At 37.5% G+C, this 57,671-nt stretch carries 52 protein-coding genes and 1 CRISPR repeat array (2 of these 53 cut by a window edge); of the genes, 46 read left to right on the top strand and 6 right to left on the bottom strand.

What is annotated here, in order from left to right:
- From IGJ23_RS12090 to IGJ23_RS12030, 13 genes are all read left to right on the top strand, one after another.
- A protein-coding gene (locus IGJ23_RS12090; protein WP_010721012.1) for a YesL family protein crosses the window boundary here: on the top strand, positions 1-482 show its 3' portion. It extends 133 nt beyond the left edge of the window; the window shows 482 of its 615 coding nt (coding positions 134-615); the start codon falls outside the window, past its left edge; it ends in the stop codon at positions 480-482.
- Positions 475-2,202: a sensor histidine kinase gene (locus tag IGJ23_RS12085; RefSeq protein ID WP_034700488.1), complete on the top strand. Its 1,728-nt coding sequence runs from the start codon at positions 475-477 to the stop codon at positions 2,200-2,202. Before IGJ23_RS12090 ends, IGJ23_RS12085 begins: the two co-directional genes overlap by 8 nt.
- A 4-nt stretch (positions 2,203-2,206) precedes the next feature.
- Complete coding sequence (locus IGJ23_RS12080; protein ID WP_034867981.1) at positions 2,207-3,655, top strand: response regulator transcription factor; 1,449 nt, start codon at positions 2,207-2,209, stop codon at positions 3,653-3,655.
- A gap of 186 nt (positions 3,656-3,841) precedes the next feature.
- Positions 3,842-4,477 (top strand): DUF998 domain-containing protein, encoded by a 636-nt coding sequence (locus IGJ23_RS12075; protein ID WP_010721009.1) that lies wholly within the window; start codon positions 3,842-3,844, stop codon positions 4,475-4,477.
- Between the two features lie 132 nt (positions 4,478-4,609).
- On the top strand, positions 4,610-5,350 hold the full coding sequence (truA, locus tag IGJ23_RS12070) for a tRNA pseudouridine(38-40) synthase TruA (protein WP_207414521.1): 741 nt from the start codon (positions 4,610-4,612) through the stop codon (positions 5,348-5,350).
- A 192-nt stretch (positions 5,351-5,542) separates the two neighbouring features.
- Positions 5,543-6,355, top strand: coding sequence for a peptide-methionine (S)-S-oxide reductase MsrA (gene msrA, locus IGJ23_RS12065; RefSeq protein WP_370566311.1), 813 nt, complete (start codon positions 5,543-5,545; stop codon positions 6,353-6,355).
- A 168-nt stretch (positions 6,356-6,523) separates the two neighbouring features.
- Complete coding sequence (locus tag IGJ23_RS12060; protein WP_438775029.1) at positions 6,524-7,363, top strand: GH25 family lysozyme; 840 nt, start codon at positions 6,524-6,526, stop codon at positions 7,361-7,363.
- Positions 7,364-7,540: 177 nt separating this feature from the next.
- Positions 7,541-8,533, top strand: a complete 993-nt coding sequence (locus tag IGJ23_RS12055) for an aldo/keto reductase (protein ID WP_010721005.1) — start codon at positions 7,541-7,543, stop codon at positions 8,531-8,533.
- 53 nt (positions 8,534-8,586) lie between these two features.
- Positions 8,587-9,261: a DUF1003 domain-containing protein gene (locus IGJ23_RS12050; protein WP_081128849.1), complete on the top strand. Its 675-nt coding sequence runs from the start codon at positions 8,587-8,589 to the stop codon at positions 9,259-9,261.
- Between the two features lie 280 nt (positions 9,262-9,541).
- Positions 9,542-9,862, top strand: a complete 321-nt coding sequence (locus IGJ23_RS12045; RefSeq protein WP_010721003.1) for a PTS sugar transporter subunit IIB — start codon at positions 9,542-9,544, stop codon at positions 9,860-9,862.
- A 15-nt stretch (positions 9,863-9,877) separates the two neighbouring features.
- Positions 9,878-10,195, top strand: a complete 318-nt coding sequence (locus IGJ23_RS12040; RefSeq protein WP_010721002.1) for a PTS lactose/cellobiose transporter subunit IIA — start codon at positions 9,878-9,880, stop codon at positions 10,193-10,195.
- 34 nt (positions 10,196-10,229) lie between these two features.
- Complete coding sequence (locus IGJ23_RS12035) at positions 10,230-11,483, top strand: PTS sugar transporter subunit IIC (RefSeq protein ID WP_010721001.1); 1,254 nt, start codon at positions 10,230-10,232, stop codon at positions 11,481-11,483.
- Positions 11,484-11,758: 275 nt separating this feature from the next.
- Positions 11,759-12,226, top strand: coding sequence for a GNAT family N-acetyltransferase (locus IGJ23_RS12030; RefSeq protein WP_010721000.1), 468 nt, complete (start codon positions 11,759-11,761; stop codon positions 12,224-12,226).
- A gap of 292 nt (positions 12,227-12,518) precedes the next feature.
- On the opposite strand, the gene IGJ23_RS12025 is transcribed toward IGJ23_RS12030, so the two are convergent.
- Positions 12,519-12,836, bottom strand: a complete 318-nt coding sequence (locus IGJ23_RS12025) for a YrhK family protein (protein ID WP_010720999.1) — start codon at positions 12,834-12,836, stop codon at positions 12,519-12,521.
- A 27-nt stretch (positions 12,837-12,863) separates the two neighbouring features.
- Positions 12,864-13,997, bottom strand: a complete 1,134-nt coding sequence (locus IGJ23_RS12020) for an alcohol dehydrogenase catalytic domain-containing protein (RefSeq protein WP_438775027.1) — start codon at positions 13,995-13,997, stop codon at positions 12,864-12,866.
- 250 nt (positions 13,998-14,247) lie between these two features.
- Between IGJ23_RS12020 and IGJ23_RS12015 the strand changes: the two genes are divergently transcribed.
- Entirely contained in the window at positions 14,248-15,132 is an 885-nt protein-coding gene (locus tag IGJ23_RS12015) for a hypothetical protein (protein WP_438775025.1), read from the top strand.
- A gap of 127 nt (positions 15,133-15,259) precedes the next feature.
- Here the strand turns inward: IGJ23_RS12015 and IGJ23_RS12010 are convergent, their stop codons facing one another.
- Both IGJ23_RS12010 and IGJ23_RS12005 read right to left on the bottom strand, forming a co-directional pair.
- On the bottom strand, positions 15,260-16,954 hold the full coding sequence (locus tag IGJ23_RS12010; RefSeq protein ID WP_438775024.1) for an oleate hydratase: 1,695 nt from the start codon (positions 16,952-16,954) through the stop codon (positions 15,260-15,262).
- A 53-nt stretch (positions 16,955-17,007) separates the two neighbouring features.
- Positions 17,008-17,136, bottom strand: a complete 129-nt coding sequence (locus IGJ23_RS12005) for a hypothetical protein (protein WP_010720995.1) — start codon at positions 17,134-17,136, stop codon at positions 17,008-17,010.
- Positions 17,137-17,810: 674 nt separating this feature from the next.
- Here IGJ23_RS12005 and cas9 point away from each other — a divergent pair.
- From cas9 to IGJ23_RS11975, 6 genes are all read left to right on the top strand, one after another.
- Complete coding sequence (cas9, locus tag IGJ23_RS12000) at positions 17,811-21,821, top strand: type II CRISPR RNA-guided endonuclease Cas9 (RefSeq protein ID WP_438775023.1); 4,011 nt, start codon at positions 17,811-17,813, stop codon at positions 21,819-21,821.
- Complete coding sequence (cas1, locus tag IGJ23_RS11995) at positions 21,803-22,669, top strand: type II CRISPR-associated endonuclease Cas1 (RefSeq protein ID WP_010720993.1); 867 nt, start codon at positions 21,803-21,805, stop codon at positions 22,667-22,669. Before cas9 ends, cas1 begins: the two co-directional genes overlap by 19 nt.
- Entirely contained in the window at positions 22,666-23,010 is a 345-nt protein-coding gene (gene cas2 / locus IGJ23_RS11990; protein WP_010720992.1) for a CRISPR-associated endonuclease Cas2, read from the top strand. The genes cas1 and cas2 overlap by 4 nt, the downstream gene beginning before the upstream one ends.
- Entirely contained in the window at positions 23,000-23,659 is a 660-nt protein-coding gene (gene csn2, locus IGJ23_RS11985; RefSeq protein WP_438775022.1) for a type II-A CRISPR-associated protein Csn2, read from the top strand. The genes cas2 and csn2 overlap by 11 nt, the downstream gene beginning before the upstream one ends.
- Positions 23,660-23,774: 115 nt before the next feature.
- Positions 23,775-24,147: a CRISPR direct-repeat array (repeat unit 36 nt; unit sequence GTTTTAGAGCTATGTTGTTTTGAATGCTTCCAAAAC).
- Positions 24,148-24,548: 401 nt separating this feature from the next.
- A complete protein-coding gene (locus tag IGJ23_RS11980) occupies positions 24,549-24,920 on the top strand; it encodes a DUF1622 domain-containing protein (RefSeq protein ID WP_010720990.1) in 372 nt (123 codons plus the stop codon).
- On the top strand, positions 24,910-25,269 hold the full coding sequence (locus IGJ23_RS11975; RefSeq protein WP_010720989.1) for a DUF1622 domain-containing protein: 360 nt from the start codon (positions 24,910-24,912) through the stop codon (positions 25,267-25,269). Before IGJ23_RS11980 ends, IGJ23_RS11975 begins: the two co-directional genes overlap by 11 nt.
- Positions 25,270-25,503: 234 nt before the next feature.
- On the opposite strand, the gene IGJ23_RS11970 is transcribed toward IGJ23_RS11975, so the two are convergent.
- Positions 25,504-26,934: a helix-turn-helix domain-containing protein gene (locus IGJ23_RS11970; RefSeq protein ID WP_438775021.1), complete on the bottom strand. Its 1,431-nt coding sequence runs from the start codon at positions 26,932-26,934 to the stop codon at positions 25,504-25,506.
- A 495-nt stretch (positions 26,935-27,429) separates the two neighbouring features.
- Between IGJ23_RS11970 and tdc the strand changes: the two genes are divergently transcribed.
- From tdc to IGJ23_RS11950, 4 genes are all read left to right on the top strand, one after another.
- The gene (gene tdc / locus IGJ23_RS11965) at positions 27,430-29,262 is read left to right on the top strand and encodes a tyrosine decarboxylase (protein WP_010720987.1); all 1,833 of its coding nucleotides are present in this window, start codon (positions 27,430-27,432) and stop codon (positions 29,260-29,262) included.
- Positions 29,263-29,577: 315 nt separating this feature from the next.
- Entirely contained in the window at positions 29,578-31,008 is a 1,431-nt protein-coding gene (locus IGJ23_RS11960; protein WP_010720986.1) for an amino acid permease, read from the top strand.
- A 16-nt stretch (positions 31,009-31,024) separates the two neighbouring features.
- Positions 31,025-32,344 carry an amino acid permease gene (locus IGJ23_RS11955; protein WP_438775020.1) on the top strand — a complete coding sequence of 440 codons (1,320 nt, stop codon included), beginning with the start codon at positions 31,025-31,027 and terminating at the stop codon, positions 32,342-32,344.
- 109 nt (positions 32,345-32,453) lie between these two features.
- Positions 32,454-34,997, top strand: coding sequence for an HAD-IC family P-type ATPase (locus IGJ23_RS11950; protein WP_438775018.1), 2,544 nt, complete (start codon positions 32,454-32,456; stop codon positions 34,995-34,997).
- A gap of 137 nt (positions 34,998-35,134) precedes the next feature.
- Here IGJ23_RS11950 and IGJ23_RS11945 read toward each other — a convergent pair whose 3' ends face one another.
- Positions 35,135-36,589, bottom strand: a complete 1,455-nt coding sequence (locus tag IGJ23_RS11945; RefSeq protein ID WP_010720983.1) for a helix-turn-helix domain-containing protein — start codon at positions 36,587-36,589, stop codon at positions 35,135-35,137.
- A 259-nt stretch (positions 36,590-36,848) separates the two neighbouring features.
- On the opposite strand from IGJ23_RS11945, the gene IGJ23_RS11940 reads away from it, so the two are divergent.
- From IGJ23_RS11940 to IGJ23_RS11835, 22 genes are all read left to right on the top strand, one after another.
- Positions 36,849-37,448, top strand: coding sequence for an NUDIX hydrolase (locus IGJ23_RS11940; RefSeq protein WP_438775017.1), 600 nt, complete (start codon positions 36,849-36,851; stop codon positions 37,446-37,448).
- Between the two features lie 96 nt (positions 37,449-37,544).
- Positions 37,545-37,997 carry a MarR family winged helix-turn-helix transcriptional regulator gene (locus IGJ23_RS11935; RefSeq protein WP_053766210.1) on the top strand — a complete coding sequence of 151 codons (453 nt, stop codon included), beginning with the start codon at positions 37,545-37,547 and terminating at the stop codon, positions 37,995-37,997.
- Between the two features lie 13 nt (positions 37,998-38,010).
- Complete coding sequence (locus IGJ23_RS11930; protein ID WP_438775016.1) at positions 38,011-38,535, top strand: GNAT family N-acetyltransferase; 525 nt, start codon at positions 38,011-38,013, stop codon at positions 38,533-38,535.
- Between the two features lie 13 nt (positions 38,536-38,548).
- Entirely contained in the window at positions 38,549-39,259 is a 711-nt protein-coding gene (locus tag IGJ23_RS11925; RefSeq protein WP_096708688.1) for a B3/B4 domain-containing protein, read from the top strand.
- Between the two features lie 288 nt (positions 39,260-39,547).
- The gene (locus IGJ23_RS11920; RefSeq protein WP_010720978.1) at positions 39,548-39,904 is read left to right on the top strand and encodes a VOC family protein; all 357 of its coding nucleotides are present in this window, start codon (positions 39,548-39,550) and stop codon (positions 39,902-39,904) included.
- Positions 39,905-40,006: 102 nt separating this feature from the next.
- Positions 40,007-40,267 carry a hypothetical protein gene (locus IGJ23_RS11915; RefSeq protein WP_010720977.1) on the top strand — a complete coding sequence of 87 codons (261 nt, stop codon included), beginning with the start codon at positions 40,007-40,009 and terminating at the stop codon, positions 40,265-40,267.
- A 229-nt stretch (positions 40,268-40,496) separates the two neighbouring features.
- Entirely contained in the window at positions 40,497-41,810 is a 1,314-nt protein-coding gene (locus IGJ23_RS11910) for an NCS2 family permease (RefSeq protein WP_010737017.1), read from the top strand.
- Positions 41,811-42,076: 266 nt separating this feature from the next.
- A complete protein-coding gene (locus IGJ23_RS11905; RefSeq protein WP_438775015.1) occupies positions 42,077-43,702 on the top strand; it encodes a glycoside hydrolase family 13 protein in 1,626 nt (541 codons plus the stop codon).
- A 66-nt stretch (positions 43,703-43,768) separates the two neighbouring features.
- Positions 43,769-44,230: a LytTR family DNA-binding domain-containing protein gene (locus tag IGJ23_RS11900; RefSeq protein WP_010737019.1), complete on the top strand. Its 462-nt coding sequence runs from the start codon at positions 43,769-43,771 to the stop codon at positions 44,228-44,230.
- A gap of 98 nt (positions 44,231-44,328) precedes the next feature.
- On the top strand, positions 44,329-44,745 hold the full coding sequence (locus IGJ23_RS11895; RefSeq protein WP_438775014.1) for a DUF3021 family protein: 417 nt from the start codon (positions 44,329-44,331) through the stop codon (positions 44,743-44,745).
- 3 nt (positions 44,746-44,748) lie between these two features.
- Positions 44,749-45,186: a DUF1453 domain-containing protein gene (locus IGJ23_RS11890; protein WP_207427342.1), complete on the top strand. Its 438-nt coding sequence runs from the start codon at positions 44,749-44,751 to the stop codon at positions 45,184-45,186.
- 296 nt (positions 45,187-45,482) lie between these two features.
- Complete coding sequence (locus IGJ23_RS11885; protein ID WP_438775013.1) at positions 45,483-45,917, top strand: MarR family winged helix-turn-helix transcriptional regulator; 435 nt, start codon at positions 45,483-45,485, stop codon at positions 45,915-45,917.
- Between the two features lie 79 nt (positions 45,918-45,996).
- The gene (locus IGJ23_RS11880; RefSeq protein ID WP_438775012.1) at positions 45,997-47,103 is read left to right on the top strand and encodes an NADH-dependent flavin oxidoreductase; all 1,107 of its coding nucleotides are present in this window, start codon (positions 45,997-45,999) and stop codon (positions 47,101-47,103) included.
- A gap of 35 nt (positions 47,104-47,138) precedes the next feature.
- On the top strand, positions 47,139-47,816 hold the full coding sequence (locus tag IGJ23_RS11875) for a type 1 glutamine amidotransferase domain-containing protein (protein ID WP_207427338.1): 678 nt from the start codon (positions 47,139-47,141) through the stop codon (positions 47,814-47,816).
- A 344-nt stretch (positions 47,817-48,160) separates the two neighbouring features.
- Positions 48,161-48,982, top strand: a complete 822-nt coding sequence (locus IGJ23_RS11870) for a hypothetical protein (RefSeq protein ID WP_438775011.1) — start codon at positions 48,161-48,163, stop codon at positions 48,980-48,982.
- Between the two features lie 168 nt (positions 48,983-49,150).
- Positions 49,151-49,960, top strand: coding sequence for a hypothetical protein (locus IGJ23_RS11865; protein WP_438775010.1), 810 nt, complete (start codon positions 49,151-49,153; stop codon positions 49,958-49,960).
- 322 nt (positions 49,961-50,282) lie between these two features.
- On the top strand, positions 50,283-50,876 hold the full coding sequence (locus IGJ23_RS11860; protein WP_053766215.1) for a hypothetical protein: 594 nt from the start codon (positions 50,283-50,285) through the stop codon (positions 50,874-50,876).
- Positions 50,877-51,099: 223 nt separating this feature from the next.
- Positions 51,100-52,395, top strand: a complete 1,296-nt coding sequence (locus tag IGJ23_RS11855) for an FAD-dependent oxidoreductase (RefSeq protein WP_438775009.1) — start codon at positions 51,100-51,102, stop codon at positions 52,393-52,395.
- Positions 52,385-53,845: a helix-turn-helix domain-containing protein gene (locus IGJ23_RS11850; protein WP_178306354.1), complete on the top strand. Its 1,461-nt coding sequence runs from the start codon at positions 52,385-52,387 to the stop codon at positions 53,843-53,845. Before IGJ23_RS11855 ends, IGJ23_RS11850 begins: the two co-directional genes overlap by 11 nt.
- Positions 53,846-53,957: 112 nt before the next feature.
- Complete coding sequence (glpK, locus tag IGJ23_RS11845; RefSeq protein WP_010720962.1) at positions 53,958-55,454, top strand: glycerol kinase GlpK; 1,497 nt, start codon at positions 53,958-53,960, stop codon at positions 55,452-55,454.
- Between the two features lie 14 nt (positions 55,455-55,468).
- Positions 55,469-57,292: a type 1 glycerol-3-phosphate oxidase gene (glpO, locus tag IGJ23_RS11840; RefSeq protein WP_010737029.1), complete on the top strand. Its 1,824-nt coding sequence runs from the start codon at positions 55,469-55,471 to the stop codon at positions 57,290-57,292.
- On the top strand, positions 57,293-57,671 hold the 5' portion of the coding sequence (locus IGJ23_RS11835; protein ID WP_010720960.1) for an MIP/aquaporin family protein. The gene runs 338 nt beyond the window's last position; the window shows 379 of its 717 coding nt (coding positions 1-379); it begins with the start codon at positions 57,293-57,295; its stop codon lies beyond the right edge, outside the window.

Genomic DNA, 57,671 nt, shown 5'->3' with positions numbered 1-57,671 from the left:
AATTGTTTTATCTTTATGGTTTTGAATATAAAGAGATTACGTTTAAGCGAGGGTGGGAAACATTTAAACAAACATTTGTCCGTGGGAATGTGTTGTTTGGTTTATTTTTAGCGGGGACATTTTTGCTTGGCTATAATTTATACTTATCTGTTCAAATTCAAGGAATCCTTTTTTTGATTACTGATTTTATCCTGATTTTTAGTTTACTTTATATTTACTCCACTTATCAGTATAGCTTGATTTTAGATAGTGAATACGAAATTTCGATTCCTAACCTACTTAAGTTAAGTTTTGTTTCAGGCTTTTCCAGTTTTTCGACCTTTTTGAAATTGTTGATTGGCGGAGGCATTATTTTTTGGCTAACTTGGAATTATAAAGGACTGATTCTCTTTGGTGTGATTGGCTTATTGACTGTTTGGAATGGGCTGGTGACCAAACAATGGCGGGAAAAACTGGATATGCAGTTAGAAAGCTATGAATAAATGGCGTATTTTATTTTCACAAGGAACACTTCTGAATCGTCTTTTCCGAAAATATGCGCTCGTCCTGATTTTATTAACAACGGTGGCGACTGCTATCATCAGTGTTCATACGTGGGTACAAACGCAAGAGCAAGCCAAGCGAACGACAAGCGAGGCGTTACAAAGTACCAGTCGTACACTGAACGATAAAACGACACTAAGTAAAATCATTAAAGACCAATTGTTGGGGAACTCTGATAAAATCGAGAATGCGACTACTTATCTGACAAAACCGATCAATGAATATTTGATGTACGCTTATGATCAACAACAAAAAACGACCGATTTTGTCTCTTTTCCTTATCTAATGAGAGATATTTATGTCAGCTATGAGGAAGTCAGCTCCGTCTATGTTGTTTTCAGTCAATTGCCTGAGTATCTGGAATCTTCTAGAGCAAATAAAGGTGGGGTGATTAAAAGTGGTACGCCTAAATTGACAGATGCGTTTTATATCAAAATGTCGATCACGCAAGGTGGAAGCGAAGTCGGGAGCATGTTCGTCGGTTTTGAAAAAGCGGAATTGGATGCGGCATTAAAGAGTTTGAATACCTTTAGCGGCTTATCATTGTATATGATCTCTGGTACCACCAACCGTTTATACACATTCCATGATCAAGGAATGACAAAGGATAAACTAGCAACCCAAGAACAATTGATTACAACCAGCCTTCAAGAAAATTCCACTTTGCCACTGATAAACCTTGAAAAAAATAATTTCATCCAGTACCAACAATTACCCGATGATTACCGGATATTGGCTACTTTAGATCGTTCGATGGTTAGACGAGCGGTTATCCAAGATTTAGCACCATTGATTTTCGGTGTATTTCTATTAGATGTCAGTCTGTTATTCTTTTTATACCAAACCTTCAAGCGCTATTCGCAACAAGTAGATCTCGTGATGGATGCAATGAATGAAACGGCCAAAGGGAATTTGGAGACGCGGATCGATACGACCCAAACGGAATATGAATTAAAAGACCTTTCTATAGGGATCAATGAGATGTTGGATAGCATCAACCAATATGTTGAAGATATCTATAAATTGGAAATCAAACAGCAAGATGCCCACATGCGTGCATTACAAGCACAAATCAACCCTCATTTTCTCTATAACACGTTAGAGTATATTCGGATGTATGCGTTAAGTGAAGGCAGCGAAGAATTGGCAGATGTGGTGTATGCTTTTTCGGCCTTGTTGCGAAACAATACTAATCAAGAAAAGACGATCAGTTTAAAGGAAGAACTGGACTTTTGCGAAAAATATGTCTATTTATATCAGATGCGTTACCCCAACCGGATCGCCTATCATTTTTCCATTGATCCATCATTAGCAAGTATCGAAGTACCGAAGTTTGTGATTCAACCATTGATCGAAAATTATTTTAAACATGGGGTCGATTTTACACGTTTTGATAATGCCTTAAGTGTGAAAGTGTTTCGTGAAGGGCAACGAGTCCAGATTATTGTGAAGGATAACGGCAAAGGGATCACACCGGAACGCTTGGCAGAGATCGAATCAAGATTGGCGCATCCTAAAGTCGAATTGTACCAATCAATTGGACTGCAAAATGTGAATGAACGTTTGCGTGCTAGTTTTGGACATAGTTATCAGATGAAGCTAAGTACCAATCAAGAAGGAGGATTGTCTGTCACTATTACATTTAAAGAAAAGGGGTAGGAACATGTACCGAGTGTTATTAGTCGACGATGAATATATGATCTTGGCAGGGTTGCAAAAAATTGTTGATTGGGCAAGTTTGGGATTTCAGGTAGTCGCAACGGCAGAAAACGCGATGCAAGGATTGTCTGTTTTAGAAAATCAATCCATTGATTTAGTTATAACAGATGTCACGATGCCCGAAATGAATGGTTTAGAATTTATCGAGGCGGCTCAAAAGGAACATCATGCGTTTGAATTTATGATTCTTTCTGGTTATCAGGAATTTGATTATTTAAAAAGTGGGATGCAATTAGGGGCCATCAATTACTTGATGAAGCCAGTTAATAAAACCGAACTGATTGCTAGTTTAACCAAAGTGAAGCAGCAATTAGATCATCAAATTGAACAGAAAAACCAGCAAGAAATCTATCAAGAAGTCCTTTTTAGTCAGTGGCTCAATGAAGAATTAGATGAAGTGAGTGAAGAAGAGATTTTAGACAAAATCGGAGGGAAACAACGAAGAGTTTTACTCGCTCAAGTGTCTAGATCCGTCGGGAAATCAGTGAATCAGTGGCTGAAAAACCACCAAGAACTTTTTTATTATCAACGAAACTTTGGAGACATGGAACGCTTTACTTTGTTGCTGGAAGAAGCGTCAGTTTCTGCATTTTGCCGCTTCATTCAAGAGAAGAGTATGGAAGAAAACTGGTTGATCAGTATTGGAGATGAAACAGCAGATCCTGATAAGATCCCTGAGAGTTATCAACATGCCAAAGATAATTTACAACTGCATCAATTCTACGGTGAAAAAGACCAACATATCTTTTTTGCCGAACAAGAAGCAGCAAAAGAACAGGCAATTGATTTTTCTTCGTTTAATCGTGTGTTGAAAAGCGGGCAATTGGCTAGTGCCCAACAAATGATCACTCAATTTTTTGATCAATTCCAAACTGCTGTGATGACACCGGATGATATCCGTCATTTTAGTTTTTTGTTGTTTATGGATATCCACCGGGAATTGATTCGGCTAGAAGACGATGAATATTTAAAAGGGATTCAACAGATCAATCAAGCAAAAACAGTCCAAGAACTGCATCAACTCTTACTATCTTTGATCAAGGAACAGCAAAAACAAGTCCGATATAGCGAGAATGTCGAACGAGTGATGACGATCTTACACGAACACTACCGAGAACCTTTAACCTTGAAAGAAGTTTCAGAAAGCCTGCATTTGAATGTGATGTATTTGGGGCAATTATTCAAAAAAGAAACGAAAAAAAGTTTTTCAACTTATTTAAATCATCTCAGAATGGAACAAGCGAAATGGTTGCTGCTGCATAGTAATCAAAATATCAATGAAATTTCTAGCGAGATCGGCTACAACAACACAACCTATTTTTCAAAGTTGTTCAAAAAAATCGTCGGCAAGTCACCAAAAGAATATCGTGAAAAGAATGGAATGATCGTATAAAATCAGCTACTGTGGTTCAGAGGAAAGTGCTCATTACCCTCATCAAGTAAATCCAAGGTGCCGCATGTCTTGAAGCTTGTTTAAATTAGTATAATTCGGTACAATTTTTCTAGATGATGTTCAGAATGTTGAAAGAAAGCGAGCATGAAACTTTCTTTTTTCTGGTTGGTGAAAAGAGGATGCAGGATGGATTTTTTACGTAAATATGGATTTTATTTTTTATTGTCAGGAGTAGTAAGTGATTTTCTGACGCCGTATGTTTTAGGGATTTTTTATCCCAAACTTAATCAAATGACTGCTGTGATCAGTCTTTTTGGGGATGTTGGTAGTCCCGTACGAAAAGCATTTTTGATTTGGTCGGTCATATCTGGCTGCTTGTATGTTTTGGCAATGCCAGCGTTATATCAAGCTTTTGTTACTACTTCAAAACCACTTGCTCTATTAGTGACAGCTGCCATCGGTCTATATGGTGTCACAGATTGTATTTTTACCGGGTTATTTAGTGTGGACACGAACGAAACTTCTTGGAATTTTTCGACTTGGATCCACAATCTTGGTTCAGGGATTGGGTATGGTGGATTTATTTTGTTCCCTTTATTTGTTTTCTTATTGTATCGCAAAATGGGCGATGCGCAATTAACTCAATCGTTTTTTATTTTACTAGTTGCCAGTTTGGTTTTTGCAGGAATTTATGGCGCAGCACGTATTCCCGGATTAAATCAATTGCCGGTTTTGAATCAGTTAGGTTTTTGTCAACGGATCAGTTTTTTCTTTAATTATTTACCAATTGTGTGGTTAAGTATCTTACACATTAGGGCATAGCGGACTGTAGCCCTAACTAAATGCTGGAAATTAGTAAAACTGATTGAAACCACAGGATAAATGTGTCAGACTAAACCTTGACCGCACATCGTGATGTGCAAATGTATATCGTAGGGGAGTCTAATGAAAGACATGAGAAATATCAAATTAACGATCGAATATGATGGGAAACGTTACTCAGGCTGGCAACGTCTGGGAGATGACGATAAAACGATCCAAGGCAAAATCGAAGCAATCATCTCACAGATGACTGGAGAAAAAATGGAGATCATTGGATCGGGGCGCACGGATTCTGGGACACATGCCAGAGGACAAGTGGCAAACTTTAAAACGACTTCTCAAATGAGTCGTAATGAAATGCTAACTTTTCTCAACCGCTATTTACCAAGAGATATCGTGATCAAAAAAGTGGAAGAAATGCCTGAACGCTTTCATGCTCGATACAATGCGACAGGGAAAAAATATAGCTATTATGTGTGGAATAATCCCATTCCAACTGTTTTTGAACGAAATCATAGTTTCTATTTTCCACAAGAACTAGACCTGGAAAAAATGAATGAAGCTTGTCAAAAACTAATGGGAAGTCATGATTTTATCGGTTTTTCTGCCTTGAAAAAATCAAAAAAATCAACAGTTCGTACGATCCATGAGCTCTCAATCGAACAAGAAGGCGGCATGTTGCACTTTACCTTTGTGGGCAATGGCTTTTTGTATAAGATGGTTCGGATCTTGATGGGTACACTCTTGGAAATCGGTACAGGAAAGTTACCCGTTTCGGCGATTGATGATATTTTTGAGAATAAAGTAAGACAACAGGCAGGAGAAACCGTGCCGGCACATGGTTTATTTTTAGACGAAGTGTATTACCAATAAACATTCATATCAAATAGAATAAACTGAGAGAGTCGTTTGATTGCCTGTAGCAGGCAAAAGAATGGCTGTCTCAGTTTTTTTGAGTAGCCTACTCTCTCCCACGACTCCTCTAAGCGGTCTATTCGCAATTTCGCTAGTTTCGTGATACATTCAGGACGAATTTACATATTTGACCAAGAAGTGAGGGGAAAAGTGGTGGAGCAAGAACTAGCAGAATTATACAATCTCATTTTAAACCCTAATACCCGTGAATGGGAACGGACATTGTTGATCCAAGCGAAAAACCAAGTAGGGGAAAGAAAACAAAGAAAAGAAATCCTTGAAATGATTGAAGTCTCTTTACGACCACTAGCACTTCGGGGGAATTTGACGCCTGACGTGATGGACTTTTATTTGAAGATCACCCATGATCCGATGGGACAAGTGTCTTACGACTTTGCGAAACACCAGATCACCGATGAACGCTATCAAGAAAAAGCCGTCTTTGCCGGGGGCTGTTTCTGGTGCTTAGTCGAACCGTTTGAAACACGGCAAGGGATTATTTCCGTGTTGTCCGGATATACTGGCGGGGAGGTCGAACATCCTAACTATGACCAAGTTAGCAGTGGCACGACTGGGCATGTGGAAGCAGTGGAGATTATTTTTGATCGGCGAATGATAAACTATGAAGAACTATTAGCGATTTTTTGGCAAGTCACCGATCCCACAGATGCCTTTGGACAGTTTCAGGATCGTGGGAATCAATACCGCTCTATCATTTTTGTAGAAAATGAAGAACAAAAAATACTAGCAGAAAAATCCAAGCAACAAGTGATCGCTTCGCATCAGTTTGCGGAACCAATCGTCACACAGATCAAGCCAGCAACAACTTTTTGGCCTGCTGAAAATTATCATCAACAATTTTACAAAAAACAACAAAAACGTTATAAGAAGATCAAGAAGTCTCATCAACAATTTTTATTTTTTAAGCGGGCAAAGAAAAAATGGTCTGGGGGAGACGAATAAGTAATCGTGTAAGTGGAAGATGTTCTGTAAAAATCAGTCATTCCCTTAAAATTGCTAGATGATTTAATAACGATTAAAATCTAATAATACTTTTAAGTAAGCGCTGTTGATTAAGTGGTACACTTATTTGAGAAACCTCTCTCAAATAAAAGAAAGAAGGTACCTATGATGAAGAAAAGGCGTTTATTGGTTTTTAGTGTTCTTTTTTTATTTTCAGTATTTTCAATATTTTCAACATTTTTTGTGGTCCATACTTATGAAAAATCAGAAAGCACCCAAACAATTATCACTGAAAGCAAACAGCATTTACTAGACAATGTGGTGGCAAAACAACGTAATAATCGAGTAAATTTGTTGGATTCGGGGTCAGGCATTTCTGCTTCTGAAAATAGTAGACCGCCAAAAGATTTTATTGATGTTTCCTCACATAATGGTTATTTATCTGTCGAAGCATATGAAACAATGAAAAACTATGGGATCACAGGTGTAGTAGTTAAGTTAACAGAAGGGGATTCTTATAGGAACCCACTGGCCCCCGAACAAGTTGCGAATGCTATCCAGGCGGGGTTGAAAGTGAGTGTCTATCATTATGCTTGGTTTAATTATGCAGAAGACACCGAAAAAGAAGCCTACTATTTATTAGCCTATCTAAAAGAATTAAATTTACCTTATTCTACTGTAGTTGTGAACGATAGTGAAAATCCTCAAATGAATCTAGCAAGAGCAACTGAAAATGCGCAAGTGTTTAGTCAGGCCATTCAAGCAGCTGGTTTTTCCCAGGTGGTTCATTATTCCAATCTTTCATGGTTTACGAATGGAACTTTAGACTTGGATGTCTTAGGAAAAGAGAACTGCTGGGTAGCACAATGGCCTCAGAATCCTTCAGAAAACGAACTTTTACATACAGAAAAAGCTGCTTGGCAATGGGCAAGTGATTTATACTTTCCAGAATTTACCGAAAAACAATTCGATATCAACGCCGATTACCTAGGGATATTTACCAAATGATCCATGGTGATGATTGAGGCTAAAGAGGATTTTTGTTAGTAATTCGCCAACGATAAGCGTATAATTCACATAGAACAATAGTTATCAACAACGAAATATCACATACGCAGATTAGGAAAAAGAAGTGGTAAATCATATTTTTTGAAAGCGTATACTTGTTTAGGAGGAGAAGAATATATGTATGTAGCAAATCAGCAGCGATATGAAAAAATGACGTATCGAAAAACTGGAAAATCTGGGTTGAGATTGCCTTTGCTGTCTTTAGGATTATGGCAAAATTTTGGTGATTATGATCCTATAAGTAATCAACGAGAAATTTTACGTGGCGCCTTTGATATGGGGATCACACATTTTGATTTAGCCAATAACTATGGTGGTCCAGCAGGAGCAGCAGAGAAAAACTTTGGTCGGATCTTTAAAGAAGACTTTCAAACGTATCGTGATGAAATGATCATTTCAACCAAAGCAGGTTATCACATGTGGGAAGGACCTTATGGGGAATGGGGTTCCCGTAAATCGATCATTGCTAGTTGTGATCAAAGCCTCAAACGGATGGGGTTAGATTACGTAGATATCTTTTATCATCATCGCCCTGATCCAGATACACCTTTGGAAGAAACGGCAGAAGCGCTTATGCAATTAGTTCGTCAAGGGAAAACACTGTATATTGGGATCTCCAACTACAACGGGGAAGACACGAAGAAAATGTCTGCTATCTTACGTGAAATGAACGCTCCATTTATTATCCACCAAATGCGTTACAATATGTTTTCAAGAGAGTTATTAGAAGAAGATTTAGCACCTGTTTTAGAAGAGACCGGTCTGGGAGCTATTACTTTTAGTCCTTTAGCGCAAGGGTTATTAACTAAACGCTATTTACATGGGATTCCTGAAGATTCTCGAGCTCATCGTAAAGAAATTCCTTTTCTATCAGAAGATCAAGTGACACCTACATTGGGTAAGATCAAGCAATTACAGGATTTAGCTGATTTGCGTGGACAGACGTTAGCACAAATGGCTTTAGCATGGAATCTACGACAAGAGTCAGTGACCAGTGTGCTTGTAGGCGCTAGTCGACTTAGTCAATTAGAAGAAAGTGTTCGGATGATGGATAATCTTTCCTTCTCACCTGAAGAAGAACAGAAAATTGAACAAATCTTAGGACACTAACGAAAGCTGTTTTTTCCTTTTTCTCAGAAAAATAACGTAAAGGAGGAGTGGCCATGGCTCATCAAGATTACGTTCATCTGAAAACAATTGATACAGATATTCGTTCATTTATTTTACAAAAAAATAAGAAACTGACCATAGAGTCCCAAATCCCTTTTATTACCTTTATGAATTATCATTTTGAGTATATAAAAGAAAAAATCATTCAAGACCAGAATGAAACAAAAAAAATTAATCAAGAAATGCTAGAGCAGTTGAAAAATAAGCAAATCATTAGTCAAAATTTAAATACAACGATCAATCAAAAAGCGACTTTTGGTCAAAAATCAGCAGATGCAATTGCCAAGTTTGGTGGTAGTTGGCCGTTTATCTTTCTCTTTGTAGTGATTTTAGGTAGTTGGATCTTGTTGAATACGTTACATTTTTTTGGCCTATCATTTGATCGATATCCGTTCATTCTTTTGAACTTAGTGCTTTCTTGTTTAGCTGCTATCCAAGCACCGATCATTATGATGAGTCAAAACAGACAAGCAGCTAGAGATCGGATAGCAGCCGACCATGATTATCAAACAAACCTAAAAGCTGAGTTAGAAATTAGTTTGTTGCATGAAAAAATCGATTATTTGATGTCACAGCAATGGCAACAAATGCTGGAATTACAACAATTACAAATTGAGTTATTAACCCAATTAAATGAAAAATTCCAAGAAACGACAAAAAGTGAATAGTAGGACAAGCAGATGAAAATAAGCTGGAATTCGCTCAAAGGAGTCATTTTTGCGAAACTACGGCTTATTTTTTTTGATACCATGAATTAGCTACATAAAGTTATCAGAGAAATGATCAACGTTTGCACACTAATTTTAGTGTGCAAAGAAAAAAGAAGTGTGCATCGACACCGTGTTCTTTTGGAAGCGTTAGCACGACAAGGGATTAAAGCGCTTTAAAAGTTGGCACGGTAATTGCTTTATATAAAAGTGTAAGATACAAGAAAGGGAAGTGTAGAAAATGGAAAAGAAAACAATCATGCTTGTATGCTCAGCTGGAATGAGTACTAGTTTATTAGTAACAAAAATGCAAAAAGCGGCAGAAGAAAAAGGAATCGAGGCTGATATCTTTGCAGTATCTGCTTCAGATGCAGACAATCAATTAGAATCAAAAAATGTAGACGTTTTACTTTTAGGCCCACAAGTACGTTTTATGCAAAATCAATTTGCTGAAAAATTAGCACCAAAAGGAATTCCTTTAGATGTAATCAATATGCAAGATTACGGTATGATGAACGGTGCCAAAGTATTAGAACAAGCAGAATCATTAATCAATAAATAATGGAGGAAACCAACAATGCAAGAGCAAAAAAATCTTGAAGCAATCATGGGTTTGATCATGTTTGGCGGAAATGCAAAAAGCGATGCAATGGAAGCGATTGCTGCAGCGAAAAAAGGAGATTTTGAGTTAGCTGATGCAAAAATCAAAGATGCAGAAGAATCTTTAGTGCAAGCTCATCACTCTCAAACAGAAATGTTAACACAAGAAGCACAAGGTAATCATATGGAAGTGACTTTATTGACGGTTCACAGCCAAGACCATCTGATGACTTCGATTGCATTTACAGATTTAGCAAAAGAAATCATTGATTTATATCGACGTTTAGATGCTTAAAGTAAACTGGTGAAATAGAAAAGAGGAAAGAAACATGGATAAATTTGTTGCATTTATGGAGAAACATTTTATACCTGTGGCATCAAAAATTGGTGCTCAACGTCATTTAGTAGCGATTCGTGATTCATTTATGGTCAGTATGCCTTTGATGATTTTAGGTGCGTTAGCAGTAATGATCAATAACTTGCCTATTCCTGGTTTCCAAGAATTAATGAATAAAATTTTTGGTGGCGAAGCTTGGAAAGGATTTGGCGCAGCTGCTTGGAATGGTACATTTGCGATTCTTTCAGTTTTGATCGCCTTTCTACTTGCTTATCATTTGGCAAATGGTTATCGTAAAGACGGCGTTTCTGCTGGAGTAATTTCTTTAGGTTCATTCTTCGCATTAGGCGGAGCGTTGGGCATGAGCTCAAACGGTTTATTTATTGCAATTATTGTTGGGATTATTTCAACAGAAATCTTTGTTCGTTTAAGTGGAAATGAAAAATTAATCATCAAAATGCCTGATGGCGTGCCACCAGCTGTAGCTAAAGCCTTTGCTTCATTATTACCTGCAATGATCACGATCTCATTCTTTGCTTTGATTGCTGCGATCTTTGCTGCATTTGGTGTAGATGATATCGTAGGCGCGTTTTATACAATTGTCCAAGAACCATTCATGGGACTAGCCAATTCTTATCCTTCAGCTTTGTTGTTAGCATTCATTACACCATTCTTATGGTTCTTTGGATTACACGGGGCAAACATGGTAGACCCTTTGATGCAAACAATCAATGCACCAGCAATCGAAGCGAATGTTAATGCGATTGCTGCTGGTCATAGCGCACCATACATTGTAAACAAACCTTTCTTTGATAGCTTTGTCAACTTAGGTGGTACAGGGGCAACATTAGGTCTGTTACTAGCGATTTATTTAGTGGGACGTAGAAATAAACCTTATATGGTTGTTACGAACTTGTCGATCGCACCAGGTGTTTTCAATATCAATGAACCAACAATGTTTGGTTTACCAATCGTATTGAACCCAATTATGTTTATTCCGTTTATTTTAACCCCAATGGTTTTAGTATCTGTTGCTTATTTTGCTACTGCTACCGGACTAGTTCCAGCTGCAACGGTGATGCCACCATGGGTAACACCACCAGTAATCGGTGGGGTATTAGCAACAAAAAGTATCGCTGGCGGTGTCTTAGCTGCTATCAACTTAATCTTATCTGTCTTGATTTACCTACCATTTGTGAAAGTAGCGACAGTTCAAGAAAAAAGAAAAGAAGCATTAAACGGCTAAAAGCACATAAAGGAAAGAAACAGCACATACAATCAAAAGTAGCTATTCTTTAGTGAAAAGATCTTGTTTCGTTTAATGAGTGATCAAAAAAAACAGTTGTCTGACAGAGGTCATGACAACTGTTTTTTTTTTTTGGATAAATGGCTCAAGGATTGCTTTCTTTTTTCTTAGTGAAAAAGAAGGATAAAAGGAGGTTTTTTTGGAGTTTAAAAAAAACCATTTCGATAACAAGCGTGCTATAATAGTGCAAATGTATAGGGGAGTGAAAGGACGAAATGAAAGGTTATGAGTTGGTTAAGATCAGAGAAAGACCTGAATGGTTGGAACAGGCAGCGCAATGGTTTACGTCAAAATGGCATCTTCCGCTTTCCTTTTACCAAGAGAGCATGGAAGATTCTCTTCAATCATCTAACGCTGTTCCTCAATGGTATATAGTCGTGACGTCAGAACAAAAAATTATCGCTGGAGCAGGGGTCATCGCGAATGATTTTCATGATCGCCCAGATTTGACTCCGAATGTTTGTGCGTTGTTTGTTGAAAAAGAGTATCGTAATCAAGGAATTGCCAAAGAGATTTTATCATTTATTCGAGAGGATATGGGAGCGCTTGGGATTTCGCAGCTCTATGTAGCGACTGACCATACAGGTTTTTATGAAAGATATGAGTGGGAATATCTGACGACGGTACAAGATAATGAAGGGATCCCGGTTTATTTATATCAACTAGCGATTTTTACAACGTGATCGGAGTTGATTACTCAAAAGGGTTCTTTATCTGATCAGTAATCTTTTGTTTCTGGTGAGCAATGCCAAGAAAAATCGGAAATTGTTTCTTGATGCTATTTTTGTTGGTATATTGGTTATTCGAGTATTATTAGTGGACGGTCCCATTTTTTAGCTTCAAAAAAATTCCAGGAGCAATAGAAAGTTCTATCAGTCCTGGAATTTAGAATGGTTGATTTGTTGGAAAAGCATGAATGAGCTCGCTGTCCTAAATAGGCGTTCCGTCTTTTTACCGAAAAATTAGGAAGCTTTCTTATTCATTCTTTTTTTCGCTCTTTTTTTGTTTTTTTTTCTCGTCATAGATGAAGACATTACGTACTATTTTCAAAATAGGTCGTGCAGTCAAAAAGATCGCTCCTACTAGATAACAATAGGTACTATAACGGTCTGGAATATCTGTTAACAACGCTACGCTTCCAAAAATATAAAAAATCCCTGTTAATAAATCAACTGCAAGAGACAATAATGTATAGCGGTTCTGGAAATAAAGACGAAAACGTTGTCCAGCAATTTCGATATCTTCTTCTTTCCCAATATCTATTTCATGGCTTTTTCGTTTTATTTCTGGCATCTCTCACTCACCTATCTGTGAACAAAGCTAAGGTTTCAAAACAACTTTGATATTTTTATCTTCTTTTTTGTCAAAAATCTCGTATGCTCGGGCAGCATCAGCTAAAGGCATCGCATGTGTGATGATTTGGGTTGGATCGAACAGACCCGCAGCAATCATCTCGTAAATTTTAGGCATCAAATGAACGATCGGTGCCTGACCATGCTTCACTGTGATATCTCTCATGAAAAATTCTTGTAGTGGGTACGAAGAAGCTGGGGTCATATAAACACCAGTGATTTGTACGGTTCCAAATTTTTTGACAGCTTGCGCAGCCATTTGGATCGGTGAAATCGTCCCGCTTTGCAAACTAACGAGATTCTTAGCTTTTTCTTTCACTGGTTCCAAGCCATCCATCCCTACACAATCAATGATGACATCAGCGCCACCTTTTGCTAATTCGTAAAGTTCTTTCCCAGCAGACTGAGTATCTTCTAACAAATAAGTTTCTACATGATTGTAACGAGCGGCTTTATCAATACGATGTTGGACCGGATCGACAGCAATCACTCGCTCTGCTCCTGCCATAGCGGCAAATTTTTGTGCAAACAACCCAACTGGTCCTGAACCTAAGACCACTACAGTGGCGCCTTTTTTTACGTTAGCATTTTGAACGCTCCAATAAGCAGTTGGAAGGATATCAGATAAGAAAAGGACTTTTTCGTCTGCAAGATCATTGTCAGGTACGATAAACGAAGTGCTATCAGCAAACGGTACCCGAAGATACTCAGCTTGACCACCCCAATGATTCCCATTTAAACGGCCAAAGCCAAATAAACCACCATAAAGTTGATCTGGATTTGAGCGATCACATTGACTTTCCATCTCATGGGTACAGAAATGACAATGCCCACAACTAATATTAAAAGGAATAACGACCCGCTGTCCCTTTTTTAGTTTTTTTACTGCAGGACCTACTTCTTCAACAATCCCCATTGGTTCATGACCAACGACATATCCTTTTTCTAAAACAGCCTCCCCATGATGATAGAGGTGAAGATCCGAGCCGCAAATCGCAGTAGCGGTAATTCGAATAATAGCATCTGTCGGTTCCACGATTTTTGGATCATCTACGTTTCTGATTTCCATTTTTTGGTTTCCTTGCCAGGTAACAGCTTTCATGAAATAAAACTCCTTTCTTCAAACCCTATAACATGTCATTTTTTGAACGAACAGCTAATTTCATTCTAAAGGAGGAGCTGGCTTTTGAGTAGTGAAACGCTTTTAGTAAAGGGAAAATCACTTTAAAATAACTAGTGTATTATTTAGTTTGCATTGAGAAGCTTTATAGTTAGAAGTATAATTAAATTATGTTGATTTCTTAGGTTAAGTAAATAACAGATTAAAAAATAGATCAAAAGGGAGGTTATTTGTGATAAAAGAAAAAAAGGGAGAACAAATCAGAAAACTGATGGTCACATTTGCTTGTTCAGTGACTTTGTTTGTGATTATTTCCGTAGGAATCATTCAAGTGACGTTTTTTGATCAGGCGTATTTACTCGGTCAAATCGAAAAAACAAAGTATAGCGAATTGGTCCTCGCAGAAGCAGCTCAGAATTTTCGGAAAGAAAACACAGAAGAAAGTGAATTTTCAGAGGTCGTTGCAACGGCACTTTCACCAAGTTTTGTCGAAGAAGCCCTTCGACCATTTATCCAACATACATATGAAGAAACAAATTATGAGCTAAGAGACAGCAATGAGGTGAGTGAGAAAATTGCTCAAGCTGTGGCTACAATTGCAACAAAAAAACAACTGACTATCGATAAAGAGGAAAAAAATAAAATCGAGACAATGATCTTTATTTACATGTATCACTTCCAAAGTGCATTAGGTGATCGATACTTGACTATTTTTATCGAAAACATCGTGTCTGCTCGAAAAATAGTGGTACCTCTTTTTTACATCTGTCTGGGTCTATTGGCGTTTTGGCTAGTCTATTTATATCGGTTAATTAACAAAACATTCTTTTCTTTCCTGCGTTACGGTATGTTTATTTTGGGAACGACTGGAAGTATGTTTTGTGTTTTAGCAGGATTGCTTTATATACAAGACGTTTTACATAATATAGCTTTTCATTCACAAGCGACTTTACAATTAATGACACATTACGTGCAAGATCTACTGATGTATCCAGCGATTATTGGGGGCATTCTTTTGTTTTGTGCTGTATTATTCGGTGGGGGAAGTAAGCTTCTGCAGAAACGGCAAAGTAAAAAGTGGCTGAAAACTGGAAGCAGTACCTTAAAAAAAGCCTAAGATAATAGCTAAATAAAAATCATTCGTTGAATGATGAAATACTAAAAAACGACTGTCACTCCCGTTACTAGGAAGTGACAGTCATTTTTTGTTGCGGTTGTTCCTTGTTGATAGCTTGTTGCATCGATCATTCAAACATTTTCTTAGCAGCACGCATCAATGTAGGAATATCTTTGTCATATCTTGGAGTTTTAACAAGACGTGACATTGGAATACCAGCAAAATGGAAAGCAGCGATCTCGCCAGAGCGTACGGCACTTTGTTCCGTAAAGATCATTTGATAAGGTTGTTCGACAAATTCTCCAGTAAATGCCAAGTTCGTTGAGTGTTGAGGAATCACTTTTGGTCGGTCGCTTTTTGCTCGATTATTAAATAATGCAGAAGCATAAGGCATATACACAGGAATATTATTCACAACGCTATCAAAAATCTCGGTTTCCTTCGTTCGAATATTTTCAGGACCAGGATCGACTTTCGAAAGTTGTCCAATCAATTCTTCTAACATTTCTTTCCCAGTCATCTTGATATATTGCTTATCCACAAATTCTCCACGACGTCGAGGGTATAAGAAATATCCCCAAATGACGGTTTCATTTGGTTTTTGTGAAGTAAAATGTGGTTGGTGATGAACGACGATCGACATATTGACATCTTTTTGTCCGAGTGGCGTGATTGGTGTAGTGGAGATAAATGAATTCAATGCATTACCAGGAACTTGTGTCGTGATCCGAGTAATTTCATTTAAAAGCAAATGGTCCTTAGTTGTTAGAGTGAAACTGACCCATTCACTGGCATCACGATCGGCAAAAAATTTGTCAGGGTTACCTAAATTATAGAAACGTTCACTGGCTTTCTTCCACAAGCTAGAAGCAGCGCCATAATCCATATTTTCAACAGCTGGTGTATCGTAGTCACCTAGTGTAGCCGAATCAGTAATTGATCCGTTAGTGAAAAGCACACCCGTATCACCATCAACCACGACGTGTTCTTCCTCATTGGTTAACGTGTTGATCATTTTTAAGCCAGTCACTGTAATTTCATCTTGCATCGGAGTTTCTTTGAATTCCCAGTCGACTACGCGGCGGTTCAAAATGATTTGACATCCTTGGTCTTTTAAATAATTGATCAATGGCAACATGATACTTTCATACTGATTGTAGCGAGTTCGGTTTACTCCTACCAAATGTTCGATTTGTGTAAATTCATAAATCATTTGATGCATGTAGCGACGAAGTTCTTGGGCAGAACTACGAGTATGAAAAGCAAAAGTTGTTTCCCACATAAACCAAAAGTTTGTCTCAAAGAAGTGAGGATCATCTTTGAAGTATTCTTCAATTGTGACATTATCTAATTTTTCTTCTTCTGAATCAGGCATGGCGATCAGCTTAGTCAATAACAAACGATCTTTATTGTTAAATCCTAGTTTGCCACCGTCAATAATCCCTTTTCCGCCTTCCATCAAACGTGCTTTATCAAATGTTCGGTGTTTTGCATCAAAATCTCTAGTATCTTCAGCCGCAGTCATTCCTGGTTCGGTGACAGAGGGGATTCGGCTTAAGAGATCCATCAAATCCACGTATGTTCGATAATTGAGCATACGTCCACCACGGGCGATATAGCCCTTTTTGTTTTCTAAGGGATGATTTTTATTCCAATATTCATCGACAACGGTATCCGTTGGGGCACCATCATTGGAGCCATGGTCATCTAAAGAATAAAACGTAATCTGATCACCACGCCAGTTTCCTTCTTGAATCAAATAAACAGCAGCTGCCATATTGGCGATTCCAGCGCCAATCATTATTGCTTTACTTTTTCTCATTGTGATTCCTCCAGTATTTTACAAGTGAACAGTCTGACGATTCGTTTCTTTGACTAGATCGATTCAAATTCATCATACAAATGACGATCATCTTCTAACAAGCCTGTCTTTTTACCAAGATAAACAGCACCCAATGTTAATATGCCTAGTCCAATACCTAGTTTGATCCATTTTTTACTCATAAGATATTCCTCCTTTGTTTTTTCTCTCGTCCTTCTATGTAAAAGGATAGAACCTTTCATTCTAATTGCCAAATGATAGGGTAACCAAATATCCGAACTTTGGACAGATTGAACAGAGTGTCTAATTTTGAGCAAAAGTAAGTCAATGGAATAGAAAAGTTGGTCAGCTGAAAAAATGGAAAGCTTGGGAGGAAAATCAAGATTGGCAGAAAATCTGGAAAGAATGGTTTGCCAGATAGCAATGAAAAGATATGTAAGAGATTTGCGTTATTTTATATTTGATAAAACATTAGGTAATTAGAATTATTTTTTAAAAAAAGTTTCATTAGATTTGATTTTAAAATCAAAATTCTAAATAAAATGCTTTCAAAAATAAAAATCGTATAAAAATTTTGTGTTATAGTAAAACTGTTAAAAATCCTATATATAACAAAAAAAGGCAAAATAAAAAAGCACCGAGACAGTGCTTGCTTTAAAAGCTGATAACGGACAATGCCTTATTTTAACTCGCTATGTTGATTTGAATGCTACCAACAAATTGATTATAGCATAATACCAAAGAGTTACAAGTAGAAAAAGAAAATCACTTTGTCTAACTATTCATGATGGTTGGCAATTGTAAAGAAGACAACTTGCTAAGTTGTGTAAATGTTAAAAGAAGGGATGGATAGTGAATGACAAAGGACTATACGATTGGTTTAGATATAGGAACCAATTCTGTGGGCTGGGCGGTACTAACAGATGATTATCAATTAATGAAAAGGAAAATGAGCGTTCACGGAAATACTGAAAAAAAGAAAATCAAAAAAAATTTTTGGGGCGCACGATTATTTGATGAAGGTCAAACAGCGGAGTTTAGAAGAACTAAGCGAACGAATCGCCGAAGATTGGCTCGCAGAAAATATCGACTCAGCAAATTACAAGATCTTTTTGCTGAAGAACTCTGCAAACAAGATGACTGCTTTTTTGTACGTTTGGAAGAAAGCTTCTTAGTTCCAGAAGAAAAACAATACAAACTAGCATCGATTTTCCCCACGTTAGAGGAAGAAAAAGAATATTATCAAAAATATCCGACAATCTATCATTTGCGCCAAAAGTTAGTCGATTCAACGGAAAAAGAAGATCTCCGATTGGTTTATCTGGCATTGGCTCATCTATTGAAATATCGTGGTCATTTTTTGTTTGAAGGAGACTTGGATACGGAGAATACCTCTATTGAAGAAAGCTTTCGTGTTTTTTTAGAACAGTATGGCAAACAATCAGATCAACCACTAATCGTTCACCAACCCGTTTTAACTATTTTGACAGATAAATTATCGAAGACGAAAAAAGTGGAAGAAATCCTCAAATATTATCCTACAGAAAAAATCAACAGCTTTTTTGCTCAATGTTTAAAATTGATCGTTGGGAATCAAGCAAACTTTAAACGTATATTTGATTTGGAAGCAGAAGTAAAACTCCAATTTTCAAAGGAAACCTATGAAGAAGATCTGGAGTCTTTGTTAGAAAAAATCGGTGATGAGTACCTAGATATCTTTTTGCAAGCGAAGAAAGTCCATGATGCGATCTTATTATCAGAGATTATTTCTTCAACTGTCAAACATACGCAAGCAAAACTGTCTTCAGGGATGGTCGAACGGTATGAACGGCATAAAGCTGATTTGGCAAAATTCAAACAATTCGTGAAAGAAAACGTACCGCAAAAAGCAACGGTTTTTTTCAAAGATACCACCAAAAATGGTTATGCTGGTTATATCAAAGGAAAAACAACCCAAGAAGAATTTTATAAATTCGTCAAAAAAGAGCTAAGTGGGGTAGTAGGAAGTGAACCTTTTCTAGAAAAAATCGATCAAGAAACCTTTTTATTGAAACAACGTACTTATACCAATGGGGTTATTCCTCATCAAGTACATTTAACAGAATTGAAAGCGATCATTAATCAACAAAAACAACATTATCCATTTCTAGAAGAAGCAGGACCAAAAATCATTGCGTTATTCAAATTTCGAATCCCTTATTATGTCGGTCCTTTGGCAAAAGAACAAGAGGCTAGTTCTTTTGCTTGGATCGAGCGGAAAACAGCTGAAAAAATCCATCCGTGGAATTTTTCAGAAGTTGTAGATATCGAAAAATCAGCGATGCGTTTTATTCAAAGAATGACAAAGCAAGATACGTATTTACCGACAGAAAAAGTACTTCCTAAAAATAGCTTACTTTATCAAAAATATATGATTTTCAATGAACTAACCAAAGTGAGCTATAAAGATGAACGAGGTGTGAAACAGTATTTTTCCGGTGATGAGAAACAGCAGATTTTTAAACAGTTGTTTCAAAAAGAGCGAGGGAAAATCACTGTCAAAAAATTACAAAACTTTTTGTATACGCATTACCATATTGAAAATGCCCATATTTTTGGTATTGAAAAAGCATTTAATGCTTCGTATAGCACGTATCATGATTTTATGAAATTAGCAAAAACAAACCAAAAAGCCATGCAAGAGTGGTTGGAACAACCCGAAATGGAACCGATTTTTGAGGATATCGTAAAAATACTCACCATTTTTGAAGACCGTCAAATGATTAAACATCAATTAAGTAAGTATCAAGAGGTCTTCGGTGAAAAGTTGCTCAAAGAATTTGCAAGAAAACATTACACTGGCTGGGGAAGATTCTCAGCTAAATTGATCCATGGCATCAGAGATCGAAAAACGAATAAAACGATCCTTGATTATCTAATCAACGATGATGACGTTCCGGCTAACCGTAACCGTAATTTGATGCAGCTGATCAATGATGAGCATCTATCTTTTAAAGAAGAAATTGAAAAAGCAACGGTGTTTTCTAAACATAAATCATTAGTTGACGTCATACAAGACTTACCAGGAAGTCCGGCGATCAAAAAAGGAATTTGGCAAAGTCTTAAAATCGTGGAAGAACTGATTGCGATCATTGGATACAAACCAAAGAATATCGTGATCGAAATGGCAAGAGAAAACCAAAAAACGCATCGGACGAAACCACGTCTTAAAGCTTTAGAAAATGGGTTGAAACAGATTGGAAGCACGTTATTAAAAGAACAGCCAACAGATAACAAAGCGCTCCAAAAAGAACGGTTGTACCTGTACTATTTGCAAAATGGCAGAGATATGTATACGGGAGAACCGCTAGAAATCGAGAATCTTCACCAATACGAAGTGGATCATATCATACCGAGAAGCTTTATTGTGGATAATTCTATTGATAACAAGGTGCTAGTTGCTAGAAAACAAAATCAAAAGAAGCGCGACGATGTGCCGAATAAACAAATAGTCAACGAGCAAAGGATCTTTTGGAATCAACTGAAAGAAGCCAAATTGATTAGTCCAAAAAAATATGCGTATTTAACCAAAATTGAACTGACACCAGAGGATAAAGCCCGTTTTATTCAGCGGCAATTAGTCGAAACGAGACAAATCACGAAACATGTTGCGAATATTTTACATCAATCGTTTAATCAGGAAGAGGAAGGAACAGATTGTGATGGGGTACAGATTATTACGCTAAAAGCAACATTGACGAGCCAATTCAGACAAACTTTTGGGCTTTATAAAGTACGTGAGATCAATCCACATCATCATGCGCATGATGCGTATTTAAATGGTTTCATTGCGAATGTTTTGTTAAAACGGTACCCTAAATTAGCACCTGAATTTGTCTATGGAAAGTATGTCAAATATAGTTTAGCAAGAGAAAATAAAGCTACCGCTAAAAAAGAATTTTATTCCAATATTTTAAATTTCCTTGAATCAGACGAACCGTTTTGCGATGAAAATGGGGAAATTTATTGGGAAAAAAGCCATCATCTCCCACGGATCAAAAAAGTTCTTAGCTCCCATCAAGTGAATGTAGTGAAAAAAGTCGAACAACAAAAAGGTGGTTTCTATAAGGAAACGGTCAATTCAAAAGAAAAACCTGATAAACTGATCGAACGGAAAAATAATTGGGATGTGACGAAATACGGTGGTTTTGGAAGTCCAGTCATTGCCTATGCCATTGCGTTTGTTTATGCCAAAGGGAAGACACAAAAGAAAACCAAGGCAATTGAAGGAATTACCATCATGGAACAAGCGGCTTTTGAAAAAGATCCGACTACATTTTTAAAAGACAAAGGCTTTCCTCAGGTGACAGAGTTTATCAAATTGCCAAAATATACCTTGTTTGAGTTTGATAATGGGCGCAGAAGATTCCTGGCAAGTCACAAGGAGTCGCAAAAAGGGAATCCTTTCATCTTATCGGACCAATTAGTAACCTTGTTATACCATGCGCAACATTATGACAAAATCACCTATCAAGAAAGTTTTGATTACGTCAATACTCATCTTTCTGATTTCTCAGCCATCTTAACCGAAGTTCTCGCTTTTGCAGAAAAGTATACACTTGCGGATAAAAACATAGAGCGAATTCAAGAACTCTATGAAGAAAACAAATATGGAGAGATTTCGATGATCGCACAATCCTTTTTGCAGTTGCTACAGTTCAATGCGATAGGTGCTCCAGCAGACTTTAAATTTTTCGGAGTAACGATCCCTCGAAAACGTTATACCAGCTTAACGGAGATTTGGGATGCTACGATCATTTACCAGTCGGTCACTGGTTTATACGAAACGAGGATAAGGATGGGTGACTTATGGGCTGGCGAACAGTAGTAATCAATACCCATTCTAAACTGACTTATGCAAATAATCATCTGGTGTTTAAAAATGCGCAACAAACGGAAAAAATCCATTTGTCTGAGATCGATATCCTTATTTTAGAAACAACCGATATCACGATCACGACAATGTTGTTGAAGCGTTTAACAGATGAAAAAATCTTAGTGATATTTTGCGATGACAAGCGATTGCCGTCATCGCAATTATTCTCCTATTATGGGCGACATGATAGTAGTTTGCAGTTATCTAAACAAATTCAGTGGGAATCGGACTTGAAGGGCGTAGTTTGGACAACGATCATTGCCCAAAAGATCCATAACCAATGTCGTTTTTTACAAGAAAATGATTTTGTTGAAAAGGCATCTGCGCTTTCCAAGTTATCAGAAGAATTGGAAACATTTGATCCGACGAATCGTGAGGGGCATGCGGCAAGAATCTACTTTCAAACGTTGTTTGGTAATCAATTCACGCGGGAGGAGTCGAATGAAATCAATGCGGGGTTAGATTATGGTTATACGCTGCTAATGAGTTTGTTTGCAAGAGAAATCGTTAAAAATGGTTGTATGACACAATTCGGTTTAAAACATGCGAACCAATTTAATGATTTTAATCTAGCAAGTGACTTGATGGAACCATTTCGTCCGCTAGTTGATCAAATTGTTTATACATATCGTGATCAACCTTTCCCGATTATCAAAAGAAGGCTGTTTGATTTGTTTTCACAAAAGTATTTATATGGGAAAAAAGAAATGTTCTTAACGAATATCGTGACGGATTACACCAATAAAACGATTAAAACATTGAATAATGAAGGGAAGGGAGTTCCTTATTTCGGAATATGAGTTATCGTTACATGAGAATGTTATTAATGTTTGATCTGCCGACAGAGACGAGCGATGATCGAAAAGTTTATCGAAGGTTCAGAAAGTTTTTACTGAGTGAAGGCTTTATCATGCATCAATTTTCAGTATATAGTAAGTTGTTGTTGAACGGTACTGCTAATCAAGCGATGCTCGGTCGATTAAAAGCCCATCATCCTAAAAAGGGCTTAGTTACCTTACTAACGGTCACTGAAAAACAATTTTCACGAATGGTTTATTTGTGTGGGGAAAAAGACCTGAGTCCAGCTAATTCAGACGAACGAGTCATTTTTTTAGGAGAGGATGTGGAGGATGAACCTTAACTTTTCTTTATTAGAACAACCAATAAGCTTTGAAAAAGCGCTGATTTTTGTAATTGAAGATGTGGAAGTTTTTTCAAAAGTCGTTCATGGAGTTTACCAGTATGGTGAAAATAGCATGTTAAAGTTTTTCAATGATAAATTACAGCTACTCAAACCATCAGAATTGATGGTTGTGACGGATATCTTAAGTTTTGATAGTCAATCTCCAACTACATTGAAGCTGATCTATGCTGACTTAGAGCAACAATTAAATGAAAACATCGAACTAAAATCAAGGATTGATCAATTAACCACCAGGGTTCAGGAATGGATTAGTGAGGAACTCTTAGAACATGAATTAGATTTAGTCTGTGAAGAAATGAGTATGGTTGAGCTATTCAAAGCATTAAAAATAAGAATTACGACGCAACCAGAATCAATCTTTCAAAAAATAATGGAGATTTTACAGATTTATAAGTATCTAGTGAAAAAGAAATGCTTGGTTTTTATCAATGTTGGAGCGTACTTAACAGCCACAGAAATGGCTGAACTACAGGAATATATTTCTTTGTGTCATATGCCTGTCCTTTTTATCGAACCACGAAAAATAAAAGGATTGAAGCAAACTGTTTTAGATCAAGACTATTTTTTGTGTGAAGAAATGTGGTAAAATAAGAACAATCAAAATAACAAAAAACAGCATGAATGAGCATTCAAGACGAAAGTTTTGCTATGGACGAGTAGCGCGATTACGAGATTTCGTGAGAAAAAAATTTTTCTGCGAGGTTTTAGAGCTATGTTGTTTTGAATGCTTCCAAAACCAAACCCAAAACCGCCGAAACTTCTGTAATGTTTTAGAGCTATGTTGTTTTGAATGCTTCCAAAACGTTTAACCGACCGATCTTCTATAAAGAATTGTTTTAGAGCTATGTTGTTTTGAATACTTCCAAAACAATGTCCGTTTTTACGTAACGGTCGATTGGGTTTTAGAGCTATGTTGTTTTGAGTGCTTCCAAAACCCAAAACTTAACTCTAAAGACTACGTTCCGCAAAACAGTTTTAGAGCTATGTTGTTTTGAATGCTTCCAAAACCAAGGCTTGTAATTCCGTTTTGTTCACAGTGTTTTAGAGCTATGTTGTTTTGAATGTTTCCAAAATGTAGAAGCGTTGTGCTTTACTCGATCGCTGTTTTAGTTTTGTGTTATTTTGAGTGCTGACCTCATCAACTATGATAAGAGGTAGCTTTAGAGTTATGTTGTTTTGAATGAATGAAGATGCCTACTTTATCATGAAAAGTAGGCTCTTTTTTTACTTCTATATAGGAAAGTGTCTTCAGTTGTTGAATCTGCTAAGTTTTGATCATTGAAAGGGGGAATCGTGCCTTTTAAAAATGAATGGGTATGTTTACGGAACAGGACGCAATTGTTCAGTCTTATCAACATTGAAACGAATTCATTTTCTCAAAGAAAAGATGATTTGCTAATTTCGTGCTTTTTCTCTATCATCAAACAGTAGGCATTTGTTCGTGAACTAAAATGAATGTGAGAGGGGACAGTGAGATGTTTGATACAAATTTGATAACTTATTTGGACTGGTTGATCGCAATTTTGAATATTGCTTCAATCATTATTTTGCTGGTAGGGATTTTTTTAGTCTTAAAAAATCTTTTTGACTGGCACCCACTGAAAAAAGACTACGAACAGCGTAATTTCCGAAATGCGGAAGTACGCAAATTATTGGCTAGTTATATTTTGCTGAGTCTAGAGGTGCTAGTGGTAGCAGATATCATTGAATCAGTTATCAAACCAACTTGGACAGATATTTTAAAATTAGCAGTGATCATCATTATTCGAACGATTATTTCCTATTTCTTGAATTTAGAAACACAAGATAAAAAGCAAGTAAAGGTAGGAACACATAATGGAAATTAATTTGATCGAGAAACTTGCCCCTTATTTGGAACTATTAGTCATCGTATTAGACGTTTTTGCTATTTTAATCATTCTCTGGGGTGCTTGGTTAGCTATCAAAGATTTTCTCTACTTTTCTTTTACGGAACGAAGAATCAAAGCAGAGCGGATTAACCAAAACAATGCAATCAAAAAAATGTTAGGTGGCTATATCTTGTTGAGTTTAGAAGTCCTGATCTCAGCTGGTATCATTGAGTCCATTATCAAACCAACCTTGGAAGATGTCTTCCAGTTAGCTGCTTTGGTTGTGATCCGAACGATCATTTCGTTCTTTTTAAATAAAGAAATCGGCTCGGATGCACGACAATAAGTTATAAATATCACGCAACTCGTTTATTACGATGTGCCAACGTAGAAACATTTGCAATATAGAAAAAATCTCAAAACAACTTTCCAGGTTTTGAGATTTTTTGTTTTGCTTTTTAATTGCCTAACATCGGCCAGTTTATAGAACGAACGTTATTAAACAGTTGTGCTAACAACTTGGTTTTTTCACTGGAAGCTGGCTTTCAGTGAAGCATACGCCGGTTTTTCCCAGCACGGCTTATCGAACTGCTTGAACTGCCCAGACAATCGATTTTTCAATTGTGTCTACGGAAACGGGAACAATTGTCGGAGACTGTTCTGCTTCTGGCGTATAGAGAGTTTTTTCACATAAAATCCGAGTGTTTTCTTGTTGTGCAGCACTTTTTATTGCTTCGTCTAAGTGCTGATAAACAACGGGATCGACTTCCATATCGAAAGTAGTGACGGACTCTAAGGCTTCTCGGTAAATCAGATATTTTACGTCTGAGTTGGTAACGATACGGACGTGGAGTTTTGTTTTATTAATGCGTAAAATGCCACTTAATTCAATAACGAAAGCTTCCAAACAATTGATTTTAAGTCGTAGTCTATAAGGTAATTGGGCTAACCATTGGTTGAATAAAGGCTGTATTTCGGCTAATAAGGATTGCTGTTCTGGGGACAAAAGATAAAATTTTTCAGGTACAAAGAGTTGATAATTATCCCATGCGGTGCGCATCAAACGAATTAAAGCGCGTTCGAATGCTCGGTTACCGATGAATTTTCGATTGAAATAGCTTTCAAACTGGGTAATCAGTTGCTTGATTGATTGGCTATCTTCAATGAAAACTTGATGGAGGTGACAGAAGTCTTCTTCGATTGCTTGGTAAGAATTGAAGCCATAATCACTGAGATTAAATAAGATCAAAGCAAAGTATATTTCATTTTCTTGATAATACTGTTTTAGTTTAGTTGTATGCCATGCATCCATCACATATTGATAAATGGGGCGTTTTTGAAGTTCGGCTATAAAATCTTGTTCAATCGATAAGGGATGCCTTTTTTGAGACAAATAGCTGATCAACAATCCAATACGTAAGATCTCACGGTTGTCTTTATCGTAGATACGCCTACTATTAAAGGTTACCGATTCGATAAATTCATCTATTGCCAGGAAGTAGTCTGCTGGAAGTGTTGGGATCTTCAAGGTGCCCGTTCGATAAGTCACATTCAATAATAATAAACGACGTTCGATCTCCGTAAATCGTGGAGAGTGGTGTTGGATTTGAATGTCACAATCTTCAAAATAAGCAAGTACTTGTTTTTTTAATGAATACGCTTTGCTAACAGAAATATACTCGATTTCAGTCAGTTGGAGATAATCAGGTTCATTTTCAAGATATAACTGACAAGTTTTAAGAAATAAAGAAGGGCGTGCTAATTTTTGTATCAGGCGAAAACGAGGGATCGTAGGATCAAAATACAAGGAACAAGTATCTTTTTCTCGGTGGCTATAGATGATCTCATCCTTGAGTTCAGTTCGAATCGCTTTGATGTCATTGAGTAACGTTGTTTTGCAGACTTGTAATAAATGGGATAGTTCGTCTAAATCGATTTCTTTTTTGTGATAGAATTGACCGCAAAGAAATAACTGGCGTAAAATATTTTTTTCCAAATAGTCTTCAAACATTAAAACTCCTCCGCTTTGTAGATGGTTGAACAATGTACCATTCATTATGCCATGATTTAAAGTTTAAAACACTTTTATTTTTTTTCATATGAATGAAAAAGCTTGTGTTGACAAGCTTTTTTGTTATAAAACGATGTTTTATAAAAATATAAAGAGAAAAAATTCTTGTGAAAAAAATACAATAAAAGTAAAAAATGGATGAGTAAACGGATAAATAAAATAATTATTTTTTTAATATACGTATTTATTTTTAAACACACTTAAGAAACGACAGTTTTTTATCTCATGTTTTTATAAAATATTCGTTATTATGAGTAGAAAATTCTGAAAAATCAGACTTTCTTTATTTTTTTCTAAAAAAAGGGGTTATTTTACAATGTTATAAAAAAAATTATCTCATTTTTTGTTCTATAGTCAGTAGTGTGATACAGATGGATGGTTTCATCTGCAGTTACAAAATCGTTGGCCAACGAGAACAATATGGAGGTAATAGACATGAAAGATATGGATATCAAAGCCGTCTTTATTGGCGACAAATCAGAAAATGGCGCATTTTACAAAATGCAATTGAACAAGATGGTCGATGAACATTTAGGCTGGAGAGAGAATTATCTTCCTGGTGACGTTGCAGCCATTAGTGAAGCCGACAAACAAGCACCTCGATATATCGCCACTCGTGAGCATATGGTGGAAGTCTTGGATGAAGTCAGTCAACGGATGCGTGCAGGATCGATCCCTTGGCATTCTGCTGGGCGTTATTGGGGTCAAATGAACGCTGAGACATTGATGCCTGCCTTGCTTGCTTATAACTTTGCTATGCTTTGGAATCCGAATAATGTGGCATTGGAATCTTCTATGGCAACTTCACAAATGGAGGCAGAAGTAGGGCAAGATTTTGCTGATTTATTCAATATGACCGGTGGCTGGGGCCATATCACAGCAGATGGCTCGATCGCAAACCTTGAAGGTCTTTGGTATGCACGTTGTATCAAATCTATTCCCCTTGCAGTGAAGGAAGTTTATCCTGAAAAAGTCAAAGATAAAACAGATTGGGAACTATTGAATCTTTCTGTCGAAGAAATCTTAGAAATGGTTGGAACCTTCAGTGATGAAGAATTAGATGCTGTCAAAGCAGCTTCATCTCGTAGTGGGAAACACCTCCAAGAACTTGGCAAATGGTTAGTGCCACAAACGAAGCATTATTCATGGATGAAAGCTTTAGACATTTGCGGGATTGGGTTAGATCAAATGATCGCTATCCCAGTTCAAGAAGATTATCGTATGGATGTTGCTATTTTAGAAAAAACGATCCGTGAATTAGCCGCACAAAAGATTCCAGTCCTAGGTGTGGTAGCGGTCGTTGGGACTACGGAAGAAGGCCAAGTGGATAGTGTAGATAAAATCGTCGAATTGCGAGAAAAATTATACAAAGAAGGAATTTATTTCTATCTTCACGTTGACGCAGCTTATGGCGGGTATGCACGTGCATTGTTCTTAAATGAAGCAGGCGAGTTTGTACCTTATGAATCTCTGCCAGACTTTTTTGAAGAACATCATGTATTTAATTATGATGTTTCCATTGATCAAAGTGTTTACGATGGGTTCAAAGCAATCTCTGAGGCAGATTCGGTCACGATCGATCCGCATAAAATGGGCTATGTTCCTTATGCTGCTGGAGGTATCGTAATCAAACACAAAGAAATGCGTAACATTATTTCCTATTTTGCTCCTTATGTTTTTGAAAAATCAGTAAAAGCACCGGACATGTTAGGCGCCTATATTTTAGAAGGATCAAAAGCCGGGGCAACGGCTGCTGCTGTTTGGACTGCTCATCGTGTATTGCCATTGAACATTACTGGTTATGGTCAATTGATTGGTGCCTCGATTGAAGCAGCTCAACGTTTCCGAGCATTTTTAGAACAATTGAGCTTTACCATCAAAGGGAAAACGATTGAAGTTTATCCTTTGAATCATCCAGATTTTAATATGGTCAATTGGGTATTTAAAGTCAAAGGATGCACGGATTTAAAAACGATCAATGAATTGAATGAAAAAATGTTCAATCGTTCTTCTTATATGGAAGGGGATGTTTATAGTGAACATTTCATTACTTCACATACGACCTTTATGAAAGAAGAATATGGAGATTCCCCACTTCCTTTCATTGAACGGATAGGTCTTTCGAAAGAAGAATGGCAAAAAGAACAAAAAGTGACATTGCTAAGAGCGGCAATTATGACACCATATCTTAATGATGACAAGATTTTCGAGTTCTATACGCAAGGCATTACCAAAGCCATGGAAAAAACTCTCAATGAAATCTTATAACAATAAAAATTAACCGATAAACTGTCTAGTGAAGAACGATGTTACAGGAAGCTATGATCAAAGAAGATAGATGATGCACGTTGAATTGTTGTATTCAGAGTAGAAAGAGTGGCTGTTCAAACGCTTTTCCGATTCAAGATATCAAGATTATGTCAAACTCAGATAGTTGAAGACTAGTGAGTAATCGGGTAAACGCAAGCAGTTCTTTTTCAAAATGAAATACTGCCATTAATTTTTTTCGTTCATAGCTTTTCCCCCCTGTAACGTTCAAATTAGATAGTTTATTCTGTGTTGATGGAAAGAAGGAAAATAACAATGACAGATTCGAAAACTTCACAAATCACTACACTGACATTCATCGGTATGACTTGTGCCTTAGTTGCTAGTGTTCGGAACATTCCTGATGTTGCAGCCACGGGGTGGACGATGCTTTTTTATATGCTTGTAGCGGTATTATTTTATGCTTTTCCTATTTCGTTGATCTCAGGTGAATTTGCTGGGATGTTTCCCCAAAAAGGTGGACCAGAACTCTGGGTCTCAAATTCTTTAGGACGAAAATGGGGCTTTGTTGTCTCGTGGCTTTTATGGGTCCAAATGTTTCCAGGGATGGTAATGGTCGCTTCAGCGCTAGCACCTTTGTTGGGTAATATGATTGATAACGTTCCTTTAGGGTTGAACAGTAAATTTACTTTGATCGTTATTCTAGTCGTGTATTGGATCATTACATTATTAAATTTGAAATTTGATATGGCTAAAATTGGTGGGAAGATCGGTGTTTGGTTAGGTCTATATATTCCATTAGCAATTATGCTTCTTTTAGGTATTTTTTCATGGATCAAAGTCGGTATCCAACCACATGCAACATTAGGTCATTTTTCTTGGGCTAAATTGATCCCTGATGCAGAAACAGCGAAATCATTCGTTTACTTTGCACCAATCATGTTTATCTTTACGGGGATCGAGATGTCATCTGTCTACATCACCCGTTTGAAAAATCCTGTAAAAACTTATACTAAAGGGATCTTTGCTGCATTGATTTTTCTCTTCTTTGTGAATACGTTGAATGCGTTAGTCGTAGCAAATGTGGTACCTAAAGGCCAAATGGAGTTGAATAATATTGCGCAATCCATTTCAATCTATTGTCAGATTCTAGGATTACCACATATCATCGTTAATATTTTCAGTCTATTAGTCTTTGTAGGTGTAGCTGTCCAATTATCTGCATGGGCTTCAGGACCAGCAAAAACAGTCACTGCAAGTGCGAGAAAAGGAGCATATCCACCAAAATTCAATTTTTGGAAAACGAACCAATTTGATGTGTCAAAATCAGTGATCTTAACACAATCAACGATTATTTCGATCTTTGCTTTGTTTTATTTGTTGATACCAGGTGTCAATCAGGCATTTCTGATGTTAGTGAACTCCACGACAGTAATTTATTGTATTGTATATGTCATTATGGGGATTGCTATTTTGAAATTAAGAAAAGCCAAACCTGAACTTGCCCGACCATTTAGAATCGGTAAAAAAGGTGGCAAGGGTGATTTAGGTGCATGGATCGTTGTACTTGTTCTTTTTGCAGCAATTGGCTGTTCGGTAGGCTTGACGATGCAAGCTGGAACGTTGATCAACTTTATCGCAGTAACGGTGATTAGTTTGATCTTATTCATTGCCCCATTATGTATTGATAAAATCAGAAAACCATCATGGGAACAAGAAGTCCAACAAAAATTGAATCAAGAATAAAGAAAAGGTGAGTAAGATGGAAAGAACCACAATGAAGAAAACTTTGACGAACCGGAATATCCAGATGATTGCGCTAGGAGGTGCGATCGGGACTGGACTATTCTTAGGTTCTGCCAAAGCAATCAAGTTGGCGGGACCTGCTGTCTTGCTTACTTATTTTGTTTGCGGCCTCGCTATTTATGGGTTGATGTATGCGATGGGTGAACTCTTTTTATCCAATAATGAGTTTCAATCGATCGGCGATTTCATCCAATACTATTTAGGCGAACGATGGGCATTTTTAGTCAACTGGACATATTGGTTATGTTGGATGGGTGCTGGGTTGACCGAATTGACAGCGATTGGTTTATATATCCGCTTTTGGTTACCAGCACTCTCTCCCTTAATCAGTGGGATCTTCGCACTTATTGCCTTAGTGATCATTAACGTAGTTGCGGTTCGTTGGTTTGGTGAGTTGGAAACCTTGTTTTCAACTATCAAGATTTTTGGGATTTTATTATTTATTCTTTTAGGGATTGGCGTTTGCTTTTTGTATTTCAAGTCACCAAAAATTGGTGTCAGAGAAAATTTTGATCAGCTCCAAACCATTTTTCCATTTGGACTAACCGGCTTAGTTGCTGCTTTTCCAATGGTTTTATTTAGTTTTGCCGGAGTTGAAATGATCGGTTTAACGGTGGGCGAAACAGCAGATCCACAGAAAAACCTTAAAAAAGCGATCCAATGTTTACCCGCACGTATCCTCTTTTTCTATATTGGAACGATCGTGGCGATTTTGTTAGTCGTTCCTTGGCAATCTTTAGATTTAAAAGAAAGTCCGTTGGTCACGATGTTACAGTTCATTCATTGTAGCAAAGGGGCAGGAGTCATCAACTTGATCATCTTGGTTGCTTCACTTTCTTCCACGAATAGTGCCATTTATAGTACGAGTCGTATCTTATATAATACGGCAAAAGAAAAAAATCTTTCCAAATGGTTTCTAACATTATCTTCTCGAGGTGTGCCCTTGCACGGTATCTTATTTACTGGAGGCATGTTTTTATTAGGACTTTGTTTACACTTTTTTGTATCAGATAGTCGGATTTTATTTCAATTACTTGCAGGCATGACCACGATTTCGTTCTTATTTGTCTGGTCAGCTATTTTATTTGCCCATCTAAAATTAACGAAAAGTCAGTTGAAAAAATGGAAAGATCGACTCATTCTATGTTTTTTTGGTTTGGTAGGAATCAGTTTGTTTTTTGAACCAACTACTCGTGTGATTCCCGTAGTTTCCGTTGTTTGGTTTGGTGCCTTGAACTTGATCTATCAACGGATTCGTCAGACCGCTCCAAAATGATTCGATATTTTTCCCCTATTTTTTTCAGGGTCCTCTGAAATAATTGACGTTAAATCAAGTCTCTCCTACCTATAATAAAAGTATCACAACCGAAAGAGGAGGGATTGCGATGGTCTGGTATAAAGAAACAGCCCAAGAAGTGATGAAGACACTCAAAACGACTCCAGATGGGCTAAACCAAGATGAGCGTATCAGTCGTTTAAAAGAAAACGGCTATAATCATATAGAAGTAAAAAAGAAAGTTAGTCCATTACGAAAGTTTTTGAAGCATTTGACAGAATTATTGATGATTATCTTATTGGTTGCTTCTTTGTTAAAATTTTTTACAGGAGAAGTGATTGAAGGCAGTATTATTCTGGCAGTCGTTCTCGTCAATAGTTTTGTTGGTTATTGGCAAGAGCGAAAGGCTGAGGAAGCGTTAAACGGCTTAGAAAAACTTTTAGGACAGAACGCGGTGATTTTCACAGAAGGGATCAAAGAATTGGTTCCAGCTAAGGAATTAGTACCAGGTGATTTGTTAGCGTTGAAAGCAGGCGATGTTATACCTGCAGACGTTCGCTTGATTGAGGTCCATGACTTCATGGTAGAAGAAGCCGCATTGACGGGGGAGTCGGAAGCAGTTGAAAAGACTAGCGAACGATTGACGACAACTGTCTCAACCGGAGATCAGAAGAATCTGGCATTTTCTGGTACCTTAGTTCAAACAGGGACTGCGATTGGTGTGGTCATCGAAACGGGAGATACCACTGAAATCGGGAAAATCAATCAGGCACTACAATCAGTCCAACAACAAACTACACCACTCGTTAAAAAAATCAACCAACTAAACAAGCAGATCTTTCGTGGGATTCTTTTCCTTAGCTTGTTCTTACTCTTTTTCACGACATTTAGATATGGCTTGGAAATGAACTTCTTATTTTCAACGATTATTGCTTTGATCGTTTCGATGATCCCGGAAGGTTTACCAGCAGTACTCACGATGATCCTTTCTTTAGGTGTGAACGAAATGGCTAAAGAGCAAGCGATTATTAAAGGTTTGCCTTCTGTGGAAACTCTTGGCTCTATGACCGTGATTTGTTCGGATAAAACAGGAACCCTGACAAAAAACGAAATGAGTGTTGTCGAAACAGTGACGGATCAAGAAGAAACCATGTTGGCAATCATGAAAAACTGCCAAGAGATCCAAACCAAAGCAAATCAAAACGTGGCCGAATTAACAGGAAACCCGACCGAACTTGCTTTACTGCGTTACACGGCAAAAGCATCACTACCTTTGGAGCCAGTCAAAGGAAAAATCCCATTTAGTTCAAGCTATAAATACATGGCAACAATGCATGACAAACAGGAACATGCGATTGTTTATGTCAAAGGGGCACCAGAAGTATTACTAGCAAAAGCGAACTTGACACCGAAACAAGTCGGAAAATGGCAAGAGGAAGCGATGAAACTCGCCCAAAAAGGACAACGAGTCTTAGGCTTTGCTTATAAGACACTTGCTCCTGATCAAGAATTAGGACATGATCAATTGAATGAACTGACCTTTGTAGGGATTGCAGGAATTATCGATCCACCAAAAGAGAGTGCGATCCGAGCAGTCAAAGAATGTCAAAATGCAGGGATCTCGGTGAAAATGATCACAGGAGACCATAAAGACACTGCGCAGGCAATTGCTGAACAAATCGGTCTCAAACACACAAAAAACGTGTTAGAAGGAATTGACATTGATCGTTTATCCGATGAAGAACTAGCGAAACAAGTGAAATCAGTAGATGTATTTGCCCGAACGACACCGGAACACAAGTTACGGATCGTGGATGCTCTTCAAAAAAATGAAGAAATCGTTGGAATGACGGGTGACGGTGTGAATGATGCGCCAGCTTTGAAGCGTGCTGATGTAGGAATCGCTATGGGAATCAAAGGGAGTGAAGTGAGCAAGCAGGCAGCGGACATGGTACTGGGTGATGATAATTTCCATACGATCGCTAAAGCAGTCAAAGAAGGGCGGAGGATTCTCGACAATCTTCAAAAAACAATCAATTTTTTCTTACCAACAGCTTTAGCCCAAGGACTGGTCATTATTTGGGCACTACTCGTTAACCAGCCGTTACCACTGACACCTGTCCAAATTTTATGGGTGAACATGGTTACTACGATCACGTTATCCTATGCTTTAGGATTTGAAAAAGCTGGTAAGGACACGATGAGTCGCTCACCGAGAGATCCAAAGCAAGGGATTCTCACCCGCTACAGTGTGTTTCGAATCTTTTATGTGTCATTGCTGATCATGATTCCTGCTTATTTACTAGCAATGAGCTTTGAAGGACAAGCGCTCCAACAAACTATGCTCTTACAAAATATCGTAGCTGCTCAAGCTGTGTATATGATCAATTGCCGCGAGTTACTTGATCCTTCATTGAATCGAAGTTTATTTGAAAACAAAGCGTTGTTCTTGTCACTCGGGATGTTGGTCCTCTTACAAGCAGGAGTGATTTACTTACCGATCGCACAACAGCTAATTGGGACAACAAGTCTTTCCCTGACAGAGCAACTACCGATCTTACTAAATATTCTATTACTTTTTGTAATTGTTGAGATCGAAAAGCGGATCAGTAAGATGATCGCCAAAAAACGAAATGCTGAGTTACCCACGTAAAAAGTACCACCACAAACAGGAAATAAAAGCTTATAAACGTACTCTTTGGCCATTACCAAATAGACATTTATAAGCTTTTGTTAGTTACTTGATCATTGATCGATGTTAAGACAGAGCATAAAAAAACTAAGTGTGAGTTACAAATACGATCGCAACGATAAGTCACTTAAACGATCCAATTCATTTTTTGTCGGGATCGTTGAAAGATAAATGACAGGCATTGGCGGTGTATCGATCGGAATATTTGAAACCAATAAATCATTTTTCTTGATAGTGATATCTGACAATTGACTCAATTCAATTGGCTCCAAGATCACTCGCTTTCCTAAATAAGCATTTAATTCTTGTTGCAAAAAAGCTTTCCATGAAGGTTCCCCTTGAAAAATAAAATAAATCGTTGCTTGATACGGTTGTACGGCTAAAAGTGTCTGTTGGATCAATAAAGAAAGTAAATAAAAGAAATAAGTCTCATTGGTGACCTTTTTGACCATGCTCGTTGATTCTTTGACTTGTTGCAACAAAGCGAATTTATGAGGATATAACTCTGGGTATTCTTGTTCATATTCTTTTAAATAATAGTGATATTGTTTGGTTGTTTGTTCGATCAATAACGGTGATTCATAGTATTTCAGGAGTAGTAAAATCAAATTTTCCGGTAAGTTTGTTTGTTCTAACTCTTTGATAGCTAGGCTTTCTGATAGACGATTTACAAATTCACGAATGTTTGTTTCTGCAGGGTGACGGTGTAAAATATCCAAGATCATAGGCGGGTAAGAGTTGTTATAGTTCCAGCTGTCAAGAAAACAGGAAAAAGCAAACGCTGCTTCTTTATCTTTAAGATAGACCCCTTCAGTTCGGTACAGTTTTTCTAATTCAGGAGCATAGAGTAAAAATAATTGATCCTGGGTAGAAAACAATGAAGTCGGGATCCGACAACCAGCTTTGATCCGAATCGTGTTGATAAAAAACCAACAAATCCCGAATACCTCTTCAGTGTCAACAGCTAACTCAGCTTGTCGTAAACGTTTGAGAAATCGGAAGTAGTGTGATTCATGGATCGAGTAATCCTCGAAAAAATAGTTGTTATGGGTAAACGGCATAAGTAACCGATGATAAAATAGCCGAATGGTTTCTTCTTCACCTGAAAACGACAAACGGTGGCGGTTTTGTTCAATCTGTAATTCGTAGACGACTAATTGTTGATTCAATTTTTTGACATGACGATTCAATGTTTCATAAGACAAGCCGTTACGTGCTAAAAAGGTGGGGGTAGCGACTTCTTTAATCGTTAATAATTCTTTCAATAATTGAACACTGATCGACTGTGTCAGAAAAATTTCCCACAGTTCATTTGTCAGGAGATTCTGTTCGTTTTTTAGTTGAATCCCTGATTGGTCACTATTGATTAGCCAGCCTTTAGGTAATTGGGTTTTGATTGTTTGAAGATCAGAAAAAATCGTACGCTCTGTGGTATTAACAGCTTCGGCTAACTCGTTCACAGTTATTTGCGAGTGATTCAGTAATAGTTCCACTAAAGAGACTTGGCGTTTGATATCTTTTTCAGTAATGATTTTTTTCATTAAAGAATACATCGGATCAACCTTTCTTTGTTAAGTATGACAAGTGAGGAAGACACTCGTTTCGCCGTATCTTCATAATGAAACCTGATTATTTTAGATAGCGCTTACCATTAGTATAATGAAAAAAGGCACAATATCAAATAAAGGATGAGTTTTTTGGATTTTTTTACTTCAATCAGCCTTCGTTTATTTAAAAAAGTAGAAGTTAGCTAAAAAATTTGACTTATACTAAAATAAGTAAAAAGATAGTCATGTGAGAGGAGTGAGTAGAATGAAAAACAGACTAAACGATTATCGCCGCTTACTAGCGATTGCTCAAGCTGGATTGCTTTATGGGAAAGACGTGTTTGACAAAGAACGATATGAAGAGCTGCAAGAAATCTCGTTGAAGCTGCTGAGTGAAGTGGGATTGGAAACAAAGGAAGAATGGACAAGCCTAATAGAAGCTCATGAAGGATATCCAACACCAAAAGTTGACGTACGTGCATGGATCAAACAAGACGAGAAGATTCTATTGATCGAAGATACAAAAACACAAGAATGGTCATTACCAGGAGGATTTGCAGAAGTTGGTTTGTCTCCTAAAGAAAATATACGTAAAGAAGTCAAAGAAGAAACTGGATTAGAGGTAGAAGTAGGTCAATTATTAGCGATATTTGATACGAATCTGCGCACAGACATCCCTCAAGCCTTTCAGTACTATAAAATTGTTTTTTCTTGCGCTATCTTGTCAGGTACGTTTGTGGCAAACCATGAAACTTCTAATATGAAATTCTTCCACTTAAATGATTTACCAAAACTCTCGCTGAAACGTACGACCAAAGAGCAACTATTGATTTTAGAAAAAGCTACCTTGCCTTATTGCGATTGATCAGGGAAGGTAGTTTTTTTATTTTTAGTGATTTTTTGTTGCAAATGCAATAAAAAAGAGTAAAATCATACTAAAGCTAGGTAAGGGAGGGCTAAAATGGACGAAATCATTCGAGAGATTGGAGCAATTGCCCGTGCCTTGGACTCGATTAGTAACATTGAGTTTCAAGAAGTTGATTTGACAAGAGGACAATACCTGTATTTAGTACGAATCTGTGAACATCCTGGCATTATTCAAGAAAAGTTAGCTGAGATGATCAACGTTGACCGAACAACGACGGCACGTGCGGTGAAAAAATTGATAGCAAAAGACCTGATAAAAAGCATGCCAGATAAAAACAATAAAAAGATAAAAAAACTTTACCCAACGGATCGTGGAAAAAAAGTCTATCCGTTTATCCTTCGAGAGCATCATTATTCCAATCAAGTAGCTGTCAAAGGGTTATCCCAGCAAGAAGTTTTGCAATTACACACACTTTTGCAAAAAGTTCGGAAAAATGTGAGTGAAGATTGGCATTATATAAAAAAAGGAAACAAAAGAATTTATTGAAAGGACTGGAGCGGTGAAAACAATCGAAATCGTAGGGATCAATGAAACGGAAGTAGAAAAATTACAGGCAATTAGTATCGAGACCTATCAAGCTACCTTTGGTGAATACAACAGTGAAAAATTGATGACGGCCTATTTGGATGAAGCTTATGCGCTCGATAAATTGAGGCGAGAACTACAAGAGGAACAGTCAGAATTTTATTGGGCAGTACTAGATGACCGGATTGCTGGCTATCTAAAATTAAATATAGGGCAAGCACAAACAGAAGCAATGGGAGAAGGATTTTTAGAGATCGAACGTATTTATGTCCGATCGCCATTTAAATCTAAAGGGATTGGATCTAGATTGATCGAATTTGCTGTGCAAAAAGCGCAAGAAAAACAAAAAGAGGCGATTTGGCTAGGGGTATGGGAACATAACTATCCTGCCTTAGCTTTTTATAAAAAACATGGATTCCAACATCATAGCCAACATATTTTTTATATGGGAGATGATGCTCAGACAGATTATCTATATGTCAAAAATTTACAGAAATAAAAGGAGCAGAAACATGGAAAAAATCATCGCAGAACAAAATTTTTGGGAAGTCTTTCCAGAAGCAACAATTGAAGTTTTGGTAGTCGAAGGTATCGATAATCATGTAGATAAAGCCAAAGAAGAACAATTCCATCAACTATTGAATGATGCAGCGAAAGAAGCAAGAGGATATTTGACAGAAGAAACATTCAGTCAAAATGAAGTCATTGCCCAATGGCGTCAAGCTTTTTCACGTTTTAAAACCAAAAAAGGAGCACGTTCATCGATTGAAGCGTTATTAAAAAGAGCTAGCCAAGAACGTGAATTTTTCCCTATCAACCCATTAGTCGATATCTATAACAGTATTTCTCTAACATTTGGTGTGCCATGTGGAGGAGAAGATCAAGAAAAAATCAAAGGGGATCTTCATCTAGGAAAAGCTCATGGTGGTGAAAGTTTCTTACCTCTAGGAGCAGAAGCTGATGCACCAGCTTTACCAGAAGAAATCATTTATTACGATAACGAAGGAGCAATCTGTCGCAGTTTCAACTGGCGAGAAGCGCAACGGACAATGTTGACGGAAGACACGACTAAAGCCATTTTGATTATTGAATCAGTCACAAAAGAGCAAGCATCACGTGGCGCAAAAGCAATGACAGAATTGAAAAAACGCGTGGAACAAACATTTGGCGTAGAAGGGAAAACATTTACACTAACAAAGGAACATCCAGAAATGAACATTTGAAGTAGGAGCGAAACGTAGGAAGGAAAAGTAGCTCAACCAATAAGATCACATAGAAAAACGAGGGATTTTTCTATGTGATCTTGTTTTCTCTAACGAGTGTAGTTTTGAATGGTTTCGTTTCGCTGTTGTGCCATCAAATCTTATCAAAACAAGACAAACTGACAAAGAATCGTCACAGTCTGTCAAATCTTGTCGGATTTTTCGATCTCTAAACCGAAGATTCTTTGATTATCCGCTTTCATGATATACTTAATGTAAAGGATCAACACCATCAAAGGAGGATCAGAGATGATCGGTAAAACCAGAGTCATGCTTTATGCAGAAAATGTTGAAGTGCTTAGTCAATTTTTTGTCGAAACTCTAGGCGCAACAGTTAGTGAAACGATTGAGTTACCAGAAGAATTTCAAAGTACGATCGTGCAACTTTCACCAGAATTTGAATTAGGGATTTTTCCAAAAGTTTTTGTCCAACGATTTTCGCCAGAAGTGTTAGGTACGACTCCTTCGATCATTTTCTTTACGGATCAATTTGAGGAGATCTATCAAAAAATAGAGAATGCTGGTGAAATCATGGAGAACAATGGCGTAGAGACGTTCAACTTTTCTGATCCAGAAGGAAACTATTTTGTGATCGGTAAGTTGTAATGTTTGAAATCAGAAGAGGTCCTGGTGTTTGAAAAGGAGATGCACAGGACAAGGAATTTAAATAAATGAATAACAAATTTTTGAAGGAAAGGAGAGACTGTCATGAATCTAATCGCAAAAATGGAAGAATATTCACAGAGACGACGAGAAGAAAAAAGTGAAAAAATCCGTATGAAAAACTTGAAGACAGGGAAAAAGCCAACAAAAGGTTGGGGGAAAATGGTAGATACAGGATATGGCGGCTTGAATTCGTTGACTCATTCTAGTGAAATTAGTAAATATTTTTCGGCAGAAAGTGACATCAAGGGATTCATTGCTGAAGAACAAAAACGCATCGGAAAAGAGCAGCTAAAAAATAGCTAAAGCAAACCGATTTGGTACGCTATTTTGTTTGAAATGCTCCTTTTCTATTAAAAAAACTGTTAAATCAGTACATAACGATCAAAAAAACTTAAAGTTCGGATTTTGCTTAAAATCCGACTTTTTTGTTTACTTATGTTCTGATTTAGTATATGATTAAACACGTTGTTTTTAAATAATTCAAAATTTTGAGGGACTTTTTTATAAATGTTCGGTTTTAGGGGGATGAAAGATGAAGGAAAAACTACTTTCCTACTTCGAGATTGAAAAATTAGGTACCACCGTCAGAAGAGAAATACTTGCAGGCTTTACAACATTTATTTCAATGGCGTATATCTTATTTGTCAATCCAACAGTTTTAGGCGCATCAGGAATGGACGAAGGTGCGGTGTTTACGGCTACAGCATTAGCAAGTGCGATCGGCTGTATTTTAATGGGGGTCTTAGCACGTTACCCGATTGGTACTGCGCCAGCATTAGGGATTAATGCCTTTTTTGCTTATTCCGTTTGTTTGGGAATGGGGATTCCTTGGGAAACAGCTTTAGCAGGCGTGTTTGTTGCTTCTTTGATTTTTATTTTGATCACGATTTTCAAATTACGTGAAATGATCATTGATGCGATCCCAGCTGATTTGAAATATGCGATCTCAGGTGGGATTGGTTTATTTATTGCTTTCCTTGGCTTGAATGAAGGGGGAGTCATCGTTTCAAATGAATCTACATTAGTGGGGTTAGGTTCACTAAGCGTAGGTTCAACATGGTTGACGATTTTTGGCTTAGTTGTGACAGCGATCTTATTGATAAGACGTGTTCCAGGAGGTATTTTTATCGGGATGGTAGCTAGCACGATTCTTGGATTAGTGACTGGACTTATTCCTATGCCTTCTCAATTAGTTTCGGCTGCACCAAGTTTAAAGCCAACATTCTTAGTTGCATTGAAACATATCGGAGACATCAACTCACTACAAATGTGGGTAGTCGTATTAACCTTTTTATTAGTTACATTCTTTGATACAGCAGGCACGTTAGTCGGTTTAGCTAATCAAGCTGGTTTTATGAAAGATAACAAAATGCCTCGTGTTGGGAAAGCGTTGGCTTCTGATTCAACAGCTATGCTTGCAGGTTCTTTATTAGGAACTTCACCAGTTGGGGCTTTCGTTGAATCTTCTGCCGGAATCGCTGTTGGTGGCCGTTCTGGGATCACTGCAGTAACGACCGGGATCTTATTCCTATTCGGTTTATTCTTTTCACCGTTGCTATCAGTAGTGACTTCACAAGTAACAGCACCAGCACTGATCATTGTCGGTGTATTGATGGCACAATCGTTGCGTCAAATCGAATGGGGCAAGTTAGAGATCGCCATTCCAGCTTTCTTGATCTTGATCGGTATGCCGTTAACTTACAGTATTTCTGATGGGATCGCATTAGGATTTATCTTCTATCCAATTACTATGATCGCAGCAAAACGCGGAAAAGAAGTATCACCGATCATGTATCTGTTATTCTTTGTCTTTATTGGCTTCATGTGGATACTGAACATTAGTTAACTTGATTTAGTTGATTAATTTTTATGATGTGTGACAAGTAAAAAAACCTTGGCAAATGGAGATCTCGCTATTGTTAGCGAGAAAACAAATGCCAGGGTTCTTTTTTGGAAAAAATTGTTATCGGTAACAACTGAAAGTAAAAGACGATAGCATCAAGGTTTAGGCGTGGTGAAAGAAATAAGGAGAATAATGGCTATTTACTCTCGTTTTTGAAAGCGTTACAATTTTTGCGAGGCATCAATAATCTTTAACCAATGGAGGAAAGTATGGAGAAAAAATGGTGGCATCAATCAGTTGTCTATCAAGTATATCCTCGTAGTTTTCAAGATACGAATGGGGATGGAGTCGGGGATTTACAAGGAGTGATCGCTCGATTAGATTATCTGCATTATTTAGGGATCGATACGATATGGTTATCTCCCGTATATGAATCTCCTAACGACGATAATGGTTACGATATCAGTGATTATCAAGCAATCATGGCCGAATTTGGCACGATGGCTGATATGGAGGAACTGATTGCAGAAGCAAAGAAACGTGAAATAAAAATCATTATGGATCTCGTCGTCAACCACACATCAGATGAACATGCTTGGTTTATCGAAGCTCGTCAAAGTAAGAAAAATCCGTATCGGGATTATTACATTTGGCGTGACCCAATCAATGGAAAAGAACCGAATCAATTACGGTCGATCTTCAGTGGCTCTGCTTGGCAGTTTGATGAAACAACTAGTCAGTATTATTTACATCTTTATAGTAAAAAACAGCCAGATTTAAACTGGGAAAATCCCCACTTACGTCAAGAGATCTATCAGATGATGAACTTTTGGATCGATAAGGGAATCGGTGGTTTCCGAATGGACGTGATCGATACGATTGGGAAGTTACCCGATCAAGAAATAACAAGTAATGGTCCCAAACTTCATGACTATTTACAAGAGATGAATCAAGCTACTTTTGGAAACAAAGATCTGATGACAGTGGGCGAAACTTGGGGAGCAACCACGGACATTGCGAAGCTTTATTCTGATCCCAAGAGAAATGAACTATCGATGATCTTTCAATTTGAGCATGTCGGTTTGGATCAACAGGCAGGAAAAGACAAATGGGATTTAAAACCATTAAGTATTCCTGAGTTGAAACAGGTATTATCAAAATGGCAAACTTCTTTAGGGAATGAAGGGTGGAACAGTCTATTTTGGAATAACCATGATTTGCCAAGGATCATCTCACGTTGGGGGAATGATCAAGATTATCGAGAAGAAAGTGGCAAAATGTTTGCGATTTTGCTGCATATGATGAAAGGGACACCTTATATTTATCAAGGAGAAGAAATCGGGATGACAAACTACCCGATCAAGGATATTTCTGAAGCGCAAGATATTGAAACGATCAACATGTATCACGAACGGTTAACTTTAGGATTTACTCCGGAAGAAATCTTGTGTTCGATCAATGCAAAAGGGCGTGACAATGCGCGTACACCGATGCAATGGGATAATAGTGAATATGCTGGATTTACCACAGGAACTCCTTGGCTACACGTCAATCCAAACTACCAAACGATCAACGTGAAAACAGCCTTAGCAAAGAAAAATTCTATTTTTTATACGTATAAGCAATTGATCGAGTTACGGAAAAACAATGAACTCATCGTCTGGGGAGATTACCAGTTGGTAACAGATACGCCCGATGACGTATTTGCCTATTATCGGACGTTGAATAATGAACAATGGTTAGTCGTTTGCAATATGTCTGAAAAAAAACAGCCATACACATTGACTGATCAAGCGATGACACTGGTCATTTCAAACTATCCACAAAAACAGATACCAACTGGCAAACTGAATTTACGTCCTTATGAAGCTTTTGTTTTGAAGATGAGCAAATAAATGACTTGTCCGAACACCTCAAAAAAGAGTATGATAAAAGAAATTTAGACAAGTGTGAGGACCATGATGAAAGTATTGTTTGATTTGATTCCAAAAAAACAAGAGGAGATGGTACTTTTTCAAGTTCATGAAAAGGTACCATTTTTAACTTCGATTGCTGACATTTTAGAGAAATACAAAGTGGAAACTATTTTAGTGAGAGACTATAAAAAAGAAAGAGATGTCTATTTAGATTTATTCTCGATTTTTTATATCGAATATCTTGATCGCAAATGTTTTTTTTATACGGAAAATGAAGTGTATGAGCGAAGATTGACACTAGCTCAGTTAATGAAAGAACTCCCAGAACCATTTATCCAAATATCGAAAACGACTATTTTAAATATCTATATGGTTAAAGAAATCAATTCGTCGCTTTTAAATGGAAATCTCTATGTCACATTACAAAATACAGAAGAGTTACTCGTTAGCCGTTATTTTTCCAAAGCATTAAAAGAAAAAATTGATCAGACTTTTCGCAACAAGTGACAAGAAAAATGCAAGAAATGACAATCAAACTAGCTTCAAGAAGGAAACCTTGTAGAATAAATGTACCTGATAGCTGGTAAGATGAAAAGGAGAGCCTGATGAAATTGATACAACGTATGATGAGAAGTATTGGTATTGGAAGCTTTGCTTTCTTGCTGTTCAAATTAGTTTCACAAACCCATGAGATCACGAGAAATGAGATTCTTTTTGTCTTCTTTCTCTCGGCTTTTATTGGCGTAGTATCGCTGATCGAGCGAATTGAGAAGCTTAATTATCTTCAGATTATACTGCTACATTTTATTAGTACGTATCCCTTTAGTTATTTCTTGTTGGTGCTGTTAAATGGAAGAGTTTCTGTTCATCTTGAGAGGTACACGCTAACCTTTGTGAGTATCTATTTCTTTGTGTGGCTTTGTTTGATCATCAGGAACTTTTTACGAGCCCGATTGTTAAATAAACGAATCCAAATAATCAATACACGGCATTCAGGAATTTCAGGAAAGAAAGAAGAATAAAACGTGGAACATCTACAAAATTATCTCATTGTGTTAGTATTGATTCTCTTTTTTTTACAGAGATTACTTAAAGAAAGAGCAATCAAAGACACGATGAAAAGTGAAATCATCATTGTATTAGTTGGACTTTATTTAATCATAAGCAACTGGCAAGAAATCATTAAGACTAACCATACACTTATTCTTATTGTTTTGTCTGTTTTGCTGGGGTTCATCTTTGGCGTGTTACGTGCCCAAACTGTAAAAATCTATCAAAGACAAAGTGACCAGCAATGGGTAAAAAAGGGAACTTGGCTGACCGTCCTTGTATTTATCATAGGGATCATTATCAATCGTGTCAGCGTATTACCTTTTGGTGAAAGCGTACCTGCAGTTGCTGAAACTTTGCATATCGGTGTCTCATTATTAGGTGCCAAAGTAGTTTATCTGAAAAAAGTATAAACCAATCAGCGCATAAACAATACCAATCAGTCGCAGTTTTTTTCTTATTTGGCGGTACCTAGTGACAATTTTTTGCCGTATCTGTTCTCTACTTATCTTATTTCAAATTTTTGGTGCAGCCCATTATTTGAAGGTGCTTGAATCTTGTTTCTGCGTTTTTATATCCCCTAAAACAGATTATATTATTCTTTCTAGGAATTTTACATGCTCTTGTTTTCCCTTGTTACTACAGCCTTTTTTGACAAATAACAAAAATCATACTATGATATGTTACGCGGATATTAGGGGGAGAAAACATGGAGAAACCGATTGAACAAGCGTTAAATGATTGTCTGTTTTTTAGTGTGAAAAAATTAGATCGCCTGTTGAATAAAATGGCAGATGAAGCATTTAAGAAAACGGGTTTGACACCGACATATGGGTTTATTTTATTAATTTTAAAAGAAAAAGATGGATTACCACAAAAGGATATCGCCCAATTACTTTGTTCTGCACCTTCAACGATTGCTCGTTTTGTCGAAAAATTGGAATACAAAGGCTATATCAAAACAGTCAGTGATGGACGCTTGTCATTAGTTTATCTGACGGATCAAGGACGGGAATTTGTAAAAGAAATCGATAGTAGTTGGGAAGAACTACATTATGCATATCAAGAGATTCTAGGATCTGTAGAAAGTGAATGTTTATCTAAAGCAATCAATTCAGCCACGGAAAAACTACAAAAAAAATAAATTTTTTTAATCTCGTTAGTTGTATGCGCAACTAATTATGTGTTTTAATAAACGAAGAGAACTGAATGGAGGAATCACCATGGCAAATTTTAACGAAACAATCACTTTTCCTTCTGGTGTGACATTACCTAACCGTTTGATGATGGCACCTATGACCACCCAGTTAAGTTTTTATAATGGTGTGATTACGGAAGATGAGATCACGTATTACCAAGAACGTTCGAAGGGACTAGGCGCTGTTATTACAGGGGCTGCGAATGTGCAAGATATAGGAAAAGGCTGGCCCGGTGAACTTAGCATAGCGCATGATGAAATGATACCTAGGCTCAGTGACTTGGCAAAGGCAATCAAAGAAAATGGGGCAAAAGCGATCGTACAAATCTTCCATGGCGGACGTATGACGAGTCGAGCAACGTTATCAGGCGAACAAACTGTTTCGGCTAGCGCAATCCCTGCAGAACGACCTAATGCGGAAACACCACGTGCCTTGTCAGAAGACGAAATCTTAGAAACAATCAAGGCTTTTGGTGAAGCAACTAGAAGAGCGATCGAAGCTGGATTTGATGGTGTAGAATTACACGGTGCTAATACGTATTTGATCCAACAATTCTTTTCGCCACATTCTAATCGTCGTGAAGATCAATGGGGCGGAAGCTTAGAAAATCGCTATCGCTTTATTGATGAAGTAGTGAAAAGTGTGTTTCAAGCTGTCGAAACATACGCAACAAAGCCTTTTATCGTAGGTTATCGCTTTTCACCAGAAGAATTTGAAACGCCTGGTATCCGTTTTGAAGATACCATATGGCTAATGGAAAAATTACGTGAAACAAAATTGGATTACCTTCATGTTTCATTAAGTACGTATGATCGTGTTGCTCGTTCTGAGCAATACAATGAGCAATCGATGCTTCACTATCTCCATGAAACATTGCAAGGAAAAATACCATTAGCGGGTGTAGGAAATGTTCGTAATCGCCAAGATGTTGAAGCGGTTTTATCTGATGCAGAGCTTGTCGCAGTTGGACAGCAACTATTAGTTGATCCCGAATGGGCGGTCAAATTAATGGAAAATCGCGATACAGAACTTGTGACCAAACCATTTGCAAAAGCATATCAAGAACTCTATTTACCTAATCCATTGTATAATTTTTTACAGATCCGTTATCAATCAAATACTAATAGATAAGTGAAGATCTATTAGTAAAGAAAGAAGAGAGAACAATGAAAGTATTGATCGTCTTAACAAATGTGGAAAGATATAAAGGAACCGACCGTCCAACAGGGCTGTGGCTGAGTGAACTGACTCATTTTTATGATGCTTTAGTCAAAAATAATATCTCAGCTGATTTTGTCAGTCCTAAAGGTGGGTATGTTCCTTTGGAGCCGAAGAGTCTGGAAGCGATGGATGAAATCGATTGGACGTATTATCAGGACGAAGATTTCCGTAACCGAGCGTTAGGAAGCACCTTGAGTCCAGCTGAAGTCGACCCAAACGAGTATCGTGCGATTTATTATACCGGTGGACACGGAACCATGTGGGACTTTCCTGAAGCAACGGATCTAGGAAAAATTGCTTCATCGATCTATCAGAATGACGGAATCGTTTCAGCTGTTTGTCATGGTGTAGTCGGATTACTTCCTGTAGTTGACGTTTCTGGTCAACCGATTTTAGCGGGAAAAACGGTCACTGGTTTTAGTAACGAAGAAGAAACAGCGAATGGAACAACGGACAAAGTACCTTTTCTAACAGAAGATGCCTTGAAAGAAAAAGGAGCAAACTATCAAGCAGGACCAGCTTTTACAGCGGTCGTACATGCAGATGGACAGTTGTTGACCGGACAGAATCCTCAATCTGCGCATCAATTAGGAATCAAAGTCGTTGAATCTTTGAAGAAGTAAGTTGTTAAGGGAAAAAGTTAAGCAAAAAACGAAAATAAACAGTTCCGACGTAGGCCCTCTTATTACAGCATTATAGTAAGACTGCCAATAAACAATCCAATTTAACAATAGAAGAAAACTTTATAAAGTAGAGGGTGGAATCTGAAACGTCCTCCAAAATTTAGATTTTTTAGTCTAACTGTTTGGAGTCGCTTCAGATTTTGCCCTCTATTTCTATAAAAAATAAAAAGAATGTACAACGTAAGTCTAAAAATTGATTTTTTTATGGAGTATGAGAGGTAAAAAAACATGGTAAAATAAAAGCGGATACATAGAAAGTAACTAAGAAAGAAAGGGATGATGAAATGGAATTGCTAGAAAAAGAAACGTTCTATTATAAATATAACGATCATTTAATTGAACCCGTCCATTGTGTTTTTTTTAAAGAAGACAATAACCAAGGGATTACGAGTCATCAAGAAGCAGTACTGGCCTTTCTCACGTATTTTAATCGAGCATGGTGTATCTGGACACCAAAATTTGTGCCTGGATTAACTCAAAAATTTGCCGAAGTGCCAAAAGTTGAGGTCACACTAACCCCAGAAGTCGAAGCAAGAATAGAAGCTGAGGTAGATGCCCAAATAAAAGGAGATATACAAGGAGAGATCAAATATCTTCAAGCCGTCGGACGAAAAGTAGATCTCAAAAAGCTACAAATTGATTATGAAGAACGCAAACAAGAGCGTTACCAAATGATAAAAGAGCTTAGAAAAGAGCATGAAGCATTATTGATCAGATTTCCAAAACTCTACGAGCGAACTGAAGAAGTAACGCTTACTTATATGGAAGAAACCTCGTTTGATACTTATGACGGTTTTCCCATACGGGTCAATCCCAAAATGATGAAAGCTGATAAAATCAGTTCCACCACTTTTTTTGCCAAGGGTGGGGAATACCAAATCGCTTTTTGTAGTTATCTCCAGACCCATCGAACAATCGAAGATTTCCAACGAGTCAATCAACTTCTGTTCCCTGATCGAAGTGAGCTAGTCATTTATCAATGGAATACGGATTTTACCAATTTGTATAACGAACCCAGAAGAGATGATGGAGCGTATCTATGGTCGATCTATGACAAAAAAAGGAAACGATTTACAGTGATTGATATTGCCCTAATTATTCCATAGGTGGTAAAAAGTGTTTAAGAAAGGAGAGTTAAGGGAAAAACTTCCTAGCTATTGGGTGTTCAATTCTTTCTCTTTTTATGAAAAAGTAGGTTTATGGTAGTTGTCTTACTTCAGTCGGCTTCATGATAAAATAAAGTGAGGCGTAGCTAAGTAGAGGAGAGTGGAAAAATGGAATTGCTAGAAAAAGAAACGTTCTATTATGAATGTAATGAATATCTAATTGAGCCGGTCAATTGTGCTTTTTTTACTGAGGAAAAGTATCGAGGATATGAAAGTCATCGTGAAGCAGTACTGGCATTTCTTACATATGCTAATCGGGCATGGTGTATCTGGACACCAAAATTTGTGCCTGGATTAACTCAAAAATTTGCCGAAGTGCCAAAAGTTGAGGTCACACTAACTCCAGAAGTCGAGGCAAAAATAGAAGCTGGTGTAGATGCCCAAATAAAAGGAGAGATCAAATATCTTCAAGCCGTCGGACAAAAAGTAGACCTTAAAAAGCTACAAATGGAGTATGAAGAACGCAAACAAGAGCGTTACCAAATGGTAAAAGAGCTTAGAAAAGAGCGTGAAGCCTTATTGATTATGTTTCCTCAACTGTATGAACGAACTGAAGAAGTAACGCTTACTTATATGGAAGAAACCTCGTTTGATACTTATGACGGCTTTCCCATACGGGTCAATCCCGAAATGATGAAAGCTGATGAAATCAGTTCCACAACTTTTTTTGCCAAGGGTGGGGAATACCAAATCGCTTTTTGTAGTTATCTCCAGACCCATCGAACAATCGAAGATTTCAAACGAGTCAATCAACTCCTGTTTCCTGATCGAAGTGAGTTAGTCATTTATCAATGGCATACTGATTTTACTAACTTTTATAATGAAGGTAGAAGAGATGATGGAGCGTATCTATGGTCGATCTATGATAAGAAACAAAAACGATTTACGGTCATTGATATTGAACTGTTTATCCCGTAGATGATACAAAATGATTAAAAAAGGAGAGTCAAGGGTAGAACTTCCTTGGCTCTCTTTTCTTTAAGGGAAAATCAACGAAATCAGGTGTTTGTTTGTGGTTCGATTCTTCCATACGACACTATTATTCATAGATCAAAGTATTTGTTTCTTCTTTATATCTTTTTAGATCCGGAAAAGAAGTGACAATGTAATACTTATGATTTTTTCGAAGTTCGTTTTTCCTTTTTTTGTGAAAAAGTAGTTTTAAATAATTTTATAATTAAAAAGGTTTTATGATGGAATTAAAGGAAAATAGTATGGGGAAGTATAGGAGAGTGATGAAATGGAATTATTAGAAGAAGAAACATGGAATTTCAGAAAAAAAGGTTTTGCCATGAATTATGCTTTTTTTTATGAAGAGAATTATCAAAAGATAATAAGTCATCAAGAAGCTGCATTAGCTTTTCTTAATTACAAAAATAGACTGTGGGCGCTTAGAATTTGGGCGATTAAAACAAAAGATGGAAAGTTTACTAGTAGGGAATATGAAAAGAAGTATCAGGAAACAAGAGAGGAAAAGATTATTTACACTAATTTGCGTTCATTTGATGAAATCAAAGGTTATCCTATCCAAGTAAATCCAGAGTTAATGAATAGCAAAAAAATATCTGTCGAAGAATTTTTTGAAGAAAAAGGAACATATGAACATGCGTTTATGGATAATCCTCAAAATTTATATGGGAAAAAGGAAGATTTTATTGAAATAAACCAGCAACTTTTTCCAGAAAAAAAAAGGTTGGAAATCTATCTTTGGAATAATGAATTTACCCAATATTATAATGGGGGGCGAGAAGGACTTGGAGCATATTTATGGACAATCTATGATGTGGAGTACAAAAAGTTTATTGTAATTGATGCTTCGTTAATAATAGATTAATGAGACTGAGACGATAGTTCTTTCTCAAAAAGAAGATAAGTTCGATTTTGATTTTTATTGTCAAAATCGAACTTATTTTTTTATTCTGCAAAAGTTGCCTACTTGATCTAACACCACGGCTGTTCTTATGATCGAAGATTTGCTTCGTTTTTGAGTACATTTTTTGAAACATTAACGGTTACATGATACTCTTCAAATAGGCTATTGGAAAAGAGGGAAATGGATGAGGATCGTGATCATTGGTGGTTCTTTTGCGGGGATCTATGCAGCAATTTCTTTGCGAAAAAGTTGTCCTGACAGTGAAATCATACTTTTGGAAAAACAGGACAAGATTGGGTTTATACCGAGTGGACTCAATTTACTGTTAAAAAAGCAACTCACAAGTAAAGAACAACTTTATTGGTTGACTAAGGAAGAATTGCAAGCGCTATACGCAATTGATGTTCAAGTACGCACGGAAGTCGTTTCACTTGAAATAGCCACGAAGACAGTGTTTATCCAAAATGGGCGTCAGCTTACTTTTGATACGTTAGTGATTGCAACGGGTTCGAGTCAGCAATTCAAAAATGGAAACAAAAGTACGCAGATCCGTTCTGTTAAAGATATCCACTTAAAAGAATCTTTGGAACAAAGTCTTGCGAAGGCACAAAAGATTGCTGTGATTGGTGCGGGACAAGTAGGACTTGAATTAGCAGAAGGGTTATATCATCAGCAAAAAGAAATCCATCTCTATGAAAGCCGACCAACATTGTTGTTCCGTTATTTCGACCCCGAAATGGTTGAGCCGTTAACACATGAGTTATTGCAACGGCATATCCAATTGTTTTTGAATGAACAAGTGCAAACGCTCGAAGAAAACGAGCAAGTGGTCGTAGTGACGGATCAAAAAACAGAAAGTTATGATTTAGTTCTGCTAGCGAATCATACGCGTCCAGACCATCATCTCTGGCAAGATCAGTTGAAGCTAAATGAAGATGGTACGATTTGGGTCGATGAGTATTTGCAGACGTCAGCGAAGGATATTTATGCGATCGGTGATGCGATCCAAGTGACGTTCCAACCGACCCAAGAAAAAATGTATGTCTCTTTGGTCAACAATGCACTACGTACGGCACAAGTGGTGAGTCAAACGATTAGTGGCAAACGCACGAAGGATCCTGGAACCTACCGAGCAATTGGAAATCATTGGTTTGGTTATTTTCTGGGAAGTGTCGGGCTAACGGAAGAAGAAAGTATTTTTTATCCGCAGACTGTCCGTAAAACATATTTGCTTGCCCGCTTAGCTGCGACCAATAGTGAAACGGCGAAAATCAAAGTGATATGCAATGAAAAGGGACAATTACTTGGTGCGCAGTTGCGAAGTCGAGAGGAGATATTCGATTTATTGGATCGATTCACTCTCGCTATCGAGGAAGGCTGGACGTTAGAGAAATTATTCGAACGGGAGTTATTCTTCCAGCCAGAATATCGGTTGCCGCTTCAATTGATAAAGGTGGTTGATACGCTCGATGAAGATTGAACAATTATTAGAGAAAAAAGAGCAGTTGCAAGTGCTGATTCTTAGGGAAATGGTGTTGCATGGTGGAACTGTAGGAACGAATCAATTAAGGGAACAAGTCAATCTTTCTAAAACATCATTTGATCAATATATAGCAGAAATCCCAATGATCGGTATGATGATGGGGAAGAAAGTAGCAATCAAAAGAAATGAATTTCAAGTCACATTAGAGTTGGCTGAAGATGTCAGCTTAGAAAAAATCATTCTATTCTTAGTTCAACAAAGCTTGAAATTCAATCTGCTTGTTTATTTATTAGAACATCACCAAGCATCGATCGTTCGTCTAGCGACAGCTTTTAATATCAGCGAATCTTCTGTCTTTCGTAAGATCAAAGAATTGAATCAGTTACTGCAAGAATTTTCTCTACAAATCAAAAATGGCCAACTCTATGGCGAGGAATTGCAAGTTCGTTATTTCTACTATGTATTATTCCAATTTATCTCTGAATCACAACGTCCCCTTTTCTTACAACAGACGCCTGATAAAGCGCCACTTATTTTAGGATTGGAGCGAGCCTTAGAAACGACATTCTCTCAAGAGTCAGCTAGTAAAATCGCCTGCTGGCTAGGGATCACTCGTAAACGGCTATTGAGTGAAAAAACGACGTTTGCTACATTGAAAGAGAAGAAAATACTTTACCAAAAGGATCGTTTGTATCAAGCACTTGATCCGGTCATTTCACTTTATTTAAGTCGGACAGCTGCTGAGATCAGTGGCTATGAGCCTTTAATGTTTTACAGTTTTTTTGTCTCGTTTGCTGTGTTATCAGAAGAACATTTTTATCAATATGATTTAACCCGAAGCAAAAAATTACCAACAGCTGTATTAGATACGTACATTAGAGAAACGATGTTGTGGCACTATCGTCCACGAAAGTTGAAGATCAAGGAAGAAAAAGCAGTCGGTTATCAATTAGCTCAAATCGATAATGAGTTTTATTTTTTTCGAGGAGTCATGATGATCTATGAGCCAGAACATCTCTTGCAACAACAGAAAAAGATGTTAGGCCGCTCCCTTAGTCAATTACTCGAACGATTGAAAGAAACAACGCTGACACAACTACCTGCTAAACAAGGTGAAGAAGCTGCTTTAAGTTATCTCATGATTCAGTATGCCAATATTCTTATGATGATCGATTTTTATATTGCGAAATCGGTCACTATCGGAATCGATATTGAAACATTACCGATTTATCGAGTGGCATTTCAACAATTTTTGTTAAGAGAGTTAAAAGGAATCAGTGGGATTGAGATTGAAAATCGACGACCAGGAAAAAAGTATGATTTAGTGATCACATTTAATCAAGAAGATCCTCATCAAAATTATTATTATTTATCAGAGTTTGCTTCAAGCTATGATATCGCAAGGTTAAAGCAAAAAATCGAAGAAGAAAAAAAAGCAAAAAATTAAAAACTGTCAAAAAAACAGAAAATAAATGTTTTTTTGGCAGTTTCTAAAAAATGAATCGGTGTAAGATAAAGATAAATTTAGAAAGCGTTTGCAGATAATGGAGGAGATCAGAATGACAGAATCAACATACATCATGGCGATTGACCAAGGAACGACAAGTTCACGAGCAATTATTTATGACAAAAAAGGTAGACATATCGGTAGTTCACAAAAAGAATTCACGCAATATTTTCCTAAAGAGAGCTGGGTGGAACATGATGCGAATGAAATCTGGAACTCCGTACAGTCGGTCATTGCAGGGGCATTCATTGAATCTGGGATCAAACCGAATCAAATTGCAGGCATCGGGATCACTAACCAACGTGAAACGACGGTGATCTGGGAAAAAGATACTGGACGTCCGATTTATCATGCTGTGGTCTGGCAATCTCGTCAATCCGCATCAATTGCTGATAATTTAAAAAAGGAAGGCTACCAAGACTTTTTCCATAAAAAAACAGGTTTAGTGATTGATGCCTATTTTTCTGCTACAAAAATACGTTGGATTCTTGACCATGTAGAGGGAGCGCAAGAACGTGCTGAAAAAGGCGAATTGCTTTTTGGTACGATCGATTCATGGCTGGTATGGAAATTAACAGACGGTCAAGCACATGTGACGGATTATTCCAATGCAAGTCGGACGATGTTGTTTAATATTCACGATCTTGATTGGGATCAGGAAATCCTTGATCTCTTGAACATTCCTCGAGCAATGCTGCCAAAACCGACTTCTAATTCGGAAATTTATGGTTATACACAAGGGTATCATTTCTATGGAAGTGAAGTGCCGATTTCTGGAATGGCTGGTGACCAGCAAGCTGCTTTGTTTGGACAAATGGCTTTTGAACCTGGAATGGTCAAAAATACGTATGGTACAGGATCATTTATCGTCATGAATACTGGGGAAGAACCACAACTATCCAAGAACAATCTATTAACGACGATTGGTTATGGAATCAATGGCAAGGTTTATTATGCACTGGAAGGGAGCATTTTCGTAGCAGGTTCTTCCATCCAATGGTTGCGAGATGGGTTGCAAATGTTACAAAAAGCAAGTGATTCCGAAGAGGCAGCAAAACGTTCCACAAGTGAGGATGAAGTCTATGTCGTGCCAGCATTTGTTGGGTTAGGGGCACCTTATTGGGATCAAGCTGCGAGAGGTTCGATGTTTGGGTTGACACGTGGGACGACCAAAGAAGACATTATCAAAGCAACCTTACAATCGATTGCATACCAAGTAAGAGATATCATTGATACGATGCAAGAAGACACAGGGATCAAAATACCAGTCTTGAAGGTCGATGGTGGCGCAGCGAATAATGAATATTTGATGCAATTTCAGACAGATATTTTAAATATTCCGATCCAACGAGCAGAAAATCTGGAAACTACGGCATTAGGTGCGGCATTTCTAGCTGGTTTAGCGGTTGGTTTTTGGAAAGATACAGATGAAATCAGAGAATTTTATGAAGCGGGCAAGATGTTTGAAGTAGAGATGCCTGAAGAGCGTAGAGAAAAATTATATGGCGGTTGGAAAAAAGCGGTAGTAGCAACACAAGCATTTGAGTAAAGGGAGGGAATGTCATGTTTTCAAGAGGAACAAGACAAGAAAGTATTGAAAAAATGCAACACGAAAAGTTGGATCTGCTGATTATTGGTGGCGGTATCACAGGGGCTGGTGTGGCGCTTCAAGCCGCAGCATCAGGAATCAAAACGGGGCTAATCGAAATGCAAGACTTTGCAGAAGGTACTTCTTCACGCTCCACAAAATTAGTACACGGAGGGATTCGTTATCTTAAAACTTTTGACGTCGAAGTTGTAGCAGATACTGTAGGCGAACGAGCGGTGGTCCAAGGCATTGCACCGCACATTCCAAAACCTGATCCAATGTTACTACCGATCTATGAAGATGAGGGTGCAACGACATTTAATATGTTTTCAGTCAAAGTGGCAATGGATCTCTACGATAAATTGGCAAATGTGACTGGAACAAAATATGAAAACTATACGTTGACGCCAGAAGAAGTGTTAGAACGAGAACCGTTTTTGAAAAAAGAAGGGTTAAAGGGCGCTGGTGTTTATCTAGATTTTCGGAACAATGATTCACGTTTAGTGATCGATAACATCAAAAAAGCAGCAGAAGATGGTGCTTATCTAGTAAGTAAAATGAAAGCGATTGGCTTTTTATATGAAGGAGATCAAATCGTGGGTGTCAAAGCACGTGATCTGCTGACGGATCAAGTCGTGGAAATCCACGCAAAAATAGTGATCAACACAAGTGGTCCATGGGTCGATAAAATCCGTAACTTGAATTTCAAACGTGCGGTATCACCTAAGATGCGACCAACCAAAGGTGTTCATCTAGTCGTAGATGCTAAAAAACTGCCTGTTCCACAACCAACATATTTTGACACGGGCAAACAAGACGGCCGAATGGTTTTTGCCATTCCACGAGAAAATAAAACGTATTTTGGAACGACAGATACGGACTATCAAGGGGACTATACAGATCCAAAAGTAACGCAAGAAGATGTGGACTATTTATTAGATGTCATCAATCATCGTTACCCAGATGCAAACATCACCCTCGCAGATATCGAATCAAGTTGGGCAGGGTTACGCCCATTATTGATCGGTAATTCTGGTTCTGACTATAACGGTGGCGACAACGGCTCTATTTCAGATAAAAGCTTTAGTAAAGTCGTTGATACGGTTACTGAATATAAAGAAAACAAGGCTTCTCGATTAGAAGTAGAGGACGTATTGAATCATTTAGAAAACAGCCGTGATGAAAAAGCCCCTTCTTCGATTTCTCGAGGCAGCTCGTTAGAACGTGAATCGGATGGTTTGGTGACACTATCAGGTGGGAAGATCACAGACTACCGTAAGATGGCAGAGGGCGCACTAAAATTAATCCGCCAGTTGTTGAAAGATGACTACCGGATGTCAGTAAAAGAAATCGATTCGAAACATTATCCCGTTTCCGGTGGAGATTTTGATCCAACGAAACTGGAAGAAACTGTGGAAGAATTGACAAAAATCGGAGTTGAATCTGGTTTAGCAGAAGCTGATGCAAAATACATTGCAGATTTTTATGGAACCAATGCGAAAAAGATTTTTGCTTTGGCAAAAGAAATGACACCGTATGAAGGACTAAGTTTAGCTGAATCTGCTCGTTTACGTTATGGGTTAGAAGAAGAAATGGTATTAGCACCAGGCGACTACTTGATTCGTCGCACGAATCACTTGTTGTTTGAACGTGATCAACTTGATGCAATCAAACAACCGATCATTGATGCCATTGCGTCTTACTTCGCTTGGTCAGCAGAAGAGAAGAAGCGTCAAGAAGCTCATTTAGAAGAATTGATCGCAGAGTCGGATCTACGTGAATTGAAGGGGGAAAAATAGATGAGTGCAGAAATGACGCAGATCATGGGAGAATTTATTGGTACGATGATTTTAGTTTTACTTGGTGATGGGGTATGTGCTGCGGTTAACTTGAACAAGAGTAAAGCCCAAGCTTCTGGTTGGATCGTAATTGCTTTTGGTTGGGGACTAGCCGTTACAATGGCTGTCTATATTTCCGGATTTATGGGACCTGCTCATTTGAATCCAGCCGTATCTTTAGCGATGGCGATGACCGGTGCAATTGGCTGGAACCTAGTGATTCCGTTTATTATTGCGCAAATGTTAGGTGCGATCGTCGGAGCTGTTTTAGTATGGTTGACGTATTTACCACATTGGAGTGTGACGAAAGACCAAGGCGCAATTTTAGGTACATTTGCGA

This window comes from Enterococcus sp. DIV1682a (assembly GCF_051711005.1).
Taxonomy (GTDB): domain Bacteria; phylum Bacillota; class Bacilli; order Lactobacillales; family Enterococcaceae; genus Enterococcus_B; species Enterococcus_B hirae.
Note: the sequence above shows the minus strand (reverse complement) of the source record. Positions and strands in the feature narration are given on the sequence as shown.

Bases quoted from the DNA above. Each gene is read 5' to 3' on its own strand.
- IGJ23_RS12085 (WP_034700488.1), top strand. From the start codon at position 475: ATGAATAAATGGCGTATTTTATTTTCACAAGGAACACTTCTGAATCGT.
- IGJ23_RS12080 (WP_034867981.1), top strand. From the start codon at position 2,207: ATGTACCGAGTGTTATTAGTCGACGATGAATATATGATCTTGGCAGGG.
- IGJ23_RS12075 (WP_010721009.1), top strand. From the start codon at position 3,842: ATGGATTTTTTACGTAAATATGGATTTTATTTTTTATTGTCAGGAGTA.
- truA (WP_207414521.1), top strand. From the start codon at position 4,610: ATGAGAAATATCAAATTAACGATCGAATATGATGGGAAACGTTACTCA.
- IGJ23_RS12060 (WP_438775029.1), top strand. From the start codon at position 6,524: ATGAAGAAAAGGCGTTTATTGGTTTTTAGTGTTCTTTTTTTATTTTCA.
- IGJ23_RS12055 (WP_010721005.1), top strand. From the start codon at position 7,541: ATGTATGTAGCAAATCAGCAGCGATATGAAAAAATGACGTATCGAAAA.
- IGJ23_RS12050 (WP_081128849.1), top strand. From the start codon at position 8,587: ATGGCTCATCAAGATTACGTTCATCTGAAAACAATTGATACAGATATT.
- IGJ23_RS12045 (WP_010721003.1), top strand. From the start codon at position 9,542: ATGGAAAAGAAAACAATCATGCTTGTATGCTCAGCTGGAATGAGTACT.
- IGJ23_RS12040 (WP_010721002.1), top strand. From the start codon at position 9,878: ATGCAAGAGCAAAAAAATCTTGAAGCAATCATGGGTTTGATCATGTTT.
- IGJ23_RS12035 (WP_010721001.1), top strand. From the start codon at position 10,230: ATGGATAAATTTGTTGCATTTATGGAGAAACATTTTATACCTGTGGCA.
- IGJ23_RS12030 (WP_010721000.1), top strand. From the start codon at position 11,759: ATGAAAGGTTATGAGTTGGTTAAGATCAGAGAAAGACCTGAATGGTTG.
- IGJ23_RS12025 (WP_010720999.1), bottom strand. From the start codon at position 12,836: ATGCCAGAAATAAAACGAAAAAGCCATGAAATAGATATTGGGAAAGAA.
- IGJ23_RS12020 (WP_438775027.1), bottom strand. From the start codon at position 13,997: ATGAAAGCTGTTACCTGGCAAGGAAACCAAAAAATGGAAATCAGAAAC.
- IGJ23_RS12010 (WP_438775024.1), bottom strand. From the start codon at position 16,954: ATGAGAAAAAGTAAAGCAATAATGATTGGCGCTGGAATCGCCAATATG.
- IGJ23_RS12005 (WP_010720995.1), bottom strand. From the start codon at position 17,136: ATGAGTAAAAAATGGATCAAACTAGGTATTGGACTAGGCATATTAACA.
- cas9 (WP_438775023.1), top strand. From the start codon at position 17,811: ATGACAAAGGACTATACGATTGGTTTAGATATAGGAACCAATTCTGTG.
- cas1 (WP_010720993.1), top strand. From the start codon at position 21,803: ATGGGCTGGCGAACAGTAGTAATCAATACCCATTCTAAACTGACTTAT.
- cas2 (WP_010720992.1), top strand. From the start codon at position 22,666: ATGAGTTATCGTTACATGAGAATGTTATTAATGTTTGATCTGCCGACA.
- csn2 (WP_438775022.1), top strand. From the start codon at position 23,000: ATGAACCTTAACTTTTCTTTATTAGAACAACCAATAAGCTTTGAAAAA.
- IGJ23_RS11980 (WP_010720990.1), top strand. From the start codon at position 24,549: ATGTTTGATACAAATTTGATAACTTATTTGGACTGGTTGATCGCAATT.
- IGJ23_RS11975 (WP_010720989.1), top strand. From the start codon at position 24,910: ATGGAAATTAATTTGATCGAGAAACTTGCCCCTTATTTGGAACTATTA.
- IGJ23_RS11970 (WP_438775021.1), bottom strand. From the start codon at position 26,934: ATGTTTGAAGACTATTTGGAAAAAAATATTTTACGCCAGTTATTTCTT.
- tdc (WP_010720987.1), top strand. From the start codon at position 27,430: ATGAAAGATATGGATATCAAAGCCGTCTTTATTGGCGACAAATCAGAA.
- IGJ23_RS11960 (WP_010720986.1), top strand. From the start codon at position 29,578: ATGACAGATTCGAAAACTTCACAAATCACTACACTGACATTCATCGGT.
- IGJ23_RS11955 (WP_438775020.1), top strand. From the start codon at position 31,025: ATGGAAAGAACCACAATGAAGAAAACTTTGACGAACCGGAATATCCAG.
- IGJ23_RS11950 (WP_438775018.1), top strand. From the start codon at position 32,454: ATGGTCTGGTATAAAGAAACAGCCCAAGAAGTGATGAAGACACTCAAA.
- IGJ23_RS11945 (WP_010720983.1), bottom strand. From the start codon at position 36,589: ATGTATTCTTTAATGAAAAAAATCATTACTGAAAAAGATATCAAACGC.
- IGJ23_RS11940 (WP_438775017.1), top strand. From the start codon at position 36,849: ATGAAAAACAGACTAAACGATTATCGCCGCTTACTAGCGATTGCTCAA.
- IGJ23_RS11935 (WP_053766210.1), top strand. From the start codon at position 37,545: ATGGACGAAATCATTCGAGAGATTGGAGCAATTGCCCGTGCCTTGGAC.
- IGJ23_RS11925 (WP_096708688.1), top strand. From the start codon at position 38,549: ATGGAAAAAATCATCGCAGAACAAAATTTTTGGGAAGTCTTTCCAGAA.
- IGJ23_RS11920 (WP_010720978.1), top strand. From the start codon at position 39,548: ATGATCGGTAAAACCAGAGTCATGCTTTATGCAGAAAATGTTGAAGTG.
- IGJ23_RS11915 (WP_010720977.1), top strand. From the start codon at position 40,007: ATGAATCTAATCGCAAAAATGGAAGAATATTCACAGAGACGACGAGAA.
- IGJ23_RS11910 (WP_010737017.1), top strand. From the start codon at position 40,497: ATGAAGGAAAAACTACTTTCCTACTTCGAGATTGAAAAATTAGGTACC.
- IGJ23_RS11905 (WP_438775015.1), top strand. From the start codon at position 42,077: ATGGAGAAAAAATGGTGGCATCAATCAGTTGTCTATCAAGTATATCCT.
- IGJ23_RS11900 (WP_010737019.1), top strand. From the start codon at position 43,769: ATGAAAGTATTGTTTGATTTGATTCCAAAAAAACAAGAGGAGATGGTA.
- IGJ23_RS11895 (WP_438775014.1), top strand. From the start codon at position 44,329: ATGAAATTGATACAACGTATGATGAGAAGTATTGGTATTGGAAGCTTT.
- IGJ23_RS11885 (WP_438775013.1), top strand. From the start codon at position 45,483: ATGGAGAAACCGATTGAACAAGCGTTAAATGATTGTCTGTTTTTTAGT.
- IGJ23_RS11880 (WP_438775012.1), top strand. From the start codon at position 45,997: ATGGCAAATTTTAACGAAACAATCACTTTTCCTTCTGGTGTGACATTA.
- IGJ23_RS11875 (WP_207427338.1), top strand. From the start codon at position 47,139: ATGAAAGTATTGATCGTCTTAACAAATGTGGAAAGATATAAAGGAACC.
- IGJ23_RS11870 (WP_438775011.1), top strand. From the start codon at position 48,161: ATGGAATTGCTAGAAAAAGAAACGTTCTATTATAAATATAACGATCAT.
- IGJ23_RS11865 (WP_438775010.1), top strand. From the start codon at position 49,151: ATGGAATTGCTAGAAAAAGAAACGTTCTATTATGAATGTAATGAATAT.
- IGJ23_RS11860 (WP_053766215.1), top strand. From the start codon at position 50,283: ATGGAATTATTAGAAGAAGAAACATGGAATTTCAGAAAAAAAGGTTTT.
- IGJ23_RS11855 (WP_438775009.1), top strand. From the start codon at position 51,100: ATGAGGATCGTGATCATTGGTGGTTCTTTTGCGGGGATCTATGCAGCA.
- IGJ23_RS11850 (WP_178306354.1), top strand. From the start codon at position 52,385: ATGAAGATTGAACAATTATTAGAGAAAAAAGAGCAGTTGCAAGTGCTG.
- glpK (WP_010720962.1), top strand. From the start codon at position 53,958: ATGACAGAATCAACATACATCATGGCGATTGACCAAGGAACGACAAGT.
- glpO (WP_010737029.1), top strand. From the start codon at position 55,469: ATGTTTTCAAGAGGAACAAGACAAGAAAGTATTGAAAAAATGCAACAC.